The sequence below is a fragment of the Roseomonas fluvialis genome (genome assembly GCF_022846615.1).
Classification (GTDB): domain Bacteria; phylum Pseudomonadota; class Alphaproteobacteria; order Acetobacterales; family Acetobacteraceae; genus Neoroseomonas; species Neoroseomonas fluvialis.
In genome coordinates this window covers 1448952-1503957 of the sequence record NZ_AP025637.1, presented here as the reverse complement: position 1 = coordinate 1503957, position 55006 = coordinate 1448952, and the positions used below count along the sequence as shown (strand labels likewise).

Sequence of the window (55006 nt, the reverse complement as noted above, 5' to 3'; positions counted from 1 at the left end):
CACCGACAGCGCGGCGGCGCGCGGGCCCATGGTGAAACGGTCGCCGATCGGCACCATCGCCACCGCCGGGCGATACAGCTCATCGACCAGCGCCATGTCCGAGAAGATGTCGGTGTCGCCCATGTGGTAGACCACGGGCTCCGCCTTGTCCTTCGGCGTCACCACGATTCCGTTCGGATTGCCCAGGCAATGCGAGACGCCATTCTCGTCCTGCTCGACCGAGGAATGCAGCGCCTGGGTCAGCGAGACGGTGAAGTCCCCCTGGTCGGTGCTGCCGCCGGTGTTCATCGGATCCAGCGCAGTCACCCCCTTGCGCGCGAGGTGCATCGCGAGGTCGTAGTTGGTGACCAGCTTCGCCTCCGTGCGCTGGCAGATCGCCACCGTGTCGCCGATGTGGTCGCCATGCCCGTGCGTGAGCAGCACATGCGTGGCCCCCGCGCTGGCCGCCTCGGCATCGCCGCCGAAGGCCGGGTTGCCGGTCAGGAAGGGGTCGATCATCACGACCGATGAGCCGAATTCCAGCCGGAAGGCGGAATGGCCGAACCAGGTGATCTTCATGCGGGCCTCGGTCTCAAGGGAATGTCATGCGGATGGTGTCGGCGATCAGGGCGGGCTTGTCCTTGCCCTCGATCTCCATGGTCTGGCGCACCACGATGCGGTGGGTGCCACCCGCCCCGTCATCCACGGCCACCAGCGCCTGGCGCAGCCGCACACGGTCGCCAGCCTGCACCGGGTTGATGATGCGCACCTTGTCCGACCCGTAGTTCAGCGTGCGCGACGGCCAGGACACCTTGTAGACGCCGGCGCCCAGCTTCGGCAGCAGCGACAGCAGCAGGTAGCCATGCGCGATGGTCTTGCCGCCAGGCATCTCGCGCTTCGCACGCTCCACGTCCACATGGATCCACTGGTGGTCGCCGGTGACATCGGCGAAGCGGTCCATCATCTCCTGCGTGACCTCGAGCCAGTCGCCGACGCCGAGTTCCTGGCCGACCAGCGCCTTCAGCGCCTCGGGCGTTTCCACCACGCGCATGGTTTTCCTCCGTGATTGCGGGCGGAGTGTCGGGCGGGGCCGCGGCGCGATCAACCCCGCTTCCGGCGCGCCGACGCTCGGCCTAGCCTTGCGTACATGCAGGTCGCCCCCGGCACGCCGCGCTTCATCGCCGCCATGGTGACCGCACAGGTGCTCACCCAGATCGGCGCCTTCACCCTGCCCGCGCTCTTGCCGACCTATATCGACGCCTGGTCGCTTTCGGGCACGCAGGCCGGCTGGCTGATCGGCATCTTCTTTGCCGCCTACGTGCCGGCCGTGCCGGTACTGCTCGCGCTGACCGACCGCGTGCCGGCGCGGCACATCTACCTGGTGGGCACGGGGGCGACCGCGCTCGCGCATCTCGGCTTTGCGCTGCTGGCGGATGGGTTCTGGTCCGGCCTCGCCTTCCGCGCGCTGGCGGGCATCGGCTGGGCGGGGGCCTATATGCCGGGGCTGAAGGCGATCGCCGATCCGCTGAGTGGCACCGCGCAGTCGCGTGCGGTGTCGTGGCATGCGGCGGGGGTCGGCATCGCTGGCGCGGCGTCCTTCGCGCTGGCCGGCGCCTGTGCCGCGGTCGGCGGGCCGTCCTTCGCCTTCCTGGTGGGCGGCCTGCTGGCCGGTTGCGCCTTCGCGATCGCGTTGCTCGTCATGCCCGGGACGCCGCCACCGCCACGCAAGGCGGGCGGGCGGCTGCTCGACTTCCGCCCGGTGCTGGCGAACCGCCGCGCCATGGCCTGGATCGCGGGATACTGCGTGCACACGCTGGAAATGGCGGTGCTGCGCGCCTGGGCGGTGGCCTTTCTCGCGGCGTCCTTCGCCATTACCGCGCCGCCCGCCTGGCTGCCGGGGCCGACCGTGCTGTTCACGCTGGCAGGGCTGGTCGGCATTGCGGTGTCGCTATCAGGCAACGAGGCCTCGGAGCATTTCGGGCGCGGCCGCGTCGTGGCGGTCGCGATGCTGGGCGGGGCGGGCTTCGCGGCGGTGACGGGCTTCGCGATGGGGTCGCCGCCGCTGGTCGCGGTGGCTGCGGTGTTCGCCTGGAACGCGGCGATCTACCTGGATTCCTCCGCGCTCACCGCGGGCACGGTGCAGGCCGCGGATCCGGCGCTGCGCGGTGCCACCATGGGGCTGCATTCCATGGCGGGCTACGCCGGCGGCTTCGTCGGGCCGCTGCTGTGTGGCGTGGTGCTGGATGCCGCGGGGGGCGAGGGCGCGCTGGCCTGGGGCCTGGCCTTCGGCCATGTCGCGCTGGTCGTGCTGGCGGGCTTCGCGGTGTTGCGCGTGATCGGCCGCCAGGCGCGCTAGCGCGCGGTGCGACCTGTCTGTAACGGCCCCGACCTGGCCCCAGCCCGGCCCGCCACCCAGGACCCAGGAGACGGTCGTTGGCGGGCGTGCAGCCCGCTACACGGCCAGCGCCAGGAACACCGCGCCCGCGCAGGCCGCCGCCGCACCGGCCGGGATGCGCAGCAGCGCCGCATCCGCGCTGAGGCGCCGCGCCGCGAGCATCACACCCAGCCCGATTGCCGCCTGCGTCAGCGCCAGCGCAAGCAGGTAGGCGAGGATGGGCGTCGCCTCCGCACCGATCACGGCCTCGGCGAAGGCATGGCCGTGCACCAGGCCGGCCAGCGCGAAGCCCACCGGCACCACCGCCGTCGGTACGCCACGCCACAGCAGCGCCAACCCGACCGCGACGACGCTGAGCGCCACCAGCGCCTCGACCGGCCCGAAGCCGATGCCCGCCATATGCGCCAGGCTGCCGCCGAAGCCGCCCGCGACGAAGGCCAGGATCGCCACCGCCCCGCGCCTCACGCCGAGCGTCGCCGCCAGCACGCCCGCTGCCAGCAGGAATGCCAGGTGGTCGAACCCGATCACCGGATGCCCGATGCCCGAGGCAAAGCCCTCCCACGCCGTGGCCGGCACCGCCCCGCCCATCGGGTGGTGCGCCAGTGCGGGCAAGGGTGCCAGGGCCAGCAGGGCGATCAGGCGCAGCATCATCGGGTGGTCTCCTTTGGCGGCATCGTCACCCTGCGCGCGCGGACGGGCAAGGGGGCGCCCCTGCACGCGGGGCGCGGGCGCGCTACATGAAACGCATGCTCGATCAGGAACCGATCATCCGGCTGTCCGTCTTCGCCGCCGTGCTGGTCGCGATGGCGGCGCTGGAGCATGCCTTCCCGCGGCGCCCGCAGCGCCTGGCCTGGCGGCGCTGGCCGTCGAATTTCGGCCTGGTCGCGGTCGCGACGGTGCTGCTGCGCCTGGTGGCGCCGGCGGGCGCGGTGGGCGTCGCGCTCTGGGCGGAATCGCGGGGGCTCGGGCTCTTCCCTGTACTCGGCGTGCCGTGGTGGGTGGCCGCCCCCGCGGCGGTGCTGCTGCTCGACCTGCTGATCTATGCGCAGCATCGCATCTTCCATGCGGTGCCGATCCTGTGGCGGCTGCACCGGGTGCATCACGCGGACCCGGAGCTGGATGCATCGTCGGGCCTGCGCTTCCATCCGGTCGAGATCCTGCTCTCTCTCGCGATCAAGGGCTTGGCGGTGGTGGCACTCGGCGCGCCGCCGGAGGCAGTTCTGGTCTTCGAGGTGCTGCTGAACGCGACCAGCCTGTTCAACCACGCGAATATCGCGATCCCGGCCTGGGTCGACCGCCCGCTGCGCTGGGTGGTGGTGACGCCCGACATGCACCGCGTCCATCATTCCGAGATCCGTGCCGAAACCGACAGCGACTTCGGCTTCTGCCTGTCGGTCTGGGACAGGATGTTCGGGACCTACGTGGCGGAACCTGCGGCCGGGCAGCTCGGCATGGTGATCGGGGTCGAAGGGTATCGCGAGGAGGCGGAGCAGCGGATCGATCGGCTGCTTGTGCAGCCGCTGAAAGGCTAGCGCGTTCTCCCATCGGATGGCACCGGCCCGCTCCGCACGCGCCCCGCATTGGTGGTGGAGCGGGCCAACGGCGGATACCGGCAGGCCGGAAACGCGCTAGATCGGGCAGACCCCCGCCTCGCATTGCAGCCGCGCGAGGTCCACCGCCTCCGCCACGCCGGGGTCGTCGATGCCGGCCAGGATGGAGCGGAAGCGGTCCGCATCCACCTCCTCCTCGGGCAGGTACTCGTAGCCGAGCTCGGAATCCGGGCGCGAGGGCAGCACAGCGCAGCAGCGCAGATGCGGCTGGTGCTGCAGGAGGATGGCGCGGAAATCCTCGAGCCCGAAGCGCTCGGTCGCGATCTTGAGCGTGTAGGACACCTGGTTGCCGCGCGCCGCGCCGATCCAGTGCCGTTCCAGCAGGCCGAGCCAGCGATACTGTTCCGCCGGGCTCGCCTCCGGCGCCGTCACCAGCCGATCGCCCAGGCCCAGGCGCTGGATCAGCGGCAGGGTCGGGAAGCCCACGATCGCGACGCCAGGGAAGGATTGCAGACGGCGCATCGGATAGCCGCGCGCGGCATAGTCCGCCACCAGAGGGTCGGTCGCGCGGAACTGCACCCAGCGCAGGTATTGCCGGCGCGCGGGCAAATGCGCGCCCTCGGTCATGCCGAACAGCTTGCTGGTGGTGCCGGCCGGCTTGATGGTGGTGACCGTCGCCGGCGGCGCCATGCCGAGGGCCGCGGCGTAGCGCGTTGCCTCATCCTTCGCCGCATCCGACAGCCGCGCCAGCGCATCCCAGAACGGCCGCGCGCGGTCCTCGTCGAGCAGGTCGTGGAAGCCGAGCCCGAAGCGCGCCCAGGCCCATTCGTGCAGTCCGGTCGGGCCGATGCCGATGCGGTTGGTGCGCGAGACCTCCACGGCGTAGAGCGCATCCATCCGGTTCACCCGGATCAGGAAGCGCACGCCGAGCCGCACCGCAGCTTCGACCCGCGCATCCCAGTCGCGCGCGACCTCCGGTGGGACCGCGCCGGGCGTGAGCGCATCCAGCGCCACCGGGCAGGCCAGCAGCGGCGCGAAATCCGCGATCACGCAATACCCGCCGGTGACATGCAGCACGACCTCGCCGCAGGGGTTGGTGGTGACCGGGAAATCGGCGGTGGCGGCACGGCGCGCGACATCGGCCAGCAGGGGCGCGCCCTCCTGCACGCGATAGCGCGCGGACGCGGCGTCGGCGATGGCGGGCTTGGCCCGCGCGAAGCCGGTCCGCGCATCCTCCAGCCGGTCGCCGTTGATGAAGCCTGGTTCGCCGTTCACGTAGGCGCAGGCGGTGGCGGCGGCGAACAACGCGCGGGCGTGGCGCGTGAGCGGTTCGTCGTCGGTGCGCACCACGCGCGACCAGAATTCCGCATCGACCATCAGCGAATGGTTGGCGGTCCAGAGGCCGCCCTCCGCCTTCAGCCGCACGAAGCGCAGCGCGCCGGGGTCGCGCCAGGATTTCGTGGCCATGCGCGCGGCCCGGCGCGCGCCACCCACCTGAACCTCGGTGGACAGGATGTGGTCGGCCCTGAGCGCCTGTTCCCAGGGGCGCATCGCCTCGGCCCCGGGGTCGCGGCCGCGCGCCGCCTCGATGACATCGCGGCGCAGCGTGATGAAGGCGCGCAGCAGCGAGAGCGGGCCGGAGGCCGGGCGCCCCTGCATGCCGCGGATGGGTTCGCCGAGCGGGCGGATATCCGACAGGTCCAGCAACAGGGTCCGCCCGCGCGCGCCCTGGTAGGCCAGGCCCTCGATCAATTCGACCGCGCGCGCCCAGCCCTCGCGCGTGTCGGCGATGCGGTGGCGGATCGCGTCGGCCGGCACGCGCGTGAGGTCGTGCACCAGTTCGCGCGCGATGAAGCCGCGCACGTCGGCCTCCTCGCTCGCGCCGAAGGCATCGGCGCCCATGCCCCAGCGCAGCAGGCCGAATTCCGCGCCGAAGCGATGCAGCGCCGCGCGGTCATGCGGCCAGTCCGGATGCGCGGGCGACAGGTGCAGCAGGATGTCGGGCGCCTGCGCCCAATCGACCGGGCACAGCGCGTCGTCATAGGCGCGGCCCACCCCGGCCCCGTTCAGCAGCAAATAGAACTTGGTGAAGGAGGCGCCGGCGGTGGCGCAGTTGGTGAAGACCTCCATGTTGCGGCGCGGCTGCCGCGCATCCCCGTGCTGGAGGTGACGGCCCGAGGTGACCAGCGCGCCGGTGGCGATGGCGTTGCGCAACCGCGCCTGCTCGGCGGCATCGGCGATGGTGGGGGCGCGGCCGAGCAGCGCCATGTTGCCCGCGGCGACGCGATCGGCGACGCGGCCGAAATCCTCCTGGTCCTCGGGGCGCAGGACGGTGCGGCGCGCCACCGCCAGGCCCATGCCCGGGTCGAAAGCGCGTGCAGCAACCGCCGCCGTGCCGAAAGCGGCCCCCGGCGGGTCTGCCAGTGTTGCTGCGGCCGGCGCGGGCGCCGGCGCGGGGGGAGAGCCGTCCATGCTGTCCTCGCGCCCCGGCCATCGGGTCCGGGGCACCCAGCATATGGGGATAGGGCGGCGGGATTCACACCACATTTCGGGGCTTCCGTGCCATGGACAGTGCAGGGCGGCCTGCGCAGGCTGCGTCCGGGACCGTTGCGCCGAGGCCTGCCATGACCGCGATTCCGCCGACCGATCCGCCCATCATCGCCGCCGTCATCCCCCATGCCCCGGGCCAAGTGGCCGCACCCGTTCGGGCGCGCCCGCAGCACCCCGGCGGCGGGGCGCACGAGACGCACCCCGCGCAGCCGCACCCGGTCGCCCACTCTCGCGCGACAGGTGCAGTTTCATGGACCCGCGCGACGGACACGCGCGCATGGAAGGACGACGGCGGTGAATACATCGATACCGCCGGCGGACCCGGCGTGCCGGTCTTGGGGCACGCGCATCGCGGACTGGCGTGTCAGCGTGCGAAAGCCCGCCACGGCGTCGCCGGCCAGGTGACGGAGCACCACCAGCCCCATCGCAGGAGTGCCAGGAAGCCGCATGCCGCGACGATGCGCCTCACCAGCCGTGGCACCGGGGCGAGGCCGCTGCTGCCGGCACCGCGCATCCCCGGCGCGGATGACCCTCGCGGACCGGTCAGCGCCCCGCCTGGCCTGGCGCAGCCCGCCGCCTGGTGCGCCGGGCCCGCCGGCCGGCGCACCGGCGGCGGGACGCGCTGACCATGGTCCAGGCACGCGCCCTGCTGCTGGGCGAAAGGCTCGACCACCGTGGCCTGCCGCGCGAGGGCGCGCCGCTCGCCGACCCCGTGCCGCTCGCCACGCCCGAGGGCTTCACCGCCTTCGCCTTCCGCTGGGGCGCCGTGGTCTTCATCGGCGCCACCGCCGCGCAGGAGGCGGCGGTGATCGAGATGCTGAAGCCCCGCCTGACCGCGCCGCTGCCCACGCCGATCGAGGAGAATGCCACGATCGAGACCGGCGCCGAGCAGGACGGCATCGACCCCGACGGCGTGATCCGCCTGCGCGACCTCTCGGTGCCGCGGCTCGCGGTGGTGGCGGATGCGCTGGCGAAGTCGGCCGCGCTCGCACACCAGGAGGCGCTGCTGGCGGCGGCGCTCGACCGGCTCGAACCGGTGGTGACCACGTTGAAGACCGAGGGGCGGCTCGCGGCATCCTCGCGCGCGCTGCACCGGCAGATCGGGCATGCGCTGTCGGCGCGCAGCCGCACCACCGCGCGGGTCGAGGCCGAGGACAAGCCCGAACTGCTGTGGGACCATCCCTCGCTGGAACGCCTGCACGCGCGCCTGGCGGACGAGTATGAGCTGAAGGAACGCTCCGCCGCGCTCGACCGCAAGCTGGCCCTGATCGGCGACACCACGGAGGGCGTGCTGTCGCTGCTGCATGGCCGCCGCGCGCTCGGGCTCGAGGTCGCGGTGGTGGTGCTGGTGGGGATCGAGGTGGTCTTCACCCTGTGGGAATACGCGGTGAAGCCCATCCTGCTGCGCTGAGCCTGGCGGCGCGGGCGCAGGACCCGCGCCGCCGCCCGTCACTATCCCGCCATGACCGGGCGCCGCGCCCGCCAGGTGGTCGCCTGTTCATAGGCATGGCCCGCGCGCAGCACCGTCGCGTCCTCGAACGGCCGGCCGATCAGCTGTGCGCCGACCGGCAGGCCGCCCTCCCCATACCCGGCGCAGACGGTCAGCGCCGGCTGGCCGGTCAGGTTGAAGGGGATGGTGAAGTTCGCGACCTCGAACGACGTCCACTTGCCGGGCACGGTGATGAGAGGTGCCTCGCTTGGCTGCGCCGCGGTCAGCAGCAGGTCGCAGCCTTCCATGACCTTCGCGACCGCGTCGTTCAGTTCGCGCCGGCGGCGCTGCGCCTGCACATAGTCCGCGGCCGATATGGTGCTCGCGAGGGCGAGGCGCTCGCGCAGGAATTCGCCGTAGTCGCGGTACTTCGTGCGCAGCCAGGGTTCGTGCACGGCGAAGGCGTCGGCGGCCAGGATCAGCCAGCCCGCGGCGTTGAAATCCTGCAGCGAGGGCAGCGTCACCTCGGTGACGGTCGCGCCCTGCGCCTGCAGCACGCGCGCCACATCCGCGATGCCGGCGGCAACGCCCGCGCTGACCGGCCAATCCTGTTCGTGGAAATGGCGGATCACGCCGATGCGCAGGCCCTTCACGCCGCCATTCAGGCCCGACAGCAGGTCAGGCTTCGGACGGTTCGCAGAAGACGGATCGGCCGGGTCGTGGCCCGCCAGCGCCTGCAGCAGCAGCGCGCAGTCCTCGACCGTCCAGGCCATCGGCCCGACGGTGTCGAGCGTGTGCGACAGCGGCAGTACGCCCATGCGCGAGCACAGCCCGTAGGTCGGCTTGATGCCGGCAATGCCGCACAGCGCGGATGGCCCGCGGATCGACCCGCCGGTATCCGACCCCGTGCCCCCCAGGATCACGCCCGCCGCCACCGCCGCGCCGGTGCCCGAGGACGACCCCGCGGTGAAGCGCGCCGTGTCCCAGGGGTTGCGCGCCGGTGGCCAGGGCAGGTCGAAGGACGGCCCGCCGAAGGCGAATTCGTGGGTCGCGAGCTTGCCCAGCATGACGGCGCCCGCATCGGCCCAGGCGCGCACGGCGGCGGAATCCGCCTTCGGCACGTGGTGTTCCAGCACGCGGGAATGGCCGGTGGTGGGGATGCCGGCGGTCTCGTAGATGTCCTTGTGCGCGATGGGGATGCCATCGAGCGGCCCCTTCAGCGTGCCCGCCATCTGCCGCGCCTCGGCGCCCTTGGCCTGCGCCATGGCGACATCCGGCGTGAAGCGGATGAAGGCGTGGATCTCGGGATTCAGTGCCTCGGCCTTGGCCAGGCGGTCCTTCATGAACTCGACCGGGGAGATGTCCTTGGCGGCGATCTGCCGCGCGGCCTCGGCAATGGTCGGGATCATGGCGTGGGCGCCTTCGGGGCGAAGGTCACGGCCATCTCGGCGCCGGCGTCGCGCGGGGTGCGCACGCGCGCGGCCATCGCGAGGATATGTCCGGAGACGGCGCGGATGCCTTCCTTCTCGGCCTCGGTCAGCGGGATGCCGTGGCGGGCGATCAGCGCGTCGAATTGCGGCTTGTCCATCGGGTCGGGCATGGCGGCGGGCTCCTGCGTCGGGAGTGCGCAGTATGGACCCCGGCGCGCGCCAGGGAAGCCCGCCGGTCAGCCCTTTGCGGCGACGTCGGACAGCGCCTGCGCGAGGCGCGTGCAGGCGGTGCGCAGGCGGTCCTCGCTCTGCGCGAAGCACAGGCGCAGATGCCCCTCCCCGCCTGTACCGAAGGCCGCGCCGGGGGCCAGGCCGACGCCGGCCGACTGCAGCAGCGCCTTCGCCAGCGCCACGCTGTCGGTGCAGCCCGCTACGCGCAGGAACAGGTACATCGCCCCATCGGGCCGCGGCGCCGTCACACCCGGCACGGCAGACAGGATTCCGTGCGCCAGGTCGCGGCAGGCCTGGTAGCGCGCCTGCGTCTCCGCCACGAAGCCATCGCCGTGATCCAGCGCCGCGACCCCCGCGTGCTGCACGAAGGTGGGCGCGGATGACATGTTGAATTCGTTCAGCTTCGCGATCGCGTCCATCAGCGCTGGCGGGGCGACGATCCAGCCCAGCCGCCAGCCCGTCATGGACCACGACTTGCTGAAGGAATTGACCGATACGACGCGGTCCTGGTCCGTCGCGATCGACAGGAAGGACGGCGCCGCATCGCCGGCGAAATACAGGCGTTCATAGACGTCATCGGCCAGGATCCAGGTACCGGTGCGCCGGCAGTGGTCGAGGATGATGCGCTGTTCCTCGGCACTCAGCGTCCAGCCGGTCGGGTTGCCCGGGCTGTTGAGGAAGACCAGGCGCGTGGCCGGCGTGATCGCCGCCAGCACGTCATCGAGATCGGCGCGCCAGACGCCATTGGCGATGCGCAGCGGCAGCGGCGAGACGCGCGCGCCCAGCACTCGGGCAATCCCGTCCATGTTCGGCCAGGCGGGCATCGGGATGACCACCTCGTCGCCGGGGTCGAGCAGCGCCTGCGCCACCAGCATCAGCGCATTGACGCCCGAGGCGGTGACCGCGATGCGCCCGGGCTTCACCGGGCGGCCGTTGCGCGTCAGGTAGCGCGACACCGCCTCCCGCAGCGGCGCGATGCCGGCATTCGGCGCGTAGAAGGTCTCCCCGGCATCGAGGGCCGCCTTGGCGGCGTCGCGGATGAAGGGCGGCGTGACGGTGTCGGGTTCACCGAAGAACAGGCGGATCAGGCCCGGAATGCCGCGCCCGGCCTCCGACACCTCGCGGATCAAGGACCCCTCGATGGCATCGAGGGCGGGGCGCGGGGCGGGGGCGAAGGGCGTCATGGAACGCATCTAGCGGGCGCAGAGGCGGCTGGACAGGCCGCCCCGCCGGCGGGCATGGAGCGCCGCATGAGCACCCCGATCACCTTCGCCGCCCCCCATGCCTTCCTCGGCGCGCGGCCGGGCGACCGCGCGGCGGCGGTCTGCGTCGCGGGCATTCCGCTCGACATCGGCACGACCAACCGGGCCGGCACGCGCGACGGGCCGCGCGCCATCCGCGCTGCCGCCCGCATGCTGACCGATGGGCGGCATCCGGTGACGGGGGTGGATCCCACCGGGCTCGACCTGTCGGACCTGGGTGAATTCGAGATCGCGCTGGGGGATATCGCGGCCAGCCTCGCGCGGATCGAGGAGCAGGCGGCGGGACTGAACCACCTGCTCGCCTTCGGCGGCGAGCACGGCGTGACCCTGCCGCTGCTGCGCGCCCTGGTGAAGCGCATCGGGCAGCCGGTCGGCCTGCTGCACATCGACGCGCACCTCGACACCTCGGAAGACAATTTCGGCCAGCCCTTCGCCCATGGCGCGGTGTTCTGGCACGCCATCACCGAGCGGCTGGTCGATCCGAAGCGGATGATCCAGGTCGGCATCCGCGCCCCCGCCTGGCCCGAGATGTATGACTGGACGCGCAGCCAGGGCGTCACGATCCTGGCCGCACAGGATGTGCACGAGAGCACGCCGGCCGCGGTCGCCGCGCAGGTGCGCGCGGTGCTGGGCGATGGCCCGTCCTACCTGTCCTTCGACATCGACGGGCTAGACCCCGCCTTCGCGCCGGGCACCGGCACGCCCGAGATCGGTGGGCTGGCGACCTGGCAGGCGCAGGGCATCCTCCGGCGGCTGGGCGCGGTCGACTGGCGCGGGGCAGATGTGGTGGAGGTCGCACCAGCCTATGACGTGGCTGAGATCACCGCGCTCGCCGCGGCGACGATTGGATGGGAATACCTCGCACTCCTCGCCGCGCGCGGCTGAGCCTGCGTCACGGGAATGCCAAGGCCATCCGCTGCGTTGTCGCGCTGACGACACTCGAAGGAGCACGGCGTGAAGGCGATCATCCTGGCGATCCTGGCGCTGCTGGCCATGCCCGCGCAGGCGGCCGACCCCGGCCTGCAGCAAGCGATGCTGGCCGAGGTCAACGCCATCCGGGCCCGCGCCGGACGGGCGCCGGTGGCGCTCGATGCAAGGCTGTCGCGCGCCGCGCTCGAACATTCGATCGACATGCTGCGGGCGGGGCAGCTCGGCCATACGGGCAGCGACGGCAGCGACCCCGGCCGGCGCATCACCCGCGCCGGCTATGCCTGGCGCAGTTATCGCGAGAATGTCGGCGCCGGCTACCAGGACCTGCGCCAGGCGATGGCGGGCTGGATGGGCAGCGCGGGGCATCGCGACAACATCCTCGCCGCCGATGTCACGCAGGTCGGGCTCGGCTTCGCGGCCGGGCCGGGGATGATGCCGGGCAATGTGCCGCGGCTGTTCTGGACGATGGTGCTGGCGGCGCCGCGCTGATCAGATCAGTCCGCGACGCGCGATCTCGGCGGCGATGCGCCCGGTCTCGTCGAGCGCGTCACGCGAAAAGGGTGCGGGCGCATCCGCCAGCATCCGCGCCTGGCCGGCGGCCAGCAGGCTGTCGTGCAGGCGCCGGTGGCGCGGCCCGAGCCCGCCCGGATCGGCGATGAAGACCGGCGCGGCCGTGGCCAGCGCCTCCGACAGCATCGAGACGGAATCGCCCGTGACCACCACCGCATCGGCCCAGGCGAGCATGCCGGCATAGGGGTTGGCGCCGCCATCCCCCCAGCGATGCAGGCGGTGCGGCGCCGCGGCGATGGCGGCCGCCACGGCATCTTCCGCGGTGCGTCCCGTGCGCCGCGATCCGGTGGCCAGCACGCTGCCGGCGAAGCCCGCGACCTTCTGCGCCATGGCCGCGGCAATGGCGGGGTCCATCCCCTCGGCGCGCGGCGGGCCACCCAGCAGCAAGGCCACGCGGGGGGCGGGCAGCGTGGCGAAGGCCGACCATTCGTCCCGGGCCGCCGCCAGGCGCTGCGGCGACATGCGGTGCGCAGCGCCGAGGATCGGCAGGATGTTGGGGGCGGTCGGCGGGTCGTCGTGCCGGCCGACCACCAGCAGGTCGAAGCGTGCCTCGGCGAAGCCCGGGCGCATGCAATGGACGGTGCGCACGCCGCGCGCGGCGAGCCAGAGCGCGACCGGCGCGCTGCGCCGCCCGGCCGAGATCGCAAGCCGCGGCAATTCCCCCGCGAACGCCCCGCGCGCTGCCGGCGCCAGCCCCGCCAGCGTGCCCCAGCGCAACGGCAGCCGCGCAAGCCCGCCCCAGGCCAGCGGCACGGTGCGCAGCGGCTGGCCCAGCCGTTCCGCGATGCCCAGCGCCTGCGCCGCCGTGCCCGCGCGCGGGTCGGCCAGGACCCAGACGCTCTCCGTCATGGACGCGGCCCGCCCCGCCGATTAGGACGGTGCGACACCGCACCACCACCAGGACAGACCGCCATGACCGCGCTGCACGCCTCCGACTGGGACCGCGACGCCGCCCTGACCACCGCGCGCATCCTGCTCGAGATCAAGGCCGTGAACTTCCGGCCCGAGGAGCCCTATACCTTCACCAGCGGCTGGGCCTCGCCGGTGTATATCGACTGCCGCAAGATCATCTCCTTCCCGCGCGCGCGCAACCGCATCATGGAATTGGGCGTCGAGAAGATCGGCCGGCACGTGGGCTACGAATCGATCGACGTGGTGGTGGGCGGCGAGACGGCGGGCATCCCCTTCGGTGCCTGGATCGCCGACCGGATGATGGCGCCGATGGCCTACGTCCGGAAGAAGCCGAAGGGGTTCGGCCGCAACGCGCTGATCGAGGGCGAGGTGCCGGTCGGCCAGCGGACGCTGCTGGTCGAGGACCTGACGACGGATGGTGGTTCCAAGATCCGCTTCGCGAATGCGCTGCGCGAGGCCGGCGCGGTCTGCGACCACACCTTCGTGGTGTTCTACTACGGCGTATTCCCCGGATCCTTCGAGAAGCTGAAGGAGATGGGGCTGAACCTGCACCACCTGTGCACCTGGTGGGACGTGCTCGAGGTGTGCCGCGAGAAGCCGTATTTCTCGGACGCGGCGCTGAAGGAAGTGCGGAAGTTCCTGGAGAACCCGGTGGCGTGGTCGGTCGCGCATGGCGGGGTGGGCGAGGCGCGGGCGAAGGACGCCGCTGAATGAGGCTTCGCGTCGCCGCGGCGCTGCTGGTGCTGGCCGGACCGGCCGCCGCCCAGCCGCGCGACACGCTCACCATCGGCATCACGCAGTATCCATCGACCTTCCACCCCAACATCGAGAACATGGCCGCGAAGTCCTACGTGCTGGGCTTCGCGCGCCGTCCGCTCACCGCCTATGGCGCCGACTGGCGCCTTAGCTGCCTGTCGTGTGAAGCGCTGCCCACCCTCGAGAACGGCGGCGCCGAGCGCGAGACGACCCCCGACGGCAAGCAGGGCATCCGCGTCACCTACCGCCTGCGCGAAGGCCTGCGCTGGGGCGACGGCACGCCGGTCTCGTCGGAGGACCTCCGCTTCGCCTGGGAAGCCGGGCGCGATGCCGCGACCGGCTTCGGCCCCGCAGAATTCTACCGCAGCGCCTATGAACTCATCGTGGTGGACCCGCGCACCATCACGCTGCGCTTCGACCGCGTAACCTTCGAATACGCCTCGATGGGCGACTTCCAGCCGCTGCCCGCGCATATCGAGCGCGCGCGCTGGCAGGCCGACCCGCGCGCCTATCGCACCCGCACCGCCTACGACACCGAGACGACCAACCCCGCGCTGTGGAATGGGCCGTATCGCATCACCGGCGTGCAGCCGGGCGCGTCAGTCACGCTGGACCGCAATCCGACTTGGTCCGGTGCGGCCCCGCACTTCCGCCGCATCACCATCCGCACGGTGGAAAACACGCCCGCACTGGAAGCGCAGTTGCTTGCGGGTCAGGTGGACATGATCGCGGGCGAACTCGGCCTGCCGATCGAACAGGCCATCGCGCTGGAACGGCGCACCGGCAACCGCTTCCGCTTCACCTACCAGCCAGGCCTGATCTACGAGCACATGGATTTGCGCCACGACCATGTGGCGTTGTCCGACCGTCGCGTGCGCCAGGCGCTACTGCTGGCGACCGACCGGGCGCAGATCACCGAACGCCTCTTCGGTGGGCGGCAGCCGGTGGCGCATACCTCCGTGAACCCGCTCGACCCGATGCACGACCCCCAGGTGCGGCAGTGGCCCTTCGACATGGCCCGCGCCCGCGCGCTGCTGGATGAGGCCGGCTGGACGCCCGGCCCCGACGGCATCCGCCGCAACGCGGCCGGCGAGCGCCTGTCGCTGGAGTTCATGACCACCGCCGGCAACCGCGCGCGCGAACAGGTCCAGCAGGTGCTCCAGGGCATGTGGCGCAACGCCGGTATCGAGGCGCGCATCCGCAACGAGCCGCCGCGCGTGTTTTTCGCCGAGACCCTCTCGCGCCGCCGCTTCCAGGGGTTGGCGCTGTTCGCCTGGATCAGTGCGCCGGAATCCGTGCCGCGGTCGTCGCTGCACTCGGACGAGATCCCGCGCGAGGAACGCAACTGGTCCGGCCAGAACTACGGTGGCTTCCGCAATGCCGAGATGGATGTGCTGACCCACACCATCCCCGAACAACTTGACGTCGCGCAACGCCGAGACATGTGGCGCCGCCTGCAGGCGATCTACGCCGAGGAACTGCCGGCCATCCCGCTGTGGTTCCGCTCGGACGCGCATGTCTGGCCGCAATGGCTCGATGGCGTGCGCCCGACGGGGCACCTGAACGCCTCGCCGCTCTGGGCGGAGGAGTGGCGGGTGCGGTGATGCTCGACCACGTCTCCATCACCGTCAGCGACCTCGCGCGCGCGGCGCGCTTCTACGACGCGGTGATGGTGGCGCTGCGCGTGCCCTGCGTGTGGCGTGAACACGCCGCCATCGGCTACGGGCTGCGCAACACCGACGAAGATGACAGCCACAGCTACCTGACCATCCGCGCGACTGGCGCGGCGATCCACGCCGACCGCCGCCACTGGTGCTTCCGCGCGCCGCACCGCGCAGCTGTGGATGCGTTCCATGCGGCGGGTCTCGCGAAGGGCGGCGCGGACGACGGCGCGCCCGGCCTCCGCCCGCACTACCACGCGCAGTACTACGCCGCCTTCCTGCTCGACCCCGACGGCAACCGGGTCGAGGCCGTCTGCCACCGCGCCCTATGACCCGCATCCTCGCCACCCGCCTCGCGCAGATCGCGCTCACCCTCGCCATCCTCTCCTTCTGCGCCTTCGCCCTCATCGCGCTGATGCCCGGCGACCCGATCGAGGTCGCCATCGCCGGCGACCCTCGCCTGACAAGCGAGGACGCCGCGCGGATGCGCGCGCTGCACGGCCTGGATCGCCCCTTCGTGGAACGCTACCTCGCCTGGGCGTCCGGCCTGGTCCAGGGCGAGTTCGGCTATTCGCGGCTGTTCGCACAACCCGTCGCGTCGCTGCTCGGCCCGGCGCTGCTGTCCACGCTGGCGCTGGCGGGTTCGGCGCTGCTGATCGCGCTGACGCTGGGCGTGGCGCTCGGCGCGCTCGCCGCATCGCGCCCGCGTACCGCCCCCGGCGTGGATGCCATCGCCGTCATGGGCCAGGCCATGCCGACCTTCTGGCTCGGCATCCTGCTCATCATCCTGTTCGCGGTAACACTCGGTTGGTTGCCGGCCGGCGGCGCGCCCGAAGCCGGGGCCGGCCTGACCTACCTGGTGCTGCCGGTCGCAACCCTCGCGATTGCGCACCTCGCCGCCTACGCCCGGCACAGCGCCGCCTCGCTCGAAGCCACGCTGACGGAACCCTGGATCCGCACCGCCCGCGCGCGCGGCGCATCGGAAGCGCGCGTGCTGGTCCGCCACGCCTTCCCCAACGCTGCGCTGCCGGTGCTGCAGATCGCCGCGCTGGATGCCGGCGCGCTGGCCGGCGGCGCGCTGGTCACCGAGACGGTTTTCGCCCGCCCGGGCATGGGCAAGCTGCTGTATGACGCCGTGATGGGCAACGACACCAATCTCGCGCTGGTGGCGCTGCTGCTGGTGGCGCTCACCACCATGCTCGCGACTCTCGGCGCCGACCTCGCGCAGCGCGCCCTCGACCCCCGGCTGCGCGAAGGATGACGCGCCTGCACCTCGGCCTGGCGCTGCTCGGCACGTTGGCGGTCGGGGCGCTGGCCGCACCCATCATGGCAGCGGCGCTAGGCCACGACCCCTTCGCGCCGGACCTCATGGCGCGCTTCGAACCGCCCTCGGCGCGGCACCCGCTCGGCACCGACGACCTCGGGCGCGACATCCTGCTGCGGCTGCTGTTCGGCGCGCGGGTGTCGCTCGCGGTCGGCCTGGCAGCGGCGCTCGCGGCGACCGTCATCGGCACCGCCGCCGGGCTGTTCGCGGCGTGGCGCGGCGGCGCGGCCGATGCGCTGGTGATGCGCTTCGCCGATTTCATGCTGGCCCTGCCTGCCCTGCCGCTGCTGGTGCTGTTGGCCGCCGCCGACCCGTCGCGCATCGGCCTGCCGGCACGCGGTGAACCTGCCGGCGACGTGCTGCGCATCGTCGTCATCCTCGCGGTGTTCGGGTGGGTGGGCGTGGCGCGGCTCGCGCGCGCGGCCGCGCTGTCAACCTTCGCGCGCGACCATGTCCGTGCCGCGCGGGCCCTGGGTGCGACCGAGGCGCGCATCCTGCGCCGCCACGTTCTGCCCGCGCTGGCCCCGCCCATCGCGGTGGCAACAGCGCTCGCCGTCGCCGGCGCCATCCTGGCCGAGAGTACGCTGTCGTTCCTGGGCCTCGGCATCAGCCCGCCGGCGCCCTCCTGGGGGAACATGCTGGCGAATGCGCAGGAACTGGTGTTCAGCGCGCCCTGGGCGGCGGTCTGGCCGGGCCTTGCCATCATGGCGACCGTCGCCGGCTGCACCCTGGTCGCGGATGGTGTGCGCCGGCGCGGCCGCGGGGTATAGACTGCGCATCGACCTTGGGGCCGACGCCCCGCACTGCAGCCAGGGACCCGCGTTCACGCCATGCCGAATACGCCGCTCGCCAAGTCGATCTTCGACCTGCTGTCGCATATCAGCCTGCCCGCCGCCGATGCGAGGCCGGCCGAGATCGACCCCTATGACCCGACCCGTCGCCTGGCCACGCGCGTTGAGGGCCCGCACAGCCTGCTGGACGGCCTGCTGGCCGAGGTCGAGGACGACCTGCTGGAAGGCCGCGCCGAGGCAGCCGGCACCGCGCTGGGCCTCGCTGGCACGCGCATGAGCCTCGATGCGATGCGCGGCGCGCCGCAGCCCCCGCATGTCGAATGGCTGGCGGCGCACCTGCGCGACGCGGCGCAGGAACTGGGCGCCGGCCATCCCGGCCAGGCGCTGAAGTCGGTACGCCAGGCACGGATGGCCCTGCGGCACTGACGCGACCGCGAAACATGGCGAATCAGTCATTTGGCGGCGAGGGCTGAGACAGGACCGCAGGCGTAGAAGGCCCTCAGGAGCGCTGCGGGCCCCCGACCGAGTCGTCCTGTCATCCGCCCTGTCGAAAGGACCTCGTCGTCATGTTCCGCACCCTGATCGTTGCTGCTGGCCTGCTGCTGGCGCTGGGCAGCTTCAGCACCGCCGACGCCGCGCGCACCCGTTCCCGCGCCCCAGCCACCACCGAGGCCGCCGCCGGTACGGCCGAAGCGCCGCGCGCGACCTCCACGCGCCGCACCCGCCGGACCGAGGCACAACGCCAGCGTCGGGCCCGCGGCGAAGCCACCACCAGCCGCCGCGCCCGCGGCGAGGCCAGCAGCACCCGGCAGCGCCGCACCCAGACGGCCTCGGCCAGCGGCACGCGCCGTGGCGCGCGCAGCGGCGCCGCCCCGGTCGCCGACACGCAGTAATCCGCCCGCCGCACGCGGCGCACATGGCAAAGGGGGCCGCGAGGCCCCCTTCGTCGTTCCACGCACGGGATGCGCGCGATGCGCCCCGGAGGTGGGGCGACATCGCGTCGGCGTGTCAGTCGCCGATCACCCCGCCATCGCGCTTCACGATGGCGATGACCGAAGGCCGCGGCGGCACGCCCTCGGCGAAGTCCGGCCACCGTGTCGAGGGCCGTTCGAAGGACGACCCACTGTCCTCGCCGGGATGCTGGATCGCCAGGAACACCGTGCGGTCATCCGGCGTGAACAGCGGCCCGCAGACCTCCGCCCCCGTCGGCGCCTGGTAGAACAGGCGCGTCAGCGCCCGGCCCGGGCCGCGCGTATCGGCGGCATAGAGGCCATCCGCGACGCCCGCCGCGGTCGGCGCGCCATCGGTCGCGATCCAGATCCGTCCCTTGCTGTCGAAGGCGCAGTTGTCCGGGCAGGACAGCCAGCCATTCTGGCTGGTGGCGCGATGGTACTGCGCGCCGGCATCGATGCCCGGCGCACCGGCCACCAGGAACAGGCCCCAGCGCATTTCCCTGGCAGCGTGATCGACCTCGTTCGTGCCGGCGCCGGGTGGGACGATCTCGACCACATGGCCCTGGGTGTTGCGCTGGCGCGGATTGGCGGCGTTCAACTGCTGCGCGGTGCGGCGGTCGTTGTTGGTGAGCAGCACATAGACGCGCCCGGTCGCCTTGTTGGGCTCGACATCCTCGGGCCGGTCCATCGGCGTCGCACCCAGCAGCGTCGCCGCCTGGCGGGCGTTGATGACGACATCGCCCTGGTTGCGGAAGCCGTTCGCCTCGGTGAGCGGGCCCTGGCCGTGCACCAGGTCGACCCACTCGACCTTGCCGTCGTCGAGGAATTTCGCGACCGAGAGCACGCCGTCATCCAGCAGGTCGCGGTTGGCGGCGCGGTCATTCGGGTTCCACGGGCGCGCGGTGACGAAGCGGTAGACGAATTCGAAACGCTCGTCGTCGCCCATGTAGATCACCACGCGGCCGTCGCGGTTCACGGCGTGGTGGCAGCCCTCGTGCTTGAAGCGGCCGAGCGCGGTGCGCTTCACCGGCTCGCTGGCAGGATCGTAGGGGTCGAATTCCACGATCCAGCCGAAGCGGTTCGGCTCGTTGGGCTCCTTGCCCACGTCGAAGCGGTCCATGTGCTGCGGCCAGGAATACCAGGCCTGCTGGGCCAGGCCGTAGCGCCGCCAGGCGGCGTGCTGCGGGTTCTGCTGGTTGGCGATCTCCGGACCGCCGAAATAGCCGTTGAAGTTCTCCTCGGCCGTCAGGACCGTGCCCCAGGGCGTATTGCCGCCGGCGCAGTTGTTCAGCGTGCCGAGCACGCGCAGCCCGGTCGGATCGGCATTGGTCTTGAGCGCATCATGGCCGGCCGCGGGGCCGGCGACACGCATCGGCGTCTCGCCGGTGATGCGGCGGTTGAAGCGGCTTTCCTTGACGTAGCCCCAGCGGCCGTTGGTCCTGCGGACCTCGACGATCGACATCCCATGCGCGAGCAATTCGGTGCGTGCCTGTTCCGCGCTCGCGCGCAGCGCGGCGGTGCGGCCCGTGCCCATGCCCGGCCACATCAGGTTGGTGTTGGTGTATTCGTGATTGACCGCGAGCAGCCCGTGGTCCGGCGTGTTGCTGCCGGCCGGCAGCGGGAAGAAGTCCAGGTAGTCGTTGTTGTAGCCGAACTGGCGCGCCTGCTGGTCGGGGGTGGTGCGGCCGGACTGGAAGTCGGGCGCATCCGCCAGGATCGGGTCGCCCCAGCGGATCACGGTCTGCACCTCGTAGCCCTCGGCCACGGCTTCGGTCTGCGCAAGCTGGTGGCGCAACTCGGGGAATGTCAGCGTCGAGGGCCCGCCGGTGCGCGGTGCGGATTGCGCGGCGGCGTCCTGCGGCAGGGCGGCGAGCGCTGTCGCGGCAGCGGCGGCGCCGAACAGCGCGCGGCGGCCGTAGCGCGCCTCGATGATCTCGCCGATCGGGCGGCGCGGGTCGGGGTTGGAGGTGCCGAATTCCTCCGAGACGTCGATCTTCGCGTCCTCGGGCATCGGCGGGAGGTGCGTATCGGGCATGGCGTCCGTCCGTGTCTGGGCAGGCGCCGGCTGGATATCCGGCGGCGCGGGCAATGTGGCCGCGCGCAGCCTCACCGGGAACCGGCCGGCGCATGAAGAATGTGTTGCAAAGGGGATCGAGGACGACGCGATGCGGCCGGCGGCGTCGCCGGGGCTAGGGACGGGCCGCCAAGCCCGGACGAGATCGGCGGCGGCCAATGCCGAAACCCGATCAGCCAAGCCAGGGAAACGCTGCGCCGGGCCGATGATGCGACGCCGGGCGCGCCGGCACGCTTGCCGCCCCGGACCGCGACGGACCGTGCCCGGTGTCCGCGTCTTCGCCGCTCTCGCTCAGCGCGCGAGCGTCACCACCGTGCTGCGCGGCGGTTCGCCCGGGCGCAGGTTGGGCCAGCGCGTCGCCGGCTGCGCGAAGCTCGCACCCGGCGCGGCGCCGGGATGCGCAATGGCCGCGAGCAGCGTGCCGTCCGGCGCCGGCAGCGCGCCGCCGATCGCGGCCCCCACCGGCGCGGCCAGCACCAGCGCCGCACGGCCGCGGTCGGCACCCTCGACCGGCACGCGGAACAGCGCCTCGGGCAGCGGGCCGGGCACCGCGCCGCGATCGGTGCCGAGCAACACCGAGCCGTCGCGGTCGAAGCCGAGCGTCGCTGGCGCCCAGGGCCAGGCCGGCACCGGCGCGGCCGGCGCGCGCGGGTCGGGCATGGCGACCGCGATGCCGTCGATCAGGGTTTCCGCCACGCCAGTCTCGGCCGCGGCGTCGCCGGCCGCGGCGCGCAGTTCCAGCACGCTGCCGGCACCGCCGCGCAGGGCCACGCAGAGCCGCCCGCGCGCCGCATCGAAGGCGAGGCCCCAAGGACGATCGAGGCTGGTGGCACCCGCCGCGCGCGCGCCGGCGACCGGATCGCCCTCGGGCAGCGACAGCCAGCGCAGCGACCCGCCCTCGATCCTGGCGGCCGCCATGCGCCCGGCATCCAGCGCCACCATCCCCGCCGGATCGTCGGAGACGAAGCGGTACAGGTGCCCACCGGCGCGCCCATCGGTGAGCCACACGACCGCGCGGCCGTCTGCCGAGAGCGCGGCCGCGGCATCGGCCGGCGCGAAGCGGCCCAGCGCGGCGCGCTTGGATGGCACCCAGAGCGGGTTGGTCGGGTCGACCTCCACCACCATGCCGGTGGTGGCGGGATCGATCCCGGGCAGCCTGGCACGCCAGGTTGCGGCATCACCCTCGGTCAGCAGCAGGCTGCCCCAGGGCGTCGCGCAGCCGCCGGTCACGCCGACCAGGCCCGAGGCCAGCGTGCCGTCCGACCCCACGCGGCTGAGCGTGCCGGCGGTCAGGCGGCGGTTCTGGAAGCCGCCGTCGACCACCACCCAGTCACCGCGATTCTCGATGTTCAGCAGCGACACGCCTTGCATCGCACCCGCCACGTCCGGCCGGTCGCGCCCGTCGGGGAAAGCCATGCGCGGATCGACCGTGGGATGCGCCACCGCGAGCACCGCGCGCGCGACACCATCCGGGCTGGCCGATGCAAACACCGCGAGAATGCGTGCATCCCACCCGAACTGCGCCGCCGCGGCATCGACCGACGGCTGGGTCGGGTCCCAGGGCAGCGCATCGAAGACGACGCGGTCACCCCAGCGGATCAGCACGCCGCGGCGCCAGCCAGGTGCGGGTTGGTCGTCCTGGCGGATCGTCAGCGACTGCGCGCGCAGCGCGGGTGCCGCCAGAAGCGCAGGTGTGGCGGCCAGCACGGCGCGGCGCGTGGTCATGCCGCGGTGACCTCGATGTGCGGCGGCAGGTGGACGCGGACCGGCGGTAGCGCGCCAGTGAACCTCTCCACCTGTACCAGGCAGGACTGCGCCGAGGGCCCCTGCCCCAGCCGCGACGTCCCGACATCCGGCGTCAGCACATTCGGGTTGCCGTGCACGCACAGGCTGCCAGGCACGCCGGGTTCCAGCGGGTCGAACCAGGCGCCGGTCGCCATCATCGCGACACCGCGCATCAGGCCCGGATCGGTGCGCAGCCCGCCGAGGCAGGCGCCGCGATCGTTGAAGACGCGTACGATGTCGCCGGGCTTGAGACCCCGCACGGCGGCGTCCTGCGGGTTCAGCGTGATGGGTTCGCGGCCTTCGATCTTGTCGGCCGCGGCGACGCGCCCGGGGTCGAGCTGCCCGTGCAGGCGCGTGGCCGGCTGGTAGGACAGCAGGTGCAGCGGGAAGCGATCGGCCTGCACGGCACCGAGCCATTCGCGTGGTTCGATCCAGACCGGATGGCCCGGCGCATCGTCATAGCCGAAGGACGCGATCGTCTCGCTGAACAGCTCGACCTTGCCGGTGGGTGTGTCGAGCGGGTGTTCGTCCGGGTCGGCGCGGAACTCGGCGAATTGCGTGTATTCCTCGCCGCGCGGCGGCGCATCGGCTTCCCACCAGCCCTTCGACCAGAAGCTGTCGAAGTCGGGCGTTTCGACGCCGGTGCGCGCGCAGTTCTGGCGCCACTGTTCAAACAGGTGGCGCAGCCAGGCGTCCTCATTGCGCTGTTCGGTGAAGCGGTCGCGGAAGCCCAGTTCCTCCGCGATGTCGGCCAGCATGTCGTGGTCGTTCCGCGCCTGCCCCACCGGGTCGATCGCCTTGTGCATGGCGCGGACGAAGCGGTCGCGCCCGGAACTCGCGATGTCGTTGCGCTCGAGCGTCGTGGTCGCGGGCAGCACGATGTCGGCGTGGCGCGCCAGCGCGTTCCAGTGCTGCTCCTGCACGATGATGGTCTCGGGCGTGGCCCAGGCGCGCAGCAGGCGGTTCAGGTCCTGGTGGTGGTGGAAGGGATTGCCGCCCGCCCACCAGACGATACGCGTGTCAGGGTAGCGTTGCTCGCGCCCGTTGAAGTCATAGGCGCCGCCGGGGTTCTCCAGCATGTCGGTGATGCGCGCGACAGGGATGAAGGCGCCGGTGGGGTTGCGCGCCGCGGGCATGGCGAAGGACGGCACGTCGCGGCGCGGATTGCCCATGCCGTTCACGGAGCCATAGCCATAGGCCACGCCCTCGCCGGGCTTGCCGACCTTGCCGAGAATCGCGGCGAGCGCAGCGAGCATCCAGTAGGGCTGCTCGCCGTAGTCGGCGCGCTGCAGCGACCAGGTGGCGGTGAGCATGGCGGGGGCTTCGGCGATCTCGCGCGCCAGCGCCACGATGCGATCGGCCGGGATGGTGGTGATCGGTGCGGCCCAGGCGGGGGTTTTCGCGATGCCGTCGGCTTCACCCAGGATATAGGCGCGCAGCCTGTCCCAGCCGACGCAATGCGTGGCGAGAAAGGCGTCGTCCTGCTTGCCCTCGCTGACCACGACATGCGCCATCGCCAGCAGCAGCGCGGTGTCGGTGCCAGGGCGGATCGGCATCCATTCCGCGTTGCACCAGTCGGGCACGTCGGCGCGATTGGGCGAGACCTGGATAAAGCGCAGCCCAGCCGCGGCGGCACGACGCAGGTTGATCTCGTTGGCGTGTTCCCCCGCGCCGCCCGAGGTCACCAGGCCATTGCGCAGCGGCAGCCCGCCGAGACACAGCATCACCTTCGCGTGACGGATGATGGCGGCCCAGTCCGTGGTACGGCCCAGCAGAACTTCGTTGGTGCCGAGCACATGCGGCAGCAGCGCCTGCGCCGCCGCATAGGAATAGGCGTTGATCTGCCCGGTATAGCCGCCACCCAGGCCCAGGAAGCGCTGCAGCTGGCTGCGCGCGTGGTGGAAGCGTCCGGCCGAGGACCAGCCATAGGAGCCGCCGAAGATGCTGGTAGGGCCGTGTTCGGCGCGCACGCGGCGGGTCTCGTCGGCCACCAGCCGTACGGCGCGGTCCCAGGAAACCGGCACGAAGGCGTCGCCGCCGCGCAATGCGCCCTTCCGGCGGCCTTCCAGCCAACCCTTGCGAACATAGGGGCGGTCGATCCGGCAGGGGGCGTGCACGATGTCGGGCACGCTCTCGATCAGCGAACCCGGGAAGGGATCGCGTGCGAAGGGCTGCACGCCGACGACGCGGCCGTCCCGCACCACGGCATCGAAGCTGCCCCAATGGGCGGCATGCGGCTTCAACTCGGTCATGGCGTATTCCCTTCGCCGGACAAGGTGGCGCGCGCATGGCGCCCCCGCAACCGCGCCCCTTGGGGCCGCGCCGATCCGCGCCTAGACTGCCCCTTCAGCCCGCCGAGGACCGCGCCCCATGACCCCGCCCCGCAATTCCAACGCCGCCCGCGACATCGCGAACGTCCTGCACCCCTACACCGATGCCAAGGCACACATGGTGAACGGGCCGCTGGTCATCACCCGCGGCAAGGGCGTGCGGATCTACGACGACCAGGGCAAGGAATACATCGAAGCGCTGGCCGGGCTGTGGTGCGCGTCGCTCGGCTTCGACAATGAGCGCCTGGTGCAGGCCGCGACCAACCAGATGCGCAAGCTGCCCTTCTACCATTCGTTCACGGCCAAGTCGCATGAGCCGATGATCGACCTGGCGGAGATGCTGATCGAGCGCGCGCCGGTGCCGATGTCCAAGGTCTTCTTCGGCAATTCGGGGTCCGAGGCGAACGACTCCGCGATCAAGATGATCTGGTACATGAACAATGCGCTGGGGCGCCCGAAGAAGAAGAAGCTGTTTGCGCGCCTGAAGGGCTACCACGGCATCACGCTCGCGGCCGCGTCGCTCACCGGGCTTCCGGCCAACCACAAGCTGTTCGACGCGCCGATCGCGGGCGGGCGCTTCGTGCATGTCGGCACGCCGCACCACTACCACAACGCGAAGCCCGGCGAATCCGAGGAGGATTTCGCGACGCGCCTCGCCGATGAGCTGGAAGCGCGCATCATCGAGGAAGGTGGCGCCGAGGAATGCGCGGCCTTCTGGGCCGAGCCCGCGATGGGTGCCGGCGGCGTCATCATCCCGCCTGCCACCTACTTCCCGAAGATCCAGGCCGTGCTGAAGAAGTACGACATGCTGTTCGTGGCCGATGAGGTGATCTGTGGCTTCGGGCGCACCGGCTCCTACTGGGGCTGCCAGACCTTCGACATCCAGCCCGACATCCTGGTCTGCGCGAAGGCGCTGTCGTCGGCCTACCTGCCGATCTCGGCGGTGATGGTGAACGAGGCGGTGTTCCAGGGGATCGCCGAAGGCAGCAGCACGGTCGGCACCTGGGGCCACGGCTTCACCTATTCCGGCCACCCGGTCCCCGCCGCCGTCGCGATCGAGACACTCAAGATCTACGACGAGATGAACATCATCGCCCATGCCGCCGAGGTCGGCGCGCACATGCAGGCCGAACTGCGCGCCCGCTTCACCGACCACCCGCTGGTGGGCGAGGTCCGCGGCGTGGGCCTGATCGGCGCCATCGAACTGACGTCGGACAAGGCCGCGCGCAAGCCGATCGAGCCCGCCAAGAAGGCCGGCGCGCGCCTGGTCAAGCATGGCGAGGAACAGGGCGTGATCCTGCGCGCCATGATCAACGACAGCATGGGCTTCTCGCCGCCGCTGATCATCTCGAAGGACGAAGTGACCGAGATGCTCGACCGCGTCAGCCGCGCGCTGGATGCGCTCGCGGTCGAGATGCGGCGCGAGAGCATCGCGGCGGTCTGAGCCCGCGCCTGCGCGCCGTGCCGATGCCTGGCGTGACCGGCGCGCGTTGTGCGTCTGCGCGCGCGGGGTGCGATGCGCCGGCGGGGCGCATCGCGTCCGATGGTGCGGGGCGTGACGCGCGGCAGCGGCGCGGTGCGCCAACGCGTTCCCGCCAGGTCCCGTGGAGACGGCCCGCGTGACCTTCACCTCCCCTGCCCTGCCCCTGGCGGTTGCGCTGTTGGTCGCGCCGCTGGCGGTGGTGCTGCAATCCAAGGCGATGGCGCCGATCGGGCTGGTGGCGCTGGCGCTATGCGTGGTCGCGCACATCCGCATGACGCGCGTCTTGCCGTGGCCGCGCGGCGCAGCGCTGTGGCTGGCCGTCGCACTCGGCGCCTGGGGCATGGCGAGTGCGGTCTGGGCGGCGGAACCGGGACGCGCGCTGACCACCGGCGCCTCCGTCGCGGCCATGGCGCTGCTCGCCGGGGGCGCCGCCCAGGCACTGCATGCATCCGACGACACGACACGAAGCGCACTGACGCTCTGCATCGCCATCGGCCTGTGCATCGGGCTGGCGGCAGCGGCGATCGACGCGGTAACCGGCAACGCCATCCGCGCGGCCGTGCGCGGCCTGGCGGAAGCGCCGGCCACCCTCGCCTTCGGGCTGAAGCCGGCGGCCTCGGTGATGGCGCTGCTGCTGCCCCTTGCCTTCGCACTGCCCTGGCCCGCCCTGCTTCGCGCGCTGCTGCTGCTGGGCGGCGCCGGCGTGCTGGTCGCGTTGCCGGGGGACACCGCGAAGCTCGCCGCGCTGCTTGGCCTGGCCGTCGGCACCGCCACCATCGCCGCGCCGCGCCTGGTGCCGCGCCTGGTCGGCGCCGGCCTCGCCGCCGCCATCCTGGCCATGCCAATGTTCGTCGCCGCCATCCCGTCATTGCCGGTCGAACGCCTGCCGATCACCGCCCTGCACCGCATGCTGATCTGGGACTTCACGGCCGATCGGATCGCTGAACGCCCGATCATCGGCTGGGGACTCGAGGCCAGCCGCACCGTGCCCGGTGGCCGCGACGCCCCCCCTGCCGCACAACTGGACCGGATGCGCGTGACCGACACCGAACACCGGCGGTGGTTCGGCATGCCAAGCATCCAGGTGCTGCCCCTGCATCCACACAACGGCGCCCTGCAGATCTGGCTGGAACTCGGCGCGATCGGCGCCCTGATCGCGGCCGCCCTGGCCTGGTGCCTCGGCACCGCGGCCACCCGCAGCCCCTGCCCACCCGCCGCGGCCGGCGCGCTGGCGTCAGCCGCCGTCACGGCCATGCTGTCCTTCGGCGTCTGGCAAGCCTGGTGGGTCGTGGCGATGCTGCTTGCGGCGGCGGTGTGCGCCGGGCTGGTGCGGTGCCGCGGGGAGGGCTCTGCCCTCCCCGAACCCCACCCGCCAAGGGCCTAAAGGCCCCTGGACCCCTCGACTTGATCGGGGAGATTGGGGAGGGGCATGGCGCACCCGTCGCGTAGGGCACCACCGACGATGCCCCTCCCCAATCTCCCCGATTCAATAGCCCGCGGATCCAAGGGGCCGTTGCCCCTTGGTGGGGGAGGTCAGGAGGGGGCAAAGCCCCCTCCGCGCTACCGTGCCCGCTCGATGCAGAACGCCACCACATCCGCCAGTGCGCGACGCTCCGGCGTGTCCGGGAAGCTGGCCAGGGCCGCGAGGGCCTGGTCGCCGTAGGTGCGGGCGCGTTCGATGGTGTCGGACAGGGCGTTGTGCCGCGTCATCAGGGCCTGGGCATGCGCGAGGTCGGTGTCGGACTGGTCGCGGTCTTCCAGGGTGCGGCGCCAGAAGGTGCGGTCTTCGTCGCTGCCACGGGCGAAGGCCAGCAGCACGGGCAGGGTGATCTTGCCTTCGCGGAAGTCGTCGCCGACCGTCTTGCCCAGGGCTTCCTGGTCGGCGCTGTAGTCGAGCGCGTCGTCCACCAGCTGGAATGCGACACCCAGCGCCATGCCGTAGTCGCGCAGCGCGGCCTGGCGGGCGGGCGGCTGGTTGGCCACCACGGCGCCGACTTCGGTCGCGGCGGCGAACAGCGCGGCGGTCTTGCCTTCGATGACGGCGAGGTACTGCGCTTCGGTCGTGGTGGTGTCGTTCTGCGTCATCAGCTGCAGGACTTCGCCTTCCGCGATGGTGGCGGAGGCGGCGGAGAGGATGCGCATCACTTCCAGCGACCCGTCCTGCACCATCACCTGGAAGGCGCGGGAGAACAGGAAGTCCCCCACCAGCACGGAGGATTTGTTGCCGAACAGCGCGTTGGCGCTCGCCTGGCCGCGGCGCAGGGCGGATTCGTCCACCACGTCGTCGTGCAGCAGGGTCGCGGTGTGGATGAATTCGATGCAGGCGGCGAGCACCGCGTGGCGTTCGCCGCGATAGCCACACATGCGCGCGGCCGCGATGGTCAGGAGCGGGCGGAGCCGCTTGCCGCCTGCGGCGACGATATACGCCGCGACCTGGGGAATGAGCGCGACGTCGCTCTGCATTTTCTCGACGATGAGTCGATTGCACGATTCGAGATCGTCGCGCAGCAGCGCCATGAGCGCGGAAAGCGCGTCCTCCCCCCGCGGCGCCGGCGGGGCGACAAGCGGCGTGGCGGCGGCACTCACCCTTGCTCTTCTCCTGATGCGGCGGGCACCATAGTCAGCGCCTGCCGGTGCGGCAAGCGTTGGAAAAACAAGGGATTTGCACTTGCGATGCGCGTGATCGCCACCACGACGGACCCGGTGCGCCTGTCCTTCCTGCGCGTGCTGCTGGCCGATGCCGGGATCGATACGCTGGTGCTCGATGCGCATATCAGCGCGATCGAGGGCGGCATCGGTGCCTTTCCGCGGCGGCTCGCTGTCGCGACCGAGGACGAGCGTCGCGCACGTGCCGTGCTGACCGAGGCCGGCGAGGAAACCGCGTGAGCGAACCCACCGCGACCCGCCGCATGGCCGCGGGGCTGCGCGCGCGCCACGCGGCGCCGCGCTGCGCCACGCGCGGCGGGAACCGCGCCGTCGCGGTCGCTGCGCGCCAGCCCGCGCGCCGCCGGTGACCGCCACCACCGAGGACCGGCTGCTCGGCGGGCGCGTGCTGCTGCGCCAGCCGGCCGACGGGTTCCGGGCGGGACTCGATGCGGTGCTGCTGGCGGCCTTCGTGCCGGCGCGCCCGGGTGCGCGCGTGCTGGAAGCCGGCTGCGGCACCGGCGCCGCCTTCCTCTGCCTGGCGGCGCGCGTAGCGGGACTCGACGTGGTGGCGCTGGAGCGCGAGACGGCCATGGCCGCGCTCGCGCGCGACAACGCAGCGGCGAATGGCGTGGCCGCGCAGGTGATCGCGGGCGATGTCGGCGACCTGGCGACAGCGCGCGGGCTGCTGCCCTGCGACCACGCCTTCGCCAACCCCCCCTATTGGCCGGGCGGCACGCCGCCGCCGGGCGCCATCCGCCGCGCCGCGACGCATGAGGACGGCGCCGCGCTGGCCGATTGGGCGCGCTTCCTGGCGGCCAGGCTGCGCACCGGCGGCACGGCGAGCCTGGTGCTGCCGGCGGCGCGCTTCGATGCCGGCGCTGCGGCGCTGCGCGCGGCGGGATGCGGGGCGATCACGCTGCTGCCGGTGGCCCCGCACGAAGGACAGGCAGCGAAGCGGGTGTTGCTGCGGGGGCGGCGCGGCGGGCGCGGGCCGGCGCGCATCCTGCCGCCGCTGGTGCTGCACGGGGCGGATGGCGGTTTCACCGCGGCGGCGCAGGCCGTGCTGCGCGATGCCGCGGCGCTGGACGACTAGAAGTTACGCGTCGTCGCGCAGTGCACCCGAGAGCGTACAAGGCGCCGACGGGCTACGAATGCCGCACGGCCAAGCCCTCCGCGGCGATGGCGCTGCAGCCGGCGGTTGCCGTGTGGCACCGGCACGGCCGGGGTCTGCTACTGGTCCTTCACCTCGGGGTGACGCAGCAGCCATAGCCGTTCATGCGCCGCGACCAGACTCTCGAGGTTCTTGCGGCGATTGGTGTCGGGCGATGTGGGACGGCGGGTGAGCATCATCTCGAGGATGCGCAGCAGGTCCTCGGCCACTTCGAAGTCGCCCTGGTCGCACGCATGGTGGAAGGCGATCAGGATCTTGTCGGAGAGGCGGCGCGTATGGCGCGGGGCTGGCGCGTTGCCGCGACCGCCCTCAAGGCCAGCACCATCGTCAAGGTCGTCAGACATTCAGCCCCTCCGCCATTGCGCGCCTGCCTCGCAGGCTCCGCGTAGTTTGGCGCGGGCACCTTACCGCCGCCCCCCGGGTTGCGGAACCCCGTGTCTCATAAAGCGCGAAGTTGCGAAGTGATCGCAGCAGCGATCGCCTCGGGTGTCGTTTCGGGACGAAACAGGCTCCGCACGCGACCATCAGGGCCTACGAAATAGATGAAGGACGAGTGGTCCATGAGGTAGTCCGTCGAATCACGCGGCCTCACCTTCGCGTAATACACGCGATACGCGCGTGCGGCCTGGGCGATCTGCTCGGCCGACCCGGTCAGCCCGACCATGCGGGGGTGGAAACGCGAGACATAGTCGGCCATCGCGGCGGGCGTGTCGCGCTCGGGGTCGATGGTGATGAAGACCGGTGTCACGCGCTCGCCGAGCGGCCCCATGGCATCCAGCGCAGCGGCGATGGTGCCCAGTTCGGTCGGGCAGACATCCGGGCAATAGGTGAAGCCGAAATACACCAGCATCGGCCGGCCGGAGAAGTCGCGTTCCGTCACGGCGCGGCCCGTCTGGTCCACCAGCGTGAAGGGCCCGCCGAGGGCCACCCCCTGCGCGAGTTGGATGCCGCCGGTCGACGGTGCGGGCATGTCGCTGCCGGTCAGCGCGGCGATGCGGCGCAGGAAAGCGTCGGCCACGGATTCACCCGGCGCGCGGCCGAACCAGGCGACGGCCCAGACGCCGCCGAGCAGCAGCACGAGCAGGACGGAGGCGATGCGAACGGTGCGGATCATGCGGCGCAGATAGGCCGCAGCCTGCCGCGGCGACAAGTGCGCACCGCGCTCCCTGGCGCCAAGTCAGGGTTTCCAAAGGCCTTCCGGCCTTTGGCGGGGTGGTCCGGAGGGGCGGCGCCCCTCCGGTGCGCGCTTCAGTGCCGCACGCCCTCGATCGCGCCCTCGGGCTGGGGCGAGGAGAAGACGCTGTCCGCGAAGGCTTCCTCCCAGGTCCCGCCGGTGCTGGCCTTGGAGTATTCGGTCGCGCGGTTCTCGAAGAAGTTGGTGTGCTCGACCGCGTTCAGCATTTCATCGAGCCAGGGCAGCGGGTTCTTCTCGATGTTGTAGAGCGGCTCCAGGCCGAGCTGCTGCAGCCGCCGGTCGGCGATGAAGCGGATGTATTCCTTGGTCTGCTTGGCATCGAGGCCCTGCACGCCGCCCAGTTCGAAGGCCAGGTCGATGAAGGCGTCCTCGTGCTCCACGATGGTGGCGCAGATCAGGTACAGGTCGCGCTTCAGTTCGGCCGTCCAGATCTCCGGGTTTTCCTGCACGAAGGTGCGGAACAGGCGGATCACGGACAGGCAGTGCAGCGTCTCGTCGCGCACCGACCAGGACACGATCTGCCCCATGCCCTTCATCTTGTTGAAGCGCGGGAAGTTCATGAGGATCGCGAAGGACGCGAACAGCTGCAGGCCTTCCGTGAACGCGCCGAAGGCGGCGAGGGTCTTGGCGATCTCGGTCTTGGATTCGACCGAGAAGGTCTGCATGTAGTCGTATTTGTCCTTCATCTCCTTATACTTCAGGAATGCCGTGTACTCGATTTCCGGCATACCGATGGTGTCAAGGAGGTGGCTGTAGGCCGCGATGTGGATGGTCTCGGTGTTCGAGAAGGCCGACATCATCATCAGCACTTCGGTTGGCTTGAACACCTGGGAATACTGCTTCATGTAGCAGTTGTTCACCTCGACATCCGCCTGGGTGAAGAAGCGGAAGATCTGTGTCAGCAGGTTCCGCTCGGATTCCGTGAGGTTCTTCTGCCAGTCCTTGACGTCGTCGGCGAGGGGGACTTCCTCGGGCAGCCAATGGATGCGCTGTTGGGTCAGCCAGGCGTCATAGGCCCAGGGGTAGCGGAAGGGCTTGTAGACCGGATTCGAGGTCAGAAGGTCGAAGCGGATCGGCAGTTCGTCGGTCGCAATGCCATCGGCCATAGGTCAATCCCCGCAGGTGCTCGTGACGCCGCTTTTACCACGACTGGTGGTCGCAGCAATGGGCAGACGCAAGATGTTGTGGTGAGGCTGGGAGGCGCAAGGGGGCGCCGGGGAGGGCTTTGCCCTCCCCGAACCCCACCCACCAAAGGCCTAAAGGCCTCTGGACACCAGTACCTGATCGGGGGATTTGGGGAGGGGCATGGTGCGCCCGTCCCGTCGGTGCTTCCGATGATGCCCCTCCCCAAATCCCCCGATTAAAATCACGGGATCCAAGGGCCTTAAGCCCTTGGTGGGGGGAGGTCCGGAGGGGGGCAAAGCCCCTCTCCGGCGCGCCGCCCTACTCCACCCGGATCCCCGCCTCGCGCGCGATCACCGCGTTCTCCGCCAGTTCGCTGCGGATTCGCCGGTCGAAGACCTCCGGCCCCTCCGCCAGCACTATGCCGCCCACATCGACGATTCGCCGCGCGATCGCCGGGTCGCGCAGCAGCCCGATCACATCGGTCGATACGCGATCCACGATCGGCCGCGGCAATCCCCGCGGCGCAATGAAGCCATACCAGGGGCTGGTATCCGGGATGCCCATGCCGAGTTCGTCGAGCGTCTGGAGATCCGGCAGCACCTCGACCCGCTGCGGCCCGCCGATCGCGAGCGGGCGCAGCGCGCCCTCGCGCGCCAGGCCGATCGCGCCCGACAGGGTGCTGAAGGTCGCGGCGACGCGGCCCGCGATCACCTCCTGCAGCGCCGGCGCGGCCCCGCGGAAGGCCACCACCGTCACCTCGATCCCGACCTTGCGGCGGAAGATTTCGGTCGCGAAGTGGCCGGAGGTGCCGTTGCCGGAGGTCGCGAAGGTCATGCCCGGGTCGCGCTTGGCGGCGGCCACCAGGTCCTGCGCCGTGCGGATCGGCGAATTCCGCCCGACAAAGAGCACAGTCGGCGAGGCGTAGAGATTCACGATGGGCGTGAAGTCGTTGAGCGTATCGTACGGCAGCCGCGTATAGACCGCCGCGTTGCTGGTGTGAGTGCTGGCGGCGAGGAACAGCGTGTAGCCATCCGGCGCCGACCGCGCGACGGCCTCGGAGGCGATCACCTGGCTGGCGCCGGCGCGATTCTCGATCACCAGGGGCTGGCCCCAAAGTCGACCGAGCGGGTCCTGCAGCAGGCGTCCGCCAAGGTCGGTCGGCCCGCCCGCGGGGAAGCCGATGATGAGTCGGACGGGCCTCTCGGGCCACTGCCCCTGGGCGCGGGCGCCGCCTGCAGCTGGCAGACCGGCCGTCGCGAGCGCAAGGCTCCGCCGTGTGATCATGGACGCTTCTCCCGATGGCGGGCCCTTGTGGCCCGTTCGGACGGAAGGCTAGCGGGAGATCGCCGCGGGCGTCGATGGGCCTATGCGCGCCCCAATCAGGCGGGAGCGCAAGCCAGCAGGATCACCGCATGCGCAGGGCGGAGCACGGCCCCGGCGCAGCCGAGGGCCGACCCGCGGCATCGCAGCGTTCAACGGCTTTGCCGAACCAGCGCTCGGGCACGCAGCGGCAGCAGGCGTGACCTTTGGATCGCTGCCCTGCGACACGGCGTTGCGCGGTGCGTGGTCACGCACTACCCCAGGGCGTGTGCGGCGGTCGCCGCCGCCCACGCGTCACGCTCTCACTGGCAGGCGAGGCATTCCTCGTAGTTGTTGGAATTGCCCGCTGCACCCGACGCGGCCGAAGCCGCCATCGGCAGCGAGGCCTCGCCCCCGGTCGGCACATGTGCCGCCATGATGTCGCCCTGGCCGACCACCTTCTCGCTGATGGTGTCAGCGCGCTGGATCGACAGCGACCGGCAGTAATACAGCGACTTCACGCCCTTCTTCCAAGCGGACAGGTGGATCTGGTGCAGGTCACGCTTGTGCACGTTGGCCGGCAGGAACAGGTTCACCGACTGCGACTGGCAGATATACGGGGTGCGGTCGGCGGCGTGCTCGATCACCCAGCGCTGGTCCAGTTCGAAGGCGGTCTTGAATACCGCCTTCTCCTGCTCGGTCAGGAAGTCGAGGTGCTGGACCGAACCCTTGGTGACGGTGATGGTCGTCCAGGTCTCGTCGTCGTCGCGCCCGTGCTTGGCCAGCAGCTTCTGCAGATACGGGTTGCGGACGATGAACGACCCCGACAGCGTCTTGTGGTTGTAGACATTCGCCGCGATGGGTTCGATCCCCGGGCTCGCACCGCCGCAGATGATGCTGATGGACGCCGTCGGCGCGATCGCGATCTTGTTCGAGAACCGCTCCATGAAGCCGTATTCGGCGGCGTCCGGGCAGGGCCCGCGTTCTTCCGCCAGCATGCGCGAGGCGAGGTCCGCCTGTTCCCGCACATGCTTGAACATCTTCTTGTTCCACACCTTCGCCACCACGGACTCGAAGGGCACGTTCATCATCTGCAGGAAGGAGTGGAAGCCCATCACGCCGAGCCCGACCGACCGCTCGCGCATCGCGGAATACTTCGCCCGCGCCATCGAATCGGGCGCGGTGTCGATGAAGGACTGCAGCACGTTGTCGAGGAAGCGCATCACGTCCGGGATGAAGCGCTTGTCGTCCTTCCACTCGAACCATGTCTCGCAGTTCAAGGACGACAGGCAGCACACCGCGGTGCGCTGTTCGCCATGCTGGTCGAGCCCCGTGGGCAGCGTGATCTCGGAGCACAGGTTCGAGGTCTTGACCTCGAGCCCCGCGAGCTTGTGGTGCTCCGGCCGCGCGCGGTTCACGTGGTCGGAATAGATGATGTAGGGCTCGCCCGTCTCGATGCGCGCGGTCAGGATGCGGATCCACAGCGAGCGCGCCGAGACCTTGCGCATCAGCGCCCCGTCCTTGGGCGAGACCAGCGCCCAATCCTCGTCGGCCTCGACCGCGCGCATGAAGGCGTCCGACAGCAGCACGCCGTGGTGCAGGTTCAGCGCCTTGCGGTTCGGGTCGCCGCCGGTCGGACGGCGCATTTCGAGGAATTCCTCGATCTCCGGGTGGTTCACCGGCAGGTAGCAGGCCGCCGAACCGCGCCGCAGCGAGCCCTGGCTGATCGCGAGCGTCAGGCTGTCCATCACCCGGATGAAGGGGATGACGCCCGAGGTCTTGCCGTTGCGCCCGACCTTCTCGCCGATGCCGCGCAGGTTGCCCCAGTAGGAGCCGATGCCACCGCCCTTGGCCGCCAGCCAGACATTCTCGTTCCACAGCCCGACGATGCCATCGAGGCTGTCGGATGCCTCGTTCAGGAAGCAGGAGATCGGCAGGCCGCGCGTGGTGCCGCCGTTCGACAGCACGGGCGTGGCGGGCATGAACCACAGGCGGGAGATGTAGTCGTAGATGCGCTGCGCATGCGCGGCGTCGTCGCCATAGGCGCTCGCGACACGCGCGAACAAATCCTGGTAGGATTCGCCCGGCAGCAGATACCGGTCGTCGAGCGTCGCCTTGCCGAAATCGGTCAGCAATGCGTCGCGCGACCGGTCGATGCGGACCTGCCCATGCCCTTCCAGCTGTACGGCCGCGTCGAACATGGCCGGCTGCGGATCCGCCTGGGCGGTATTGCGAACTGTATCGCCAAGCTGCGCTGCGTCGAACACGGATACACCCCCTGAGTCAGTCATCCCCTACCCCTCATCGTGCCGTCGCTTCGCCGGGGAACACAAGATGTAGTCTTGCCACAGTCCGACAACCACCACATCGGGTGGCAAAGAGACCCCTTGCCAAACCCATCGCCGCTGTCACAGGCGGAAACATGTTCCCGTTTCGTTCATTAGCGCGCAGCGCCGCCCCGCCCGCAAGTCCAGACTTTTCCACAGGCTGCGGGCAGGGCAGGCTGCCCCGTGACCCCGCCCCGCAAAGGATCGTGATGACCCGCTTCCGCCGCCGCGCGCTGCTCGCCGCCCCGCTCCTCGCGACCCCCGCCCTCGCGCAGGGGTCATGGCCGACCCGGCCAATCCGCATCGTCATCCCCTTCGGCACCGGCGGGGGCACCGACATCACCACCCGGTTGCTGGCGCCGAAACTCGCCGAGATCCTGGGCCAGCCGGTGGTGCTGGAGAATCGCCCCGGCGCCGGCGGGGTGGTCGGCACCGACTACGTGGCCAAGCTGCCGCCCACCGGGGATGTCTTCGTGCTCTCCACCCTCTCGCCCATTGGCCTGGCGCGCGGCCTGCCGGCCCCGGTGCCCTTCGACGCGCGGCGCGACCTGGTGGCAATCGCGCCCACGGTCTTCGTGCCGATCGCCATGGCCATCACCACCCGCAACTTCGCCCCGCGCACGGCGCAGGACTTCATCGCGGCGCTGAAGGCGGCGCCGGGCCGCTACCAATACGGGTCGTCGGGAATCGGCAGTTCGGGGCACATCGCTTCGGCCTCCTTCTGCATCCGGACCGGGACCGAGGCGGTGCACGTGCCCTATCGCGGCGGCGGCCAGGTCTTCGCCGCGCTCGCGGCCGGAGAAATCCAGTTCTGCTCGGACATCCCCTCGATCCTGAAAGGCTTCCAAGAGGGCGGCACGGCGCGGGTCATCTTCGTCGCGACCGACCAGAGATCATCCCTGCTGCCCGACGTGCCGACCGCGGCCGAGGCTGGCATCCCGGGCTACAAGGCCTATTCCTGGTACGGCTTCTTCGCCCCCGCCGGCACGCCGCAGCCGATCGTCGACCGCATGGCGGCGGCGACCGAACAGGCGTTGTCCGACCCGGCCATCAGCGGGCGGTTCGATGAGATGGGCACCCCGGCGATGCGCGGCTACACGCCCGCCCGCTTCGCGCAATTCGTGCGGGAGGAGATCGACCTCTGGGAGCCGGAGGTGCGGCGGCTCGGCATCCGGGCCGAATAGGCGGCCAGCGGACCGCATGCGGCCGCCGATACCCGCGCGACCGATCAGCCGATCGGGGCGACGCCGGGCATCCCGGGCGCCGCCTGCCGCAACGCATCAAGGCAGGCGCGCACCGGCCCGCGCAGGCAGCGACGACTGAGCGCCAGCGCCGCGATCGCCCCGGCCGAGTCCTCGACGAGAGTGTCGACCAAACGCTGGAACTTAGCGCTGGACGAGTGGCGCAGCAGGTTGCGCGGCAGGATCGTCAGCCAGGGGCCGCCGGCAATCCTGCGCGCCATGCCGTCGGATGGCGGCGCCGGCAACCGAGCGCAGGAGACGGTCGAGCCGGTGCGACAGATCGCCCGCCTCAGGTGGCGGCGAGAACCACCCCGACCTCGTCGCCCGGACCGAGCCGCGTCGCGAAGGCGCGCATGGCCGCTTGCGGGATCGACAGCACGCCGTTGCCCTCCGGCAGGCCAGTGACGCGCAGCAGCGCGCCGCCGGGCTCGACCGCGACAATGGTCCCGCGCAACCAAGGGCGCCCGCCGACGCCGGCTGGCAGCGGCAAGGTCACGATCCGCACCGTGCCGTCTTCGCCATAGGCCACCACTACCTGCGTGCCCGCCCGCAGCCGCGGCAGATCGCGGAACTCCGGGCCGGCGGTCAGGTCGAACAATGCTCCGCTGGTGGTCGTGACCGCGACCTGGCGGGTGCTCGGCGTCACGGCGCGGACGGTGCCGTAGGCCGCGATGCGCTCCACCACCGGTGTCGGCGGCGGCGCGGGCGGGGCGGCGCAGCCCTGCACGAACGCGCCGCCGAGCAGCGGTACTGCGACGAGGACAGACCGGCGGGACACGGAGTCGGACATCGGGGTTCCCTCCCTCGCGATTGTGTCATCATCCGGCGCCCCGGCACGCTCCGCAAGAATGATTGCCGCCTCTGCGGCGCTTCAGCCGCGATTGCGCCGCGCCAGCCGCCGCCCGACGATGTACCCCCAGGCCATGTTCGGCCCGATCGTGGTGCCAGTCCCCACGCCGCGCGTGCCGATCGGATTCGCCATCGCCACCCCCGCGGCGAACAACCCCGCGATCACGCTGCCATCCGGCCGCAGCACCTCGCCATTTTCGTTTGTGCGCGCCCCGCCCTTGGTCGCCAGTATCGCCCGGTTGAAGGGCAGCGCCAGGAAGGGCGGGCGGACCAGGGCCGCGATGCCGGCACGGCGCCGCTTGTCGCCGGCCGCCGCCGGGTCGGGCCGGGCCGGGCGGCCGAAATCGGTGTCCGCGCCGGCCTCGGCGGCGGCGTTGAAGCGCGCCACACTTGCCACCAGCACCGCCTCCGGCACCTCGATCAGCCGGGCCAGGGTCGCGATATCGGGGGCCTGGCGGAGCCAGCCGGGGGCCGCACGCGCCGCCCAGCGGACCGGCGGCAGGCGATCCAGCATGGCCGCATCGCTGATCACCCAGGCCGGCAGGTGCAGCGGTTGGCCGGTGCCGGGGTCGCGTGCGTCGATCGCCTCGCCGATGTTGAAGGTGAGTTCGTTCACGAAGCGCTGCCCGTGGCGGTTCACCAGCAACGCATTGGGTTCGGTGTGGAAGGGCACGGGCCGCGCCATCAACCGGCCCTCGTAGCGCGTCGGCACCGACGGGGTCAGCGTGGCCTGGTCCATCCGCTCCAGCGCCGCGCCCGCGGCCGCGGCCATGCGCTGACCGTCCCCGGCATTGCCCGACGGGCTGCCGAGCCAATCGACCGGCCCCGGAAAGTGCTCGGCCCGCAGCGATTCGTCCCATTCGAAGCCGCCTGTGGCGATCACGACGCCGGCGCGGGCCGACCAGGTCTCGCGAGCGCCGCCGCGTTCGACCTCGGCGCCGACCACCGCGCCATCGGCATCCTGCGTCAGCGCCACCGCCCGCGCGTCCAGCAGCACCTGCACGCCGCGGTCGAGGCAGCCGCGCAGCAGCCCAACCACCAGCGCCGTCCCCTTCCCCCGCGTATTGGTGAGGATGCGCCAGAGCAGCCGCGGCCAGAGCGACGCCGCCGTGCGATAGGGGTGGTGATACAGGTCCGTCTCGACCGCCTCGTGATAGGTGAACAGTTCGGGGATGGTGGATGTGCGGATCCGCCACGCGAAGCGCCCGGCCCGCCAGCGGCTGAGCGGCAGCGGGCTGAGCATCCGCCCGCCCGCCTTGTGGCCGGGCAGGCCGCGCAGCGGGTCGGGTTCGGGCGTGAGCGCGAAGCGCAGCGGCGTGGCTCCCTCGACGAAGCGCAGCATCTCGGGGGCGGCCTGCACGAAGGCCTGCCACAGCGTGTCCTCCTCCGCCGCCCAGCCCTCGGGTGCGGCGGCCCGGATATACGCGAGCGCCTCGGCCTCGCTGTCCGGGATGCCGGCGGCGGCGGCGTGGTGATTGGCCGGGATCCAGGTGCCCGCGCCGGACATGGCGGTGGTGCCGCCGATGCGCCCGGTCTTCTCCAGCACCGTCACGCGCAGCCCCTGCGCGGCCGCGGTCAGTGCGGCCACCAGCCCCGCCGAGCCCGAGCCCAGCACCAGCACATCCGTCGCGGTTTCGGTCATGCCCGTCCTTTGGCGCCTGTACCGCAGGGCCGGCAAGGGGGCCACGGGCGGGACACCGGCAAGGTCACACCGGCGCCGCGCCGCCATCATCGCCGGCGCGCATGAAGCCGATCCGCACTTCCCATTGGCACCGCCGCGCAAGCCGGCCGACATAGGCGGGCAGAAGGAACACGCCATGCCCGACACCCTGCCCCAGCCCTCCCCGGCCGGCGCCGCCATCCATCCCGGCGCGCGCATCGGCCATGTCCATCTGAAGGTCGCCAACCTGGCGCGCGCGCTGGGGTTCTGGCGCGACGTCATCGGGCTAGAAGAACAGCAGCGCCTGGGCGATCAGGCGGTGTTCCTCTCGGCCGGGGGCTACCACCACCACATCGCGCTCAACACCTGGGAGAGCCGCGACGGCGCCTGGCCGCCGCCGGGCACCACCGGGCTGTTTCACGTGGCGCTGGTCTACCCCGACCGCGCGGCGCTGGCGGTGGCGCTGAAACGCCTGCTGGATGCCGGCTGGCCGCTCGAAGGCGCCTCCGACCACGGCGTGTCCGAGGCGCTGTACCTGCGCGACCCGGATGGCAACGGCGTGGAGCTGTATCGCGACCGGCCTGAGGCCGAATGGCCGCGCGACGGCGACGGGCGGCTCGCGATGGTCACGCGCCGGCTGGACCTGAACGCGCTGCTGGCCGAGGCGACCTGAACGCGCAGCCTGCCCGCAGCTATCCGCGCGCCTTGCGGGGCCGAGCAGGCCGGACGCCTCATCGACCGGCGTGACGTCGGGGCGCGGCGCGCGGCACAGGGCCGTGGCGCAACGGCGACCAGGGCATCGCGCTTGGCCGCGCGGAACATCCCGCCAGTCATGCCGACGCGACGGCGGCAGAGGCCTACTCCGCCGCCTCGCGGAGCATCTCGAGCTCGAGCCAACGCTCCTCCGCCGCCGCCAGCGCAGCCTGCGCGGTGGCCAGCGCCTGCGTCGCGGCAGCAAAGCCCGCAGCGTCACGCGTGTAGAAGGCCGGGTCCGCAACCTTGCGTTCCAGCGCCGCGATCTCCTTGCCCAGCGCCTCCATACGCGCCGGCAGCGTCTTGAGCTCGTGCTGGTCCTTGGCGTTGAGGCCGCGGCGCTTGGCTGGCGACGCGGCGCGCGGGGCGGGGTCGGCCTTCGGGGCAGTCGCCGCCTTCGCCTCGCCCGTCCGGGCGCGCACGCCATGGCCACGCTGCGCCACCATGTCGGAATAGCCGCCGGCATAGTGCTGCCAGCGCCCGTCCCCCTCCCAGGCGATGACGCTGGTGACGGTGCGGTCCAGGAAGTCGCGGTCGTGGCTGACCAGCAGCACCGTGCCGGAATACTCCGCCACCAGTTCCTGCAGCAGGTCCAGCGTCTCGAGATCGAGGTCGTTGGTCGGTTCGTCCAGCACCAGCAGGTTCGACGGCCGGGCGAAGGCGCGGGCCAGCATCAGCCGCCCGCGCTCGCCGCCCGAAAGGGCGGAGAGCGGCGTGCGCGCCTGGTCGGCGGTGAACAGGAAGTCCTTCATGTAGCCGATCACGTGGCGCGGCTGGCCGTTGACATGCACCTGGTCGCCGCGGCCCTCGGTGAGCGCGGCCGAGAGCGTGATGGACGGGTCGAGGCTGGCGCGTTTCTGATCGAGGCCCACCATTTCGATCGCGGTGCCCAGGCGGACCTCGCCGGTGTCGGGCGGCAACACACCGGTCAGCATGTTCAGCAGCGTGGTCTTGCCCGCGCCATTGGGGCCGACGATGCCGACACGGTCGCCGCGCATGATGCGGGTGGTGACGTCGCGGACGATGACGCGATCGCCGTACGACTTGCCGATGGCGTCGGCGGCGACGACCAGGTTGCCCGATCCGGCGGCCTCGCTCGCGGACATCGCCACGCGGCCCTGCGCGCCCACGCGCTCGCGGTGCTTCGCACGCAGCGTGTGGAGGTTCTCCAGCCGCCGGACATTGCGCTTGCGCCGGGCGGTGACGCCGTAGCGCAGCCAGTGTTCCTCCCGCACGATCTGGCGGGCGAGCTTGTGGGCGTCGCGTTCCTCCTCCTCCAGCACCTGGTCGCGCCAGGCTTCGAAGTTGGAAAAGCCCTGTTCGATGCGGCGCGTAGTGCCGCGGTCCAGCCAGACCATCGCGCGCGACAGGCGTTCGAGGAAACGCCGGTCGTGGCTGATCAGCACCAGTGCGCAGTTGAGCGACGCGAGTTCGCCTTCCAGCCATTCGATCGCCGGCAAGTCGAGGTGGTTGGTGGGTTCGTCCAGCAGCAGGATGTCGGGCGTGGGCGCCAGTGCGCGCGCGAGGGCCGCGCGGCGGGTCTCCCCGCCCGACAGTGCGGCGGGCGTTTCCTCGCCGGTCATGCCGAGTTCGCCCAGCAGGTAGCGCGCGCGGTACGAATCGTCGGAAGGGCCGAGACCGGCTTCGACATAGGCCATCACGTTGGCGAAGGCCGAGAGATCCGGTTCCTGCTCCAGGTAGCGCATCGTCGCTCCCGGCTGGACGAAGCGGGTGCCGCCCTCCGCTTCGATGAGGCCGGCCGCGACCTTCAGCAGCGTGGACTTGCCCGACCCGTTGCGCCCGACGAGCGCCAGGCGTTCGCCCGGCGAGACGGAGAGCGTCGCGCCTTCCAGCAGTCGGTGGCTGCCGAAGCCGTGGCGAATATCCTGGAGAATGAGCAGAGGAGGTGCAGCCATGGCGCGTTCCTCGCCGCCCTCGCCCCCCGGGTCAACTCACGGCGGGGTCCGGGGTGACACTGTCACCCCGGTGGGGGACCGGGGGCAGCGCCCCCGGGCGCGCTTACCCCGCAAACGGATCCCGCATCATGATCGTGTCATCCCGCTCCGGGCTGGTGGACAGCAGCACGATCGGCGCCTCCACCAGTTCCTCGATCCGCCGCACGTACTTCACCGCTTCCGCCGGCAGTTCGGCATAGGACCGCGCGCCGCGGGTCGATCCCGACCAGCCCGCCATCGTCTCGAAGATCGGCTCGGCCGCGGCCTGGCTGCGCATGGCGGCCGGCAGGCGCTTCACGACCTCGCCGTTGATGCGATAGCCGGTGCAGATCTTCAGTTCGGGCAGGCCGTCGAGCACGTCGAGCTTGGTCAGCACCAGCCCCTGCACGCCGCCCACCTTCACGGCCTGGCGCACCATGCAGGCATCGAACCAGCCGCAGCGGCGCGGGCGGCCGGTCACGGTGCCGAATTCGTGGCCGCGCTCGCCCAGCAGCCGCCCGGTCTCGTCGAACAATTCCGACGGGAAAGGCCCCGACCCCACGCGCGTGGCGTAGGCCTTGGCGATGCCGAGCACGAAGCCGATCGCATCCGGCCCGCAGCCCGACCCCGCCGCTGCATTGCCCGCGACCGTGTTGGACGAGGTCACGTAGGGGTAGGTGCCGTGGTCGACGTCCAGCATCACCGCCTGCGCGCCTTCGAACAGCACGCGCTTGCCGGTGCGGCGTGCCTCGTCCAGGCGTTCCCAGACCGGCTCCGCGAAGGGCAGCAGTTTCGGCGCGAGGGCCAGCAGCGCGTCGAGCAGGTCCTGCTTGCCGAATTCCGGCGCGCCCAGGCCGCGGAACAGCGCGTTGTGGTGCAGCAGCAGCTCGTCCAGCTTGGCGGACAGGGTCTCGGGCTCGGCCAGGTCGCACAGGCGGATCGAGCGGCGGCCGACCTTGTCCTCGTAGGCCGGGCCGATGCCGCGGCCGGTGGTGCCGATCTTGTCCTCGCCCCGCGCCGCCTCGCGCGCCTTGTCCAGGGCCGGGTGCAGCGGGAGGATGAGGGGCACGTTCTCCGCGATGCGCAGGTTGTCGGGCGTCACCTTCAACCCCTGCTTCGTCACGCGGTCGATCTCGCTCAGCAGCGCGTCCGGGTCGAGCACCACGCCATTGCCGATGATGCCGAGCTTGCCGCGCACCACGCCCGAGGGCAGCAGCGACAGCTTGTAGGTCTGGTCGCCCACCACCAGCGTATGGCCGGCATTGTGGCCGCCCTGGAAGCGCACCACGATCTCGGCGCGCGAGGCCAGCCAGTCGACGACCTTGCCCTTGCCCTCGTCGCCCCACTGGGCGCCGATCACGGCGACATTGGCCATGGTGCTTCAGTCCTTCACAACGACAGGAACGGCCCGGCCGTCCTTCAGTTCATGGGTGCAGCGCAGCCGCGCAGCCGTGTCCTCGGGTGCCAGTGCCGCGACAGTGGCGAAGCCCTGCGCGCGCAGCCCCGTACCATCGCCGCCGAGCGGGACGAACACGCGCGCGCGCGCCGGCACCGGCGGTGCGGCGCGCAGCACCGCATCGGGATAGACCGTCATGCCCGTGGCCGGTTCGTCGTTCTGCGAGACGTAGCGCCCGCCGCGCGCGAGTTCCCCGGACATGCCCGGCCCGTACAGCGTGAAGGCCACGCCGGTGTGGTAGCGGAAACCGCGGAACTCGACCGGGTCGAGCGTGATGCGCAGCCCCGGCGCCCGCGCGCGGATCGCGACCAGAACGGCGGCCGCATTCTCGGCGATGGCGCGCGCGGGCGGCGGCAGCGCGGCGGCTTCAAGCGCAGCGAGCGCGCCATCGGCTGGCCCCGCCGCGGCCATCAGCGCGGGCAGCACCGACAGCACGCCGCCCAGGTCCTTCACCAGCGCGCTGACGGCCGCGCTGTCCTTGCGGTCGAGCGCGCGGGCCAGGCGGGCGCGCGCCGCATCGGGCGGCGCCGCGGCCTCGAGCAGCGCCGGCACCATGGTGGGCAGGGTGACATCGAGGCTGACGGCACGGACGCCGACCGACGCCAGTGCCTCGACCGCCACGGTCGCGACCTCCGCATCGGCCGCCGGCGCGGCGCCGCCGATCAGCTCGACCCCCGCCTGCGGCACCTGCCGCGCGGGTGCCAACTGCGACCCGCGCACGCGCAGGGCCTGGCCGGCGTAGCACAGCCGCAGTGGGCGGGCCTGCGTGGCGAGCCGCGTGGCCGCAATGCGCGCCACCTGCGGCGTGGTATCGGCGCGCAGGCCCATCATGCGCTGGCTGACAGGGTCCATCAGGCGGAAGGTCTGTTCGGCCACCGCCGCACCCGAACCCGCGAGCAGACTGTCCTCGAATTCCAGCAAGGGCGGCTTGACGCGTTCGTAGCCGTGGCCGGCGAAGATGGCCATCATCGCCTCGACCAACGCGGCCTCGCGCTCGGCCTCGGGCGGCAGCAGGTCGGCCAGGCCCGCCGGCAGCAGGGCGGGGTTGGGCAGGTCGTCGGTCATCGCGGGGGCAGTCTGTGACAGGGGCGCCGGAATGGGGCAACCCCCGGGCGGGCAGGCGCGCCGGCGCCACGGGCCAGCCGCGCCGCGGCCCAGGCGCGGGTGCAGGATGATCGTGGCGATCTTCACGTTCCATCAACGGAATTCCCGCAGCTTGCGGGCGGAAACCGAAGCGAGGCGGCCATGGCCGACGCCACCCCCATCACACAACTTTCGGTGGCGCCCGCCGCGGCGGCGGCATCGCGCCACGACGACACCGCGATGGCGCGAGGCCTGGTCAACGGCCTGCTGCTGTCGATACCGCTGTGGGCGCTGATCGTCTGTGCCTTCGCGGCGATGTTCTGACGCGGGGCCGTTCCGGGATCGGATTACAATCGACGACGGACGCCCCTTTTCCGCCAACCCTCCGCCGGGCCAGGATGCGTCGCCGGGACCAAAGCGACGAGGGGCAGGGACCATGGCGGCACGACGGTCGATCCTTTTGGCGGGGCTGTTTGGCCTGGCAGCAGGCTGCGCACCGCCGCAGCCGCCGGATTTCAGCTTCGGCGGCGCCGGGTTCCAGCCGGGCAATGCGCGGCTGAACCTGGAATACGCTTGGCGCAACCTGGGCGACATGTCGCGCTATCGCGGCCGGCCCGCGGAAGCCGCCGCGGCGCTGGCGCAGTTCGAGGCCTCCGTCGCCGGGCTGCGCGACCCGGCCAATGGCCTCGCCTTCCCCGAACGCTTCGCGCCGCTGCTGGTCGCCGGCATCCGCCAGGCCCGCGCCGCGATCGGCGTGCCGATCGACGTGCTGCCGCAGACCGTCGCGGCCGCGCTGGGGGCGGCGGTGGAACCGCTGGTGCGCAACGACCAGGCGGCGATCCGCGCCGCGCTGTCCAACCCGATCTTCACCCTGGGGCCGGACGCGACGCTGGCGCGGCTGACCGACCTGCCGCGGCTGTCGGATGTCGAATCGGTCGCGCCCTACCTCACACGCGCCGCGGGCAGCGTCTATTCCGGGCCTGCCGTGCTGCGGTAGGCTCGGCCGTGCAAGGCCGGCACAAGCCCGGCCGCATCATGGAGGAAGCGATGTTCATCCAACGGCGCAGCCTGCTGGCCGGCGCGGCCATTCCATCCATGTCCATGGCGCAGACGCCCTGGCCGGCCAATCCGGTGCGCTTCATCACGCCCTTCGCGCCGGGCGGCGGGGTGGACACGCTGGTGCGGCTGTATTGCAGCAAGCTCGCGGATCTGACCGGCCAGTCCTTCGTGGTGGAGAACCGCGCCGGCGCCGGCGGCACCATCGGCACGACGGCGATCGCGCGGTCGCCGGCGGATGGCACGGTGATCGGGCTGGGGTCGATTTCCTCGCTGGCCATCTCGCCGACCATGCGGGCAAGCCTTCCCTTCGACGTGGAGCGCGACTTCACCTACATCGCGGGGCTGTGGCAGTTGCCGAACCTGCTGATCGTGAACAAGGACGTGCCGGCGCAGACGGTGCCGGAGCTGATCGCGCTGATCCGCCGCAACCCGGGCCAATACACTTTCGCCAGCCCCGGTTCGGGCACCACGGTCCATCTGGCCGGCGAGATGTTCAAGCAGGCCGCCGGCCTCGACATGGTCCACGTGCCCTATCGCGGGGGCGCGGCGGCGCAGCTGGATGTGCAGGCGGGGCGCGTCCACATGATCTTCGACAATATTCCGCAGAGCCTGGCGTCCGCGCGCACCGGCCTGGCGCGCGCGCTGGCGGTGACCAGCCGCGAACGCAGCCCCTATGCGCCCGAGATCCCGGCGATGGCGGAATTCCTGCCGGGCTTCGACATCACGTCGTGGGGCAGCGTGATGGGACCGGCGGGGCTCGCGGCGCCGATCGTGGAACGCCTGTCGGCGCTGACACGCACAGCATTGGCTAGCCCCGATTTCATCGCGCGCCTGGCGGAGAACGGGGCGACGGCCTGGCCGATGACCTCGGCGGACCTGACGGAGTTCCGCCGGGCCAGCGAGGCGCGCCTGGCGCCGGTGATCCGCGCCTCGGGCGCGCGGATCGAGTAGCGGTTCAGAACGCCAGCGGCGTGGCCTGCACCACCAGCGGCAGGCCCCGCACGCCGGCCAGCACGCCATCGGGCATCGGCCCATCGAGGCCGACCAGGCAGATCGCATCCCCGCCCGGCGCCGACCGCCCCAGGTGGAACGTCGCGATGTTGATGCCCGCATCGGCCAGCGCCATGCCGAAGCGCCCGATGAAGCCGGGCCGGTCCTGGTTGGTGACGTACAGCATGTGCGGGGCGAAGTCCGCCTCGACGGCGATGCCCTTGATCTCGACCAGGCGCGGCTTGTTCTCGGCGAGAAGCGTGCCGGCGATGGATTTCTCGTAGCTGTCAGTCACCACCGTCAGGCGCACCAGCGTCTGGTATTCGCCGCTGCGCTCGACGGTCGTCTCGGCCACCTCGATGTCACGCTGCTTCGCCAGCACCGGGGCGTTGACCATGTTCACCGCCCCCATCAGCGGCGCGAGCACGCCGGCGAGCGCGGCCGCCGTCAGCGGGCGATGGTTGAGCTCCGCCGCATGGCCTTCGTATTCCACGCGGATGGCGCGGATGGCGCCATCCTGCGCGGCGGTGAGCTGCCCGGCCATGCCGCCCAGCAGCCGCGCGAGTTCCATGTAGGGCTTCAGCCGCGGTGCTTCCTCGGCCGTGACGGAGGGCATGTTGATGGCGTTGGAGACCGCGCCGGACAGCAGGAAATCCGCCATCTGGTCGGCGACCTGAAGCGCCACGTTCTCCTGCGCCTCGGCGGTCGCCGCACCCAGGTGCGGCGTGCAGACCACGTTCTCGAGGCCAAACAGCGGATTGTCGGTCGCGGGCTCCGTTTCGAACACATCGAGCGCGGCACCCGCCAGGTGACCGGACTTCAGCGCATCGTACAGCGCCGCCTCGTCCACCAGCCCGCCGCGCGCGCAGTTGATCAGCCGCGCGCCCTTCTTCATGCGCGCAATGGCGTCGCGCGAGATCACGTTGCGCGTCTGCTCGGTCAGCGGCGTGTGCAGCGTGATGACATCGGCACGCGCGATCAGGTCGTTCAGTTCCACCTTCTCGACGCCGATCTCGACCGCGCGCTTCTCCGACAGGAAGGGATCGAAGGCGATCACCTTCATCTTCAGCCCGAGCGCGCGGTCCGCCACGATCGATCCGATATTGCCGCAGCCGATCAGCCCGAGCGTCTTGCCGAACAGCTCGACGCCCATGAAGCGGTTCTTCTCCCACTTGCCGGCCTTTGTTGACGCTGACGCGTCAGGCAACTGCCGCGCCAGCGCGAACATCATCGCGATGGCGTGCTCGGCCGTGGTGATGGCGTTGCCGAAGGGCGTGTTCATCACGACCACGCCGCGCGCGGTGGCGCTGGTCACGTCGACATTGTCCACGCCGATGCCGGCACGCCCGACCACCTTCAGCCGCGGCGCGGCCTCCATGAGTTCGCGCGTGACCTTGGTGGCGGAGCGTACCGCGAGGCCATCATAGTCGCCGATGATGCCCCGCAGGTCGGCGGGCGACAGGCCGGGCTTGAAATCCACCTCGATCCCGCGGTCGCGGAAAATCTGCACGGCGGCGGGCGACAGCTTGTCGGAAATCAGCACCTTCACCACCGCTCAGGCCCCCGCTTCCACGGTTGCGAGCGCCCAGTCGAGCCAGGGGATCAGCGCTTCGATATCCGCGGTCTCGACGGTCGCACCGCCCCAGATGCGCAGGCCCGGCGGGGCATCGCGATAGGCGCCGGCATCGAGCGCCACGCCGTCCTTCTCCAGCAGCGACGCGAGCTTCTTCGCCGCCGCCGCCTGCGCGTCGGGCGCCAGCGCGGTGAACCACGGCGCGGTGATGGTCAGGCAGATCGAGGTGCAGGACCGCGTCGCCGCATCCTCCGCCAGGAAGTCGAAGCCCGGCTTCGTCGCGACCCACCGCGCGATGGCGGCGAGGTTCGCCTCGCTCCGCGCCACCAGGCCCCGCAACCCGCCGACGGATTCCGCCCAGCGCAGCCCATCGAGCGCATCCTCGACGCACAGCATCGAGGGCGTGTTGATCGTCTCGCCCTTGAAGATGCCCTCGTTGAGCTTCCCGTCCTTGGTCATGCGGAAGATCTTGGGCATCGGCCAGGCCGGCTTGTGCGATTCCAGCCGTGCCACGGCGCGCGGCGACAGCGCCAGCATCCCATGCGCCGCCTCCCCGCCCAGCACCTTCTGCCAGGACCAGGTGACGACATCGAGCTTGTGCCACGGCAATTCCATCGCGAAGGCGGCCGAGGTCGCGTCGCAGATCGCCAGCCCCTCGCGCGCATCGCTGATGAAGTCGGCATTCGGCAGCCGCACGCCGGAGGTCGTGCCGTTCCACACGAACACGACGTCACGCGCAGGATCGACCTTGGACAAGTCCGGCAGCCGCCCATAGGGCGCATCCAGCACGCGCGCATCCGCGAGCTTCAGTTGCTTCACCACATCCGTCGCCCAGTCCTTCGAGAAGGATTCCCAGGCCAGGATGTCGACCCCGCGCGGGCCGAGCAGCGACCACAGCGCCATCTCGACCGCGCCGGTGTCCGAGGCTGGCACGATGCCCAGCCGCCAACCTTCCGGCATGCCGAGCACCGCCTTCGACCGGTCGATCACCTCGGCAAGGCGCGCCTTGGGGTTGGCGGCGCGATGGCTGCGCCCGAGCAGCGCGGTCTCCAGCGCGGCCAGCGTCCAACCGGGGCGCTTCGCGCAGGGACCGGATGAAAAGCGGGGGTTCGCCGGCTTGGCGGCAGGACGCAGGGTGGCCGGACGGATGTCCGGCGTGACGGCGGGGTTCGCCATGATGCAGCTCCCTTCCAGAAGCAGATGCGCCCCGGTGGGGGGGCGTGGCCCGAAGCCCGGATACGCGCCGGCGCGCCACCCGGTCAAGCACCTGCAACCCCGGCCGTGGGTGCGTCGTTACGACCGGCATGAACCGCATCCAGGGATCCGTCCTCGTCCTGCTGGCCGTGACGGCGATGCTGTTCGTCTTCGCACCGGCCGTGCCGCTGCTGGGCTTCGCCGGGCTGCTGTTGGCGGTGGCGCTGAGCGTGCCGGCGCTCTGGCTGATGCGCCTGACCGGCTGCCCACGCTGGGTCGCCGTGCTGGGCGTGGTGGTGTGCATCCTGGCACTCGCGGGCTTGGCCGGCCTGACCGCGGCCGCGCCGCTCGCGGAGCAGGCCGCCGCGCTGGCCGAGGCCTTGCCGCGCAGCTTCGCGGCGCTGCGCGATAGCCTGGCGGGCAGCGACAGCCTCCGTTGGGTCGCCGACCGGCTGACGCCCGCGGATACGCCGGACCTGGATGCCGGCATGGCCGCGACCGCCGCCGGCGCCACGCTGGGCTGGATCGGCAATGCCGTGCTGGTCGCGCTTGTCGGCGTCTACCTGGCCGTCGCGCCGCATGACTATGCCGCCGGCTTGCGCGCCCTGCTGCACCCCGCGGTCGAGCGCGAGGCCGCCGAGACCCTCGCCGAATGCGGCCAGGTGCTGCGCGGCTGGCTGCTCGGCCAGGGCTTCGCGATGTTGGTGACCGGCCTGTGCACCTGGGTCGGGCTGATGCTGCTGGGCGTCCCCATGGCCGGCGTGCTGGCGGTGATCGCGGCGCTGCTCGGCTTCATTCCCAATATCGGGCCGGTGATCGCGGCGGTGCCGGCCATGCTGCTGGCGGCGACCGTCTCGCCCTGGCTGGCCCTGTGGGTGGCGCTGCTGTTCCTGGTCGTGCAGTTCATCGAGGGCAATGTGCTCACGCCCCTGGTGCAGCAGCAGGTGGCGGACCTGCCGCCGGCGGCGCTGCTGCTGGCGCAGGTGCTGATGGCCGGTGCCTTCGGGCTGCTGGGCGTGGCGCTGGCGGCGCCGCTGGCCGCGGTCGGTGCGGTGATCGTCCGGCGAACCTATGCGGAGGGTTGGCTCGGCCGCCCGCCGACGCGCTAGACCAGGCCACCCGATCGGGATTTGCGCGGATCAGGCACGGACGGACAGCGTGGTCAGCAATGTCATCGGGTCCGCCTGCCCCGCAGCCGACGTCGCATTCGTCGCGGCGGTGATCAGGTAGCGCTCGGCCAGCTTGCGTACGGCGCGGTCGTCCTGCAGGTCATCCAGCTTCAGCCGCGCCGTCACCGCCCGGCCCTGCGCTTCCACCGACTGCACGGCGATTTGCTGCGGCAGGCCGAGCGCACCGGTCACCACGCGCCGCAGCACCGGGTCACCCAGCACGTCGAACACATCCTCGGCGTTCTTCGCGGATTCCAGGAAGTACAACGCATCCGACAGCCCGGCCTGCTGGTCGTCGAGCCCGGAGCGGTACTGGTATTTCAGGAAGGCGTCCGACATGCGCTGCACCATCGCGGGGTCGCGCAGCACATCGAGGCCGGTCTGGTAGACCCCGAGCGTCGCGGCCGCCGCCTGCCAGGTGCTGCCGAGCTGCGCCGCCAGCCCCTTGGTATCGGCCGGGTCCGACAGCAGCGCGCGGCGCACCATGCCGGGATTGCCGACCTGATCCGGCAGCCCGAGCGCGGGCATGATGACCTTGAGGATACGCGGGTCCTGCAGCGCCTGCTCGATGCTGCCGGCCTTGTCGAGCGCGACCCGGAACTGCGCCAGCGCCGTGAGCGTGACGGGGTCCTTCTGTTCGCGCGCAATGCCCTTGGCCTCGGCGCCGTCAGTCGTGGCGCGCCGCAGCGCCGGGATTGCGCTCGCCGCATTGCCCGCCGCACCGGCCGAGGCCTGCACGCCGAACAGCGACTGGACCTGGGTGAGCGTGAGAGCCATGCCACAGCCTGCCACGGCCAGGGTGAAGCCGGCGTTAACGCGGCAGCCGCGCCGGGTCGAAGGTGATGGCGTGGTCGAGCGGCCCGTGCCCTGCCCCATACCCCGGCGCCGCCGCGATCGCCGCCTGCACGTAGGCCCGCGCGCGCACCACCGCCTCGCGCACCGCCATGCCCTGCGCGAGCCCCGCGGCGATCGCGCTCGCCAGCGTGCAACCCGTGCCATGCGTGTGGCGCGTGTCGATGCGCGGCGCGGTGAATTCCTCGCTGCCATCGGCGGTCACCAGCAGGTCGGTCAGCGTGTCGCCGTCCATGTGCCCGCCCTTCAGCACCACGCAGGGCGCGCCCAGGCTGCGCAGCGCGTCCACGGCGCCGCGCATCTCCGCCAGCGTGCGGATCGGGCGGTCCACCAGCGCCTCGGCCTCGGGCAGGTTGGGGGTGATCACGGTCGCGATCGGCAGCAGGCGCGCCTTCAGCGTCGCGATGGCGTCCGCCGCGATCAACGGATGCCCGCCCTTGGCGATCATCACCGGATCGACCACCAGCGGGATGCCCCGCGCGCGGGCGGCCAGTTCGTCGCACACGGCCGCGATCACCGGCACGCTGTGCAGCATGCCGGTCTTGATGGCATCGGCGCCCAGATCGTCCAGCACCACCGCCATCTGCTGGCGGATGAAGGCCGGGTCCACGCCGACCACGCCATGCACGCCCTGCGTGTTCTGCGCGGTCAGCGCCGTCACCGCCGTCATGGCAAAGGCATTCAGCGCGGTCACCGCCTTGATGTCCGCCTGGATGCCGGCCCCACCGCCGGAATCGCTGCCGGCCACGATCAGCACGCGCCCCTTCATGCGGCGCGCGCCTTGGCCCGGATGGTGTCGGCGAGCCGCGCGACGGTGGCATCGACCAGCGCTTCCTCCTCCGCCTCGGCCATCACGCGGATGACCGGTTCGGTACCGCTCGCGCGGATCAGCACGCGCCCGCGCGTGCCAAGCGCGGCCTCCTCCGCCGCGATCGCCTCCTTCACGGCCGCATCCGCCAACGGCGAGGGCCCCGCGTAGCGCACATTCACCAGGCGCTGCGGCAGCGGCGCGAAGCAGCGCAGCGCCTCGCTGGCCGGCCGCCCTTCATCGACCAGCACCGCCAGCACCTGCAAGGCGGCGATCAGCCCATCCCCGGTCGTGCCGAATTCCGGCATGATCATGTGGCCGGACTGCTCGCCGCCCAGGTTGCAGCCGACCTCGCGCATGCGCTCCCCGACATACCGGTCGCCCACCGCGGTGCGCAGCAGGTCCAGCCCGCGCGCAGCGAGGAAACGCTCGAGGCCCATGTTGGACATCACGGTCGCCACCACGGCACCGCCGCGCAGCCGGTCCCGCGAAAGCCAGGACCGCGCGATCAGCGCCAGGATCTGGTCGCCATCGACCACCTGGCCGGTCTCGTCGGTCAGCACCACGCGGTCGGCATCGCCGTCCAGCGCGATGCCGAGGTTGGCGCGCCGTTCCTGGACCAGCGCGGCAAGCGCGGCAGGTGCGGTGGAGCCGACCCCCTTGTTGATGTTGAAGCCGTCCGGCGAGACGCCGATCGGCACCACGTCCGCACCCAGTTCCCACAGCACCGTGGGCGCCACCTTGTAGGCGGCGCCATGCGCGCAATCGACCACGATGCGCAGGCCCTCCAGCGTCAGGCTACGCGGGAAGGATGCCTTCGCGGCCTCGATGTAGCGGCCCGGCGCATCCTCCAGCCGGCTGGCACGGCCAAGGCGCGACGGCGCCACCAGCGCGGCATCCAGGTCGCCGTCCATCAGCGCCTCGATCGCGCATTCCTGGTCGTCGGTCAGCTTCAGCCCGTCGGGGCCGAACAGCTTGATGCCGTTATCCTCGTAGGGATTGTGCGAGGCGCTGATCATCACGCCCAGATCCGCGCGCAGCGACCGCGTGAGCAAGGCGATCGCCGGCGTGGGCAGCGGGCCGACCAGCACGACATCCATCCCCGCACCCACGAACCCCGCGGTCAGCGCGGGTTCCAGCATGTAGCCGGACAGCCGCGTGTCCTTGCCGATCACCACGCGATGGCGGTGCGTGCCACGGTTGAAGTAGCGGCCGGCAGCCTGGCCGAGGCGGAGCGCCGTGGCGGCATCCATCGGGGCGCGGTTGGCGGTGCCGCGGATGCCGTCGGTGCCGAACAGGCGGCGGGCAGGGGCGTTCGTCATGGGCAATCCCTACAGCGGGGCAGGACAGGATGCGAGGGGCGTTGCCCCTCGCGTTCCCCACCAGGGGGCTACGGCCCCCTGGACCGCGATCTACTCGGGGGCGCGGCCGGCCACACAGGCGCGCCAGACCGAAAGGGCCTGGACCGTCTGCGCAACGTCGTGGACGCGCAGCACGGAGGCGCCGCGCGCAGCACCGGCCAGGGCGGCGGCGATGCTGCCGGGCACGCGCGCCCCGGCCTCCTCCACACCCGACAGCGTGCCGATGAAGCGCTTGCGCGAGGCCCCCAGCACCACCCGGCAGCCCAGCGCGGCCAGCAGCGGCAGCCTTTCGATCAGCGCCAGGTTGTGCGCGATGGTCTTGCCGAAGCCGATCCCGGGGTCGATCGCGATGCGCCCGCGCGCGATGCCGAGCGCCTCGCAGGTCGCGATCCGGTCGCGCAGGAAGCCCGCCACCTCCAGCGCCACATCGTCGTACTGCGCGAGCGACTGCATGGTGCCGGGGTCATCGCCGGGCATGTGCATCAGGATCACCGGCGCGTGCGACTTCGCGACAAGCGTGAGCGCGGCCGGGTCGTGACGCAGCGCCGAGACGTCGTTGACGATCTCCGCACCCGCATCGAGAGCCGCATCCATCGTCGCGGCATGGCGCGTGTCGATGCTGACCGGCGCAGCCTTGGCCAGTTCGCGCACCACGGGCAGCACGCGCGCGATCTCGTCCTCCACGGCCACGGCGCCCGCACCAGGGCGAGTCGATTCCCCGCCGATGTCCAGGATGTCGGCCCCGGCCTCGAGCATCGCATGCCCGGCCGCGATCGCCCGCTGCGGGTCGAAATGCCGCCCGCCATCCGAGAAACTGTCGGGGGTGACGTTGACCACGCCCATCACCAGCGGCCGGTCGGCCTGCA

General features: G+C 71.5%; 52 protein-coding genes (2 of these 52 only partly in view). 23 read left to right on the top strand and 29 right to left on the bottom strand.

Annotated elements, in window-relative coordinates; translation table 11 throughout:
- A protein-coding gene (locus MWM08_RS07380) for a metal-dependent hydrolase (protein ID WP_244458815.1) crosses the window boundary here: on the bottom strand, positions 1 to 558 show its 5' portion. It extends 153 nt beyond the left edge of the window; only the first 558 of its 711 coding nucleotides appear in the window; its start codon is at positions 556 to 558; the stop codon falls past the left edge of the window.
- A gap of 13 nt (positions 559 to 571) precedes the next feature.
- A complete protein-coding gene (locus tag MWM08_RS07375) occupies positions 572 to 1030 on the bottom strand; it encodes a MaoC family dehydratase (protein WP_244458814.1) in 459 nt (152 codons plus the stop codon).
- Positions 1031 to 1126: 96 nt separating this feature from the next.
- Here MWM08_RS07375 and MWM08_RS07370 point away from each other — a divergent pair, with 96 nt between their 5' ends.
- Entirely contained in the window at positions 1127 to 2335 is a 1209-nt protein-coding gene (locus MWM08_RS07370) for an MFS transporter (protein ID WP_244458813.1), read from the top strand.
- Positions 2336 to 2431: 96 nt separating this feature from the next.
- Here MWM08_RS07370 and MWM08_RS07365 read toward each other — a convergent pair whose 3' ends face one another.
- Positions 2432 to 3025: a HupE/UreJ family protein gene (locus MWM08_RS07365; RefSeq protein ID WP_244458812.1), complete on the bottom strand. Its 594-nt coding sequence runs from the start codon at positions 3023 to 3025 to the stop codon at positions 2432 to 2434.
- Positions 3026 to 3120: 95 nt separating this feature from the next.
- Here MWM08_RS07365 and MWM08_RS07360 point away from each other — a divergent pair, with 95 nt between their 5' ends.
- Positions 3121 to 3906 (top strand): sterol desaturase family protein, encoded by a 786-nt coding sequence (locus MWM08_RS07360; RefSeq protein WP_244458811.1) that lies wholly within the window; start codon positions 3121 to 3123, stop codon positions 3904 to 3906.
- A 96-nt stretch (positions 3907 to 4002) separates the two neighbouring features.
- On the opposite strand, the gene MWM08_RS07355 is transcribed toward MWM08_RS07360, so the two are convergent.
- Positions 4003 to 6396 carry a recombinase gene (locus MWM08_RS07355; RefSeq protein WP_244458810.1) on the bottom strand — a complete coding sequence of 798 codons (2394 nt, stop codon included), beginning with the start codon at positions 6394 to 6396 and terminating at the stop codon, positions 4003 to 4005.
- Positions 6397 to 7102: 706 nt separating this feature from the next.
- On the opposite strand from MWM08_RS07355, the gene MWM08_RS07350 reads away from it, so the two are divergent.
- Positions 7103 to 7885 (top strand): RMD1 family protein, encoded by a 783-nt coding sequence (locus MWM08_RS07350; protein ID WP_244458809.1) that lies wholly within the window; start codon positions 7103 to 7105, stop codon positions 7883 to 7885.
- A 41-nt stretch (positions 7886 to 7926) separates the two neighbouring features.
- On the opposite strand, the gene MWM08_RS07345 is transcribed toward MWM08_RS07350, so the two are convergent.
- The 3 genes from MWM08_RS07345 to MWM08_RS07335 form a co-directional block, all read right to left on the bottom strand.
- Complete coding sequence (locus tag MWM08_RS07345) at positions 7927 to 9312, bottom strand: amidase (RefSeq protein WP_244458808.1); 1386 nt, start codon at positions 9310 to 9312, stop codon at positions 7927 to 7929.
- Positions 9309 to 9503 (bottom strand): hypothetical protein, encoded by a 195-nt coding sequence (locus MWM08_RS07340; RefSeq protein WP_244458807.1) that lies wholly within the window; start codon positions 9501 to 9503, stop codon positions 9309 to 9311. The genes MWM08_RS07345 and MWM08_RS07340 overlap by 4 nt, the downstream gene beginning before the upstream one ends.
- 66 nt (positions 9504 to 9569) lie before the next feature.
- The gene (locus MWM08_RS07335; protein WP_244458806.1) at positions 9570 to 10748 is read right to left on the bottom strand and encodes a pyridoxal phosphate-dependent aminotransferase; all 1179 of its coding nucleotides are present in this window, start codon (positions 10746 to 10748) and stop codon (positions 9570 to 9572) included.
- A 66-nt stretch (positions 10749 to 10814) separates the two neighbouring features.
- Here MWM08_RS07335 and speB point away from each other — a divergent pair, with 66 nt between their 5' ends.
- Positions 10815 to 11711 carry an agmatinase gene (speB, locus tag MWM08_RS07330; protein ID WP_244458805.1) on the top strand — a complete coding sequence of 299 codons (897 nt, stop codon included), beginning with the start codon at positions 10815 to 10817 and terminating at the stop codon, positions 11709 to 11711.
- A 69-nt stretch (positions 11712 to 11780) separates the two neighbouring features.
- On the top strand, positions 11781 to 12245 hold the full coding sequence (locus tag MWM08_RS07325) for a CAP domain-containing protein (protein ID WP_244458804.1): 465 nt from the start codon (positions 11781 to 11783) through the stop codon (positions 12243 to 12245).
- Here the strand turns inward: MWM08_RS07325 and MWM08_RS07320 are convergent, their stop codons facing one another.
- Complete coding sequence (locus MWM08_RS07320) at positions 12246 to 13175, bottom strand: mitochondrial fission ELM1 family protein (RefSeq protein ID WP_244458803.1); 930 nt, start codon at positions 13173 to 13175, stop codon at positions 12246 to 12248.
- Between the two features lie 63 nt (positions 13176 to 13238).
- Here MWM08_RS07320 and MWM08_RS07315 point away from each other — a divergent pair, with 63 nt between their 5' ends.
- From MWM08_RS07315 to MWM08_RS07285, 7 genes are all read left to right on the top strand, one after another.
- Positions 13239 to 13952: an orotate phosphoribosyltransferase gene (locus MWM08_RS07315; protein WP_244458802.1), complete on the top strand. Its 714-nt coding sequence runs from the start codon at positions 13239 to 13241 to the stop codon at positions 13950 to 13952.
- The gene (locus tag MWM08_RS07310) at positions 13949 to 15598 is read left to right on the top strand and encodes a peptide ABC transporter substrate-binding protein (RefSeq protein ID WP_244458801.1); all 1650 of its coding nucleotides are present in this window, start codon (positions 13949 to 13951) and stop codon (positions 15596 to 15598) included. The genes MWM08_RS07315 and MWM08_RS07310 overlap by 4 nt, the downstream gene beginning before the upstream one ends.
- Positions 15598 to 15987: a VOC family protein gene (locus tag MWM08_RS07305; RefSeq protein WP_244459920.1), complete on the top strand. Its 390-nt coding sequence runs from the start codon at positions 15598 to 15600 to the stop codon at positions 15985 to 15987. Before MWM08_RS07310 ends, MWM08_RS07305 begins: the two co-directional genes overlap by 1 nt.
- Positions 15984 to 16916 (top strand): ABC transporter permease, encoded by a 933-nt coding sequence (locus MWM08_RS07300; RefSeq protein ID WP_244458800.1) that lies wholly within the window; start codon positions 15984 to 15986, stop codon positions 16914 to 16916. Before MWM08_RS07305 ends, MWM08_RS07300 begins: the two co-directional genes overlap by 4 nt.
- Positions 16913 to 17749, top strand: a complete 837-nt coding sequence (locus tag MWM08_RS07295; RefSeq protein WP_244458799.1) for an ABC transporter permease — start codon at positions 16913 to 16915, stop codon at positions 17747 to 17749. The genes MWM08_RS07300 and MWM08_RS07295 overlap by 4 nt, the downstream gene beginning before the upstream one ends.
- A gap of 60 nt (positions 17750 to 17809) precedes the next feature.
- On the top strand, positions 17810 to 18196 hold the full coding sequence (locus MWM08_RS07290) for a hypothetical protein (RefSeq protein ID WP_244458798.1): 387 nt from the start codon (positions 17810 to 17812) through the stop codon (positions 18194 to 18196).
- Between the two features lie 140 nt (positions 18197 to 18336).
- On the top strand, positions 18337 to 18663 hold the full coding sequence (locus tag MWM08_RS07285; RefSeq protein WP_244458797.1) for a hypothetical protein: 327 nt from the start codon (positions 18337 to 18339) through the stop codon (positions 18661 to 18663).
- 115 nt (positions 18664 to 18778) lie between these two features.
- On the opposite strand, the gene MWM08_RS07280 is transcribed toward MWM08_RS07285, so the two are convergent.
- The 3 genes from MWM08_RS07280 to MWM08_RS07270 all read right to left on the bottom strand — a co-directional run bounded on the left by MWM08_RS07280 (position 18779) and on the right by MWM08_RS07270 (position 24834).
- The gene (locus MWM08_RS07280) at positions 18779 to 20758 is read right to left on the bottom strand and encodes a PhoX family protein (RefSeq protein ID WP_244458796.1); all 1980 of its coding nucleotides are present in this window, start codon (positions 20756 to 20758) and stop codon (positions 18779 to 18781) included.
- A 330-nt stretch (positions 20759 to 21088) separates the two neighbouring features.
- Complete coding sequence (locus MWM08_RS07275) at positions 21089 to 22522, bottom strand: PhoX family protein (protein ID WP_244458795.1); 1434 nt, start codon at positions 22520 to 22522, stop codon at positions 21089 to 21091.
- The gene (locus tag MWM08_RS07270) at positions 22519 to 24834 is read right to left on the bottom strand and encodes a molybdopterin-dependent oxidoreductase (protein ID WP_244458794.1); all 2316 of its coding nucleotides are present in this window, start codon (positions 24832 to 24834) and stop codon (positions 22519 to 22521) included. The genes MWM08_RS07275 and MWM08_RS07270 overlap by 4 nt, the downstream gene beginning before the upstream one ends.
- 118 nt (positions 24835 to 24952) lie before the next feature.
- Between MWM08_RS07270 and MWM08_RS07265 the strand changes: the two genes are divergently transcribed.
- Positions 24953 to 26356 carry an aspartate aminotransferase family protein gene (locus tag MWM08_RS07265; protein WP_244458793.1) on the top strand — a complete coding sequence of 468 codons (1404 nt, stop codon included), beginning with the start codon at positions 24953 to 24955 and terminating at the stop codon, positions 26354 to 26356.
- A 175-nt stretch (positions 26357 to 26531) separates the two neighbouring features.
- On the top strand, positions 26532 to 27779 hold the full coding sequence (locus MWM08_RS07260) for an O-antigen ligase family protein (RefSeq protein ID WP_244458792.1): 1248 nt from the start codon (positions 26532 to 26534) through the stop codon (positions 27777 to 27779).
- Positions 27780 to 27955: 176 nt separating this feature from the next.
- On the opposite strand, the gene MWM08_RS07255 is transcribed toward MWM08_RS07260, so the two are convergent.
- Positions 27956 to 28912 (bottom strand): polyprenyl synthetase family protein, encoded by a 957-nt coding sequence (locus MWM08_RS07255; RefSeq protein WP_244459919.1) that lies wholly within the window; start codon positions 28910 to 28912, stop codon positions 27956 to 27958.
- Positions 28913 to 29068: 156 nt separating this feature from the next.
- Between MWM08_RS07255 and MWM08_RS07250 the strand changes: the two genes are divergently transcribed.
- From MWM08_RS07250 to MWM08_RS07245, 3 genes are read left to right on the top strand one after another with little or no spacing between them, the layout of a single operon-like run.
- A complete protein-coding gene (locus MWM08_RS07250; RefSeq protein WP_244458791.1) occupies positions 29069 to 29281 on the top strand; it encodes a putative signal transducing protein in 213 nt (70 codons plus the stop codon).
- A complete protein-coding gene (locus MWM08_RS26295; RefSeq protein ID WP_255751390.1) occupies positions 29278 to 29409 on the top strand; it encodes a hypothetical protein in 132 nt (43 codons plus the stop codon). Before MWM08_RS07250 ends, MWM08_RS26295 begins: the two co-directional genes overlap by 4 nt.
- A complete protein-coding gene (locus MWM08_RS07245; protein ID WP_244458790.1) occupies positions 29406 to 30134 on the top strand; it encodes a tRNA1(Val) (adenine(37)-N6)-methyltransferase in 729 nt (242 codons plus the stop codon). The genes MWM08_RS26295 and MWM08_RS07245 overlap by 4 nt, the downstream gene beginning before the upstream one ends.
- A 137-nt stretch (positions 30135 to 30271) precedes the next feature.
- Here MWM08_RS07245 and MWM08_RS07240 read toward each other — a convergent pair whose 3' ends face one another.
- The 5 genes from MWM08_RS07240 to MWM08_RS07220 form a co-directional block, all read right to left on the bottom strand.
- Entirely contained in the window at positions 30272 to 30556 is a 285-nt protein-coding gene (locus MWM08_RS07240) for a hypothetical protein (protein WP_244458789.1), read from the bottom strand.
- A 95-nt stretch (positions 30557 to 30651) separates the two neighbouring features.
- Entirely contained in the window at positions 30652 to 31326 is a 675-nt protein-coding gene (locus MWM08_RS07235) for an SCO family protein (RefSeq protein WP_244458788.1), read from the bottom strand.
- Positions 31327 to 31460: 134 nt separating this feature from the next.
- Complete coding sequence (locus MWM08_RS07230) at positions 31461 to 32513, bottom strand: ribonucleotide-diphosphate reductase subunit beta (RefSeq protein ID WP_230168769.1); 1053 nt, start codon at positions 32511 to 32513, stop codon at positions 31461 to 31463.
- A 337-nt stretch (positions 32514 to 32850) separates the two neighbouring features.
- Positions 32851 to 33816, bottom strand: coding sequence for a Bug family tripartite tricarboxylate transporter substrate binding protein (locus MWM08_RS07225; RefSeq protein WP_244458787.1), 966 nt, complete (start codon positions 33814 to 33816; stop codon positions 32851 to 32853).
- A 338-nt stretch (positions 33817 to 34154) separates the two neighbouring features.
- Positions 34155 to 36032, bottom strand: a complete 1878-nt coding sequence (locus MWM08_RS07220) for a ribonucleoside-diphosphate reductase subunit alpha (RefSeq protein WP_244459918.1) — start codon at positions 36030 to 36032, stop codon at positions 34155 to 34157.
- A 335-nt stretch (positions 36033 to 36367) separates the two neighbouring features.
- Here MWM08_RS07220 and MWM08_RS07215 point away from each other — a divergent pair, with 335 nt between their 5' ends.
- Positions 36368 to 37342 carry a Bug family tripartite tricarboxylate transporter substrate binding protein gene (locus tag MWM08_RS07215; RefSeq protein ID WP_244458786.1) on the top strand — a complete coding sequence of 325 codons (975 nt, stop codon included), beginning with the start codon at positions 36368 to 36370 and terminating at the stop codon, positions 37340 to 37342.
- A gap of 44 nt (positions 37343 to 37386) precedes the next feature.
- Here MWM08_RS07215 and MWM08_RS07210 read toward each other — a convergent pair whose 3' ends face one another.
- The 3 genes from MWM08_RS07210 to MWM08_RS07200 form a co-directional block, all read right to left on the bottom strand.
- On the bottom strand, positions 37387 to 37620 hold the full coding sequence (locus tag MWM08_RS07210) for a hypothetical protein (RefSeq protein ID WP_244458785.1): 234 nt from the start codon (positions 37618 to 37620) through the stop codon (positions 37387 to 37389).
- Between the two features lie 68 nt (positions 37621 to 37688).
- Entirely contained in the window at positions 37689 to 38189 is a 501-nt protein-coding gene (locus tag MWM08_RS07205) for a hypothetical protein (RefSeq protein WP_244458784.1), read from the bottom strand.
- 81 nt (positions 38190 to 38270) lie between these two features.
- Positions 38271 to 39890, bottom strand: coding sequence for an FAD-dependent oxidoreductase (locus tag MWM08_RS07200; RefSeq protein WP_244458783.1), 1620 nt, complete (start codon positions 39888 to 39890; stop codon positions 38271 to 38273).
- A 175-nt stretch (positions 39891 to 40065) separates the two neighbouring features.
- On the opposite strand from MWM08_RS07200, the gene MWM08_RS07195 reads away from it, so the two are divergent.
- Positions 40066 to 40581, top strand: a complete 516-nt coding sequence (locus tag MWM08_RS07195) for a VOC family protein (protein ID WP_244458782.1) — start codon at positions 40066 to 40068, stop codon at positions 40579 to 40581.
- A 184-nt stretch (positions 40582 to 40765) separates the two neighbouring features.
- On the opposite strand, the gene MWM08_RS07190 is transcribed toward MWM08_RS07195, so the two are convergent.
- The 3 genes from MWM08_RS07190 to MWM08_RS07180 all read right to left on the bottom strand — a co-directional run bounded on the left by MWM08_RS07190 (position 40766) and on the right by MWM08_RS07180 (position 45116).
- Positions 40766 to 42577: an ABC-F family ATP-binding cassette domain-containing protein gene (locus MWM08_RS07190; RefSeq protein ID WP_244458781.1), complete on the bottom strand. Its 1812-nt coding sequence runs from the start codon at positions 42575 to 42577 to the stop codon at positions 40766 to 40768.
- Positions 42578 to 42680: 103 nt separating this feature from the next.
- A complete protein-coding gene (locus MWM08_RS07185) occupies positions 42681 to 43970 on the bottom strand; it encodes an adenylosuccinate synthase (RefSeq protein WP_244458780.1) in 1290 nt (429 codons plus the stop codon).
- Between the two features lie 6 nt (positions 43971 to 43976).
- Positions 43977 to 45116: an ATP phosphoribosyltransferase regulatory subunit gene (locus MWM08_RS07180; RefSeq protein WP_244458779.1), complete on the bottom strand. Its 1140-nt coding sequence runs from the start codon at positions 45114 to 45116 to the stop codon at positions 43977 to 43979.
- Between the two features lie 180 nt (positions 45117 to 45296).
- On the opposite strand from MWM08_RS07180, the gene MWM08_RS07175 reads away from it, so the two are divergent.
- The 3 genes from MWM08_RS07175 (at position 45297) to MWM08_RS07165 (ending at position 47144) form a co-directional block, all read left to right on the top strand.
- Positions 45297 to 45458: a hypothetical protein gene (locus MWM08_RS07175; protein ID WP_244458778.1), complete on the top strand. Its 162-nt coding sequence runs from the start codon at positions 45297 to 45299 to the stop codon at positions 45456 to 45458.
- A gap of 112 nt (positions 45459 to 45570) precedes the next feature.
- Positions 45571 to 46131 carry a hypothetical protein gene (locus MWM08_RS07170; RefSeq protein ID WP_244458777.1) on the top strand — a complete coding sequence of 187 codons (561 nt, stop codon included), beginning with the start codon at positions 45571 to 45573 and terminating at the stop codon, positions 46129 to 46131.
- An 8-nt stretch (positions 46132 to 46139) separates the two neighbouring features.
- Positions 46140 to 47144 (top strand): Bug family tripartite tricarboxylate transporter substrate binding protein, encoded by a 1005-nt coding sequence (locus MWM08_RS07165; RefSeq protein ID WP_244458776.1) that lies wholly within the window; start codon positions 46140 to 46142, stop codon positions 47142 to 47144.
- Between the two features lie 4 nt (positions 47145 to 47148).
- Here the strand turns inward: MWM08_RS07165 and serA are convergent, their stop codons facing one another.
- Positions 47149 to 48732, bottom strand: a complete 1584-nt coding sequence (gene serA / locus MWM08_RS07160; protein WP_423816017.1) for a phosphoglycerate dehydrogenase — start codon at positions 48730 to 48732, stop codon at positions 47149 to 47151.
- 6 nt (positions 48733 to 48738) lie between these two features.
- The gene (locus tag MWM08_RS07155) at positions 48739 to 49932 is read right to left on the bottom strand and encodes a phosphoserine transaminase (protein ID WP_244458774.1); all 1194 of its coding nucleotides are present in this window, start codon (positions 49930 to 49932) and stop codon (positions 48739 to 48741) included.
- Between the two features lie 128 nt (positions 49933 to 50060).
- Between MWM08_RS07155 and MWM08_RS07150 the strand changes: the two genes are divergently transcribed.
- The gene (locus MWM08_RS07150; protein WP_244458773.1) at positions 50061 to 51059 is read left to right on the top strand and encodes an AI-2E family transporter; all 999 of its coding nucleotides are present in this window, start codon (positions 50061 to 50063) and stop codon (positions 51057 to 51059) included.
- Positions 51060 to 51089: 30 nt separating this feature from the next.
- On the opposite strand, the gene MWM08_RS07145 is transcribed toward MWM08_RS07150, so the two are convergent.
- The 4 genes from MWM08_RS07145 to folP form a co-directional block, all read right to left on the bottom strand.
- Positions 51090 to 51896 (bottom strand): DUF1217 domain-containing protein, encoded by an 807-nt coding sequence (locus MWM08_RS07145; RefSeq protein ID WP_244458772.1) that lies wholly within the window; start codon positions 51894 to 51896, stop codon positions 51090 to 51092.
- Positions 51897 to 51930: 34 nt separating this feature from the next.
- Positions 51931 to 52740, bottom strand: coding sequence for a bifunctional hydroxymethylpyrimidine kinase/phosphomethylpyrimidine kinase (gene thiD / locus MWM08_RS07140; protein ID WP_244458771.1), 810 nt, complete (start codon positions 52738 to 52740; stop codon positions 51931 to 51933).
- Positions 52737 to 54101: a phosphoglucosamine mutase gene (glmM, locus tag MWM08_RS07135; RefSeq protein ID WP_244458770.1), complete on the bottom strand. Its 1365-nt coding sequence runs from the start codon at positions 54099 to 54101 to the stop codon at positions 52737 to 52739. Before glmM ends, thiD begins: the two co-directional genes overlap by 4 nt.
- Positions 54102 to 54191: 90 nt before the next feature.
- Positions 54192 to 55006, bottom strand: partial view of a dihydropteroate synthase gene (gene folP, locus MWM08_RS07130; protein ID WP_244458769.1) — the 3' portion only. It continues 226 nt past the right edge of the window; the window shows 815 of its 1041 coding nt (coding positions 227-1041); its start codon lies beyond the right edge, outside the window — the gene reads right to left on this strand; the stop codon is at positions 54192 to 54194.

Bases quoted from the DNA above. Each gene is read 5' to 3' on its own strand.
- MWM08_RS07270 (WP_244458794.1), bottom strand. From the start codon at position 24,834: ATGACCGAGTTGAAGCCGCATGCCGCCCATTGGGGCAGCTTCGATGCC.
- MWM08_RS07360 (WP_244458811.1), top strand. From the start codon at position 3,121: ATGCTCGATCAGGAACCGATCATCCGGCTGTCCGTCTTCGCCGCCGTG.
- MWM08_RS07210 (WP_244458785.1), bottom strand. From the start codon at position 37,620: ATGGCGCGCAGGATTGCCGGCGGCCCCTGGCTGACGATCCTGCCGCGC.
- MWM08_RS07255 (WP_244459919.1), bottom strand. From the start codon at position 28,912: ATGGCGCTGCTGCGCGACGATCTCGAATCGTGCAATCGACTCATCGTC.
- MWM08_RS07275 (WP_244458795.1), bottom strand. From the start codon at position 22,522: ATGACCACGCGCCGCGCCGTGCTGGCCGCCACACCTGCGCTTCTGGCG.
- MWM08_RS07375 (WP_244458814.1), bottom strand. From the start codon at position 1,030: ATGCGCGTGGTGGAAACGCCCGAGGCGCTGAAGGCGCTGGTCGGCCAG.
- MWM08_RS07365 (WP_244458812.1), bottom strand. From the start codon at position 3,025: ATGATGCTGCGCCTGATCGCCCTGCTGGCCCTGGCACCCTTGCCCGCA.
- MWM08_RS07150 (WP_244458773.1), top strand. From the start codon at position 50,061: ATGAACCGCATCCAGGGATCCGTCCTCGTCCTGCTGGCCGTGACGGCG.
- MWM08_RS07290 (WP_244458798.1), top strand. From the start codon at position 17,810: ATGCCGAATACGCCGCTCGCCAAGTCGATCTTCGACCTGCTGTCGCAT.
- MWM08_RS07350 (WP_244458809.1), top strand. From the start codon at position 7,103: ATGGTCCAGGCACGCGCCCTGCTGCTGGGCGAAAGGCTCGACCACCGT.
- MWM08_RS07200 (WP_244458783.1), bottom strand. From the start codon at position 39,890: ATGACCGAAACCGCGACGGATGTGCTGGTGCTGGGCTCGGGCTCGGCG.
- MWM08_RS07285 (WP_244458797.1), top strand. From the start codon at position 18,337: ATGTTCCGCACCCTGATCGTTGCTGCTGGCCTGCTGCTGGCGCTGGGC.
- MWM08_RS07315 (WP_244458802.1), top strand. From the start codon at position 13,239: ATGACCGCGCTGCACGCCTCCGACTGGGACCGCGACGCCGCCCTGACC.
- MWM08_RS07215 (WP_244458786.1), top strand. From the start codon at position 36,368: ATGACCCGCTTCCGCCGCCGCGCGCTGCTCGCCGCCCCGCTCCTCGCG.
- MWM08_RS07225 (WP_244458787.1), bottom strand. From the start codon at position 33,816: ATGATCACACGGCGGAGCCTTGCGCTCGCGACGGCCGGTCTGCCAGCT.
- MWM08_RS07250 (WP_244458791.1), top strand. From the start codon at position 29,069: ATGCGCGTGATCGCCACCACGACGGACCCGGTGCGCCTGTCCTTCCTG.
- MWM08_RS07230 (WP_230168769.1), bottom strand. From the start codon at position 32,513: ATGGCCGATGGCATTGCGACCGACGAACTGCCGATCCGCTTCGACCTT.
- MWM08_RS07305 (WP_244459920.1), top strand. From the start codon at position 15,598: ATGCTCGACCACGTCTCCATCACCGTCAGCGACCTCGCGCGCGCGGCG.
- MWM08_RS07190 (WP_244458781.1), bottom strand. From the start codon at position 42,577: ATGGCTGCACCTCCTCTGCTCATTCTCCAGGATATTCGCCACGGCTTC.
- MWM08_RS07300 (WP_244458800.1), top strand. From the start codon at position 15,984: ATGACCCGCATCCTCGCCACCCGCCTCGCGCAGATCGCGCTCACCCTC.
- MWM08_RS07320 (WP_244458803.1), bottom strand. From the start codon at position 13,175: ATGACGGAGAGCGTCTGGGTCCTGGCCGACCCGCGCGCGGGCACGGCG.
- MWM08_RS07235 (WP_244458788.1), bottom strand. From the start codon at position 31,326: ATGATCCGCACCGTTCGCATCGCCTCCGTCCTGCTCGTGCTGCTGCTC.
- MWM08_RS07310 (WP_244458801.1), top strand. From the start codon at position 13,949: ATGAGGCTTCGCGTCGCCGCGGCGCTGCTGGTGCTGGCCGGACCGGCC.
- MWM08_RS07220 (WP_244459918.1), bottom strand. From the start codon at position 36,032: ATGTTCGACGCGGCCGTACAGCTGGAAGGGCATGGGCAGGTCCGCATC.
- MWM08_RS07240 (WP_244458789.1), bottom strand. From the start codon at position 30,556: ATGTCTGACGACCTTGACGATGGTGCTGGCCTTGAGGGCGGTCGCGGC.
- MWM08_RS07280 (WP_244458796.1), bottom strand. From the start codon at position 20,758: ATGCCCGATACGCACCTCCCGCCGATGCCCGAGGACGCGAAGATCGAC.
- speB (WP_244458805.1), top strand. From the start codon at position 10,815: ATGAGCACCCCGATCACCTTCGCCGCCCCCCATGCCTTCCTCGGCGCG.
- MWM08_RS07370 (WP_244458813.1), top strand. From the start codon at position 1,127: ATGCAGGTCGCCCCCGGCACGCCGCGCTTCATCGCCGCCATGGTGACC.
- MWM08_RS07335 (WP_244458806.1), bottom strand. From the start codon at position 10,748: ATGACGCCCTTCGCCCCCGCCCCGCGCCCCGCCCTCGATGCCATCGAG.
- MWM08_RS07180 (WP_244458779.1), bottom strand. From the start codon at position 45,116: ATGACCGACGACCTGCCCAACCCCGCCCTGCTGCCGGCGGGCCTGGCC.
- MWM08_RS07195 (WP_244458782.1), top strand. From the start codon at position 40,066: ATGCCCGACACCCTGCCCCAGCCCTCCCCGGCCGGCGCCGCCATCCAT.
- MWM08_RS07175 (WP_244458778.1), top strand. From the start codon at position 45,297: ATGGCCGACGCCACCCCCATCACACAACTTTCGGTGGCGCCCGCCGCG.
- MWM08_RS07340 (WP_244458807.1), bottom strand. From the start codon at position 9,503: ATGCCCGACCCGATGGACAAGCCGCAATTCGACGCGCTGATCGCCCGC.
- MWM08_RS07295 (WP_244458799.1), top strand. From the start codon at position 16,913: ATGACGCGCCTGCACCTCGGCCTGGCGCTGCTCGGCACGTTGGCGGTC.
- MWM08_RS07205 (WP_244458784.1), bottom strand. From the start codon at position 38,189: ATGTCCGACTCCGTGTCCCGCCGGTCTGTCCTCGTCGCAGTACCGCTG.
- MWM08_RS07145 (WP_244458772.1), bottom strand. From the start codon at position 51,896: ATGGCTCTCACGCTCACCCAGGTCCAGTCGCTGTTCGGCGTGCAGGCC.
- MWM08_RS07155 (WP_244458774.1), bottom strand. From the start codon at position 49,932: ATGGCGAACCCCGCCGTCACGCCGGACATCCGTCCGGCCACCCTGCGT.
- MWM08_RS07355 (WP_244458810.1), bottom strand. From the start codon at position 6,396: ATGGACGGCTCTCCCCCCGCGCCGGCGCCCGCGCCGGCCGCAGCAACA.
- MWM08_RS07345 (WP_244458808.1), bottom strand. From the start codon at position 9,312: ATGATCCCGACCATTGCCGAGGCCGCGCGGCAGATCGCCGCCAAGGAC.
- MWM08_RS07185 (WP_244458780.1), bottom strand. From the start codon at position 43,970: ATGGCCAATGTCGCCGTGATCGGCGCCCAGTGGGGCGACGAGGGCAAG.
- MWM08_RS07265 (WP_244458793.1), top strand. From the start codon at position 24,953: ATGACCCCGCCCCGCAATTCCAACGCCGCCCGCGACATCGCGAACGTC.
- MWM08_RS07170 (WP_244458777.1), top strand. From the start codon at position 45,571: ATGGCGGCACGACGGTCGATCCTTTTGGCGGGGCTGTTTGGCCTGGCA.
- glmM (WP_244458770.1), bottom strand. From the start codon at position 54,101: ATGACGAACGCCCCTGCCCGCCGCCTGTTCGGCACCGACGGCATCCGC.
- thiD (WP_244458771.1), bottom strand. From the start codon at position 52,740: ATGAAGGGGCGCGTGCTGATCGTGGCCGGCAGCGATTCCGGCGGTGGG.